Annotated in this window: 62 protein-coding genes and 1 pseudogene (2 of these 63 running past the window's edge); 22 read left to right on the top strand and 41 right to left on the bottom strand. The window is 55.5% G+C overall.

Annotated elements, in window-relative coordinates:
* The 4 genes from AB3G35_RS12690 to AB3G35_RS12675 form a co-directional block, all read left to right on the top strand.
* Positions 1 to 421, top strand: the 3' portion of a protein-coding gene (locus AB3G35_RS12690) for a LexA family protein (RefSeq protein ID WP_369781532.1). The gene continues 323 nt to the left of window position 1, outside the view; 421 of the gene's 744 nt are visible here — the last part of the coding sequence; the start codon falls outside the window, past its left edge; it ends in the stop codon at positions 419 to 421.
* A gap of 191 nt (positions 422 to 612) precedes the next feature.
* Positions 613 to 861, top strand: a complete 249-nt coding sequence (locus AB3G35_RS12685; protein ID WP_369781531.1) for a DUF1654 domain-containing protein — start codon at positions 613 to 615, stop codon at positions 859 to 861.
* A 572-nt stretch (positions 862 to 1,433) separates the two neighbouring features.
* Positions 1,434 to 1,817, top strand: a complete 384-nt coding sequence (locus AB3G35_RS12680; protein WP_369781530.1) for a LuxR C-terminal-related transcriptional regulator — start codon at positions 1,434 to 1,436, stop codon at positions 1,815 to 1,817.
* A 378-nt stretch (positions 1,818 to 2,195) separates the two neighbouring features.
* Positions 2,196 to 2,543, top strand: coding sequence for a hypothetical protein (locus AB3G35_RS12675; protein WP_369781529.1), 348 nt, complete (start codon positions 2,196 to 2,198; stop codon positions 2,541 to 2,543).
* Positions 2,544 to 2,770: 227 nt separating this feature from the next.
* Here the strand turns inward: AB3G35_RS12675 and AB3G35_RS12670 are convergent, their stop codons facing one another.
* On the bottom strand, positions 2,771 to 4,147 hold the full coding sequence (locus AB3G35_RS12670) for a hypothetical protein (protein ID WP_369781528.1): 1,377 nt from the start codon (positions 4,145 to 4,147) through the stop codon (positions 2,771 to 2,773).
* Positions 4,148 to 4,411: 264 nt separating this feature from the next.
* Here AB3G35_RS12670 and AB3G35_RS12665 point away from each other — a divergent pair, with 264 nt between their 5' ends.
* The 6 genes from AB3G35_RS12665 to AB3G35_RS12640 all read left to right on the top strand — a co-directional run bounded on the left by AB3G35_RS12665 (position 4,412) and on the right by AB3G35_RS12640 (position 7,710).
* Positions 4,412 to 4,582, top strand: a complete 171-nt coding sequence (locus AB3G35_RS12665; RefSeq protein WP_019829093.1) for a hypothetical protein — start codon at positions 4,412 to 4,414, stop codon at positions 4,580 to 4,582.
* 552 nt (positions 4,583 to 5,134) lie between these two features.
* Entirely contained in the window at positions 5,135 to 5,281 is a 147-nt protein-coding gene (locus AB3G35_RS12660) for a hypothetical protein (RefSeq protein ID WP_369781527.1), read from the top strand.
* A 49-nt stretch (positions 5,282 to 5,330) separates the two neighbouring features.
* A complete protein-coding gene (locus AB3G35_RS12655; protein ID WP_369781526.1) occupies positions 5,331 to 5,816 on the top strand; it encodes a hypothetical protein in 486 nt (161 codons plus the stop codon).
* 42 nt (positions 5,817 to 5,858) lie between these two features.
* Complete coding sequence (locus AB3G35_RS12650) at positions 5,859 to 6,098, top strand: DUF4224 domain-containing protein (RefSeq protein ID WP_048358255.1); 240 nt, start codon at positions 5,859 to 5,861, stop codon at positions 6,096 to 6,098.
* Position 6,099: 1 nt separating this feature from the next.
* Positions 6,100 to 7,149, top strand: a complete 1,050-nt coding sequence (locus AB3G35_RS12645; RefSeq protein WP_095025741.1) for a tyrosine-type recombinase/integrase — start codon at positions 6,100 to 6,102, stop codon at positions 7,147 to 7,149.
* 351 nt (positions 7,150 to 7,500) lie between these two features.
* Positions 7,501 to 7,710 (top strand): hypothetical protein, encoded by a 210-nt coding sequence (locus AB3G35_RS12640; protein ID WP_340068798.1) that lies wholly within the window; start codon positions 7,501 to 7,503, stop codon positions 7,708 to 7,710.
* A gap of 57 nt (positions 7,711 to 7,767) precedes the next feature.
* On the opposite strand, the gene AB3G35_RS12635 is transcribed toward AB3G35_RS12640, so the two are convergent.
* From AB3G35_RS12635 to chrA, 3 genes are all read right to left on the bottom strand, one after another.
* A complete protein-coding gene (locus AB3G35_RS12635; protein WP_340068780.1) occupies positions 7,768 to 7,977 on the bottom strand; it encodes a hypothetical protein in 210 nt (69 codons plus the stop codon).
* 293 nt (positions 7,978 to 8,270) lie between these two features.
* A complete protein-coding gene (locus AB3G35_RS12630; protein WP_340068781.1) occupies positions 8,271 to 9,665 on the bottom strand; it encodes a diguanylate cyclase in 1,395 nt (464 codons plus the stop codon).
* A 559-nt stretch (positions 9,666 to 10,224) separates the two neighbouring features.
* On the bottom strand, positions 10,225 to 11,433 hold the full coding sequence (chrA, locus tag AB3G35_RS12625; RefSeq protein ID WP_340068799.1) for a chromate efflux transporter: 1,209 nt from the start codon (positions 11,431 to 11,433) through the stop codon (positions 10,225 to 10,227).
* A 334-nt stretch (positions 11,434 to 11,767) separates the two neighbouring features.
* Between chrA and AB3G35_RS12620 the strand changes: the two genes are divergently transcribed.
* The gene (locus AB3G35_RS12620; protein ID WP_340068782.1) at positions 11,768 to 13,222 is read left to right on the top strand and encodes a TrkH family potassium uptake protein; all 1,455 of its coding nucleotides are present in this window, start codon (positions 11,768 to 11,770) and stop codon (positions 13,220 to 13,222) included.
* Between the two features lie 808 nt (positions 13,223 to 14,030).
* Positions 14,031 to 14,291 (top strand): hypothetical protein, encoded by a 261-nt coding sequence (locus AB3G35_RS12615; protein WP_150628127.1) that lies wholly within the window; start codon positions 14,031 to 14,033, stop codon positions 14,289 to 14,291.
* 457 nt (positions 14,292 to 14,748) lie between these two features.
* On the opposite strand, the gene AB3G35_RS12610 is transcribed toward AB3G35_RS12615, so the two are convergent.
* The 17 genes from AB3G35_RS12610 to AB3G35_RS12530 all read right to left on the bottom strand — a co-directional run bounded on the left by AB3G35_RS12610 (position 14,749) and on the right by AB3G35_RS12530 (position 29,812).
* Positions 14,749 to 15,240, bottom strand: coding sequence for a lysis protein (locus tag AB3G35_RS12610; protein WP_150628128.1), 492 nt, complete (start codon positions 15,238 to 15,240; stop codon positions 14,749 to 14,751).
* The gene (locus AB3G35_RS12605) at positions 15,237 to 15,782 is read right to left on the bottom strand and encodes a glycoside hydrolase family 19 protein (protein ID WP_169910126.1); all 546 of its coding nucleotides are present in this window, start codon (positions 15,780 to 15,782) and stop codon (positions 15,237 to 15,239) included. The genes AB3G35_RS12610 and AB3G35_RS12605 overlap by 4 nt, the downstream gene beginning before the upstream one ends.
* A 324-nt stretch (positions 15,783 to 16,106) precedes the next feature.
* The gene (locus tag AB3G35_RS12600; RefSeq protein WP_340068783.1) at positions 16,107 to 17,144 is read right to left on the bottom strand and encodes a contractile injection system protein, VgrG/Pvc8 family; all 1,038 of its coding nucleotides are present in this window, start codon (positions 17,142 to 17,144) and stop codon (positions 16,107 to 16,109) included.
* A gap of 67 nt (positions 17,145 to 17,211) precedes the next feature.
* The gene (locus AB3G35_RS12595; protein ID WP_169868423.1) at positions 17,212 to 17,421 is read right to left on the bottom strand and encodes a tail protein X; all 210 of its coding nucleotides are present in this window, start codon (positions 17,419 to 17,421) and stop codon (positions 17,212 to 17,214) included.
* Complete coding sequence (locus tag AB3G35_RS12590) at positions 17,396 to 18,241, bottom strand: phage tail protein (RefSeq protein WP_340068784.1); 846 nt, start codon at positions 18,239 to 18,241, stop codon at positions 17,396 to 17,398. The genes AB3G35_RS12595 and AB3G35_RS12590 overlap by 26 nt, the downstream gene beginning before the upstream one ends.
* A 9-nt stretch (positions 18,242 to 18,250) precedes the next feature.
* Positions 18,251 to 20,887 (bottom strand): phage tail tape measure protein, encoded by a 2,637-nt coding sequence (locus AB3G35_RS12585; RefSeq protein WP_369781525.1) that lies wholly within the window; start codon positions 20,885 to 20,887, stop codon positions 18,251 to 18,253.
* Between the two features lie 132 nt (positions 20,888 to 21,019).
* Positions 21,020 to 21,337, bottom strand: coding sequence for a phage tail assembly protein (locus AB3G35_RS12580; RefSeq protein WP_369781524.1), 318 nt, complete (start codon positions 21,335 to 21,337; stop codon positions 21,020 to 21,022).
* Between the two features lie 12 nt (positions 21,338 to 21,349).
* Positions 21,350 to 21,853 carry a phage major tail tube protein gene (locus AB3G35_RS12575; RefSeq protein WP_095031337.1) on the bottom strand — a complete coding sequence of 168 codons (504 nt, stop codon included), beginning with the start codon at positions 21,851 to 21,853 and terminating at the stop codon, positions 21,350 to 21,352.
* An 11-nt stretch (positions 21,854 to 21,864) separates the two neighbouring features.
* Complete coding sequence (locus AB3G35_RS12570) at positions 21,865 to 23,028, bottom strand: phage tail sheath subtilisin-like domain-containing protein (protein WP_369781523.1); 1,164 nt, start codon at positions 23,026 to 23,028, stop codon at positions 21,865 to 21,867.
* Between the two features lie 66 nt (positions 23,029 to 23,094).
* The gene (locus AB3G35_RS12565) at positions 23,095 to 24,405 is read right to left on the bottom strand and encodes a phage tail protein (RefSeq protein WP_369781522.1); all 1,311 of its coding nucleotides are present in this window, start codon (positions 24,403 to 24,405) and stop codon (positions 23,095 to 23,097) included.
* Positions 24,406 to 24,426: 21 nt separating this feature from the next.
* Positions 24,427 to 25,428 carry a hypothetical protein gene (locus AB3G35_RS12560; RefSeq protein ID WP_369781521.1) on the bottom strand — a complete coding sequence of 334 codons (1,002 nt, stop codon included), beginning with the start codon at positions 25,426 to 25,428 and terminating at the stop codon, positions 24,427 to 24,429.
* Positions 25,421 to 27,265, bottom strand: a complete 1,845-nt coding sequence (locus AB3G35_RS12555) for a hypothetical protein (RefSeq protein WP_369781520.1) — start codon at positions 27,263 to 27,265, stop codon at positions 25,421 to 25,423. The genes AB3G35_RS12560 and AB3G35_RS12555 overlap by 8 nt, the downstream gene beginning before the upstream one ends.
* Complete coding sequence (locus AB3G35_RS12550; protein ID WP_369781519.1) at positions 27,246 to 27,773, bottom strand: hypothetical protein; 528 nt, start codon at positions 27,771 to 27,773, stop codon at positions 27,246 to 27,248. The genes AB3G35_RS12555 and AB3G35_RS12550 overlap by 20 nt, the downstream gene beginning before the upstream one ends.
* On the bottom strand, positions 27,770 to 28,408 hold the full coding sequence (locus AB3G35_RS12545; RefSeq protein ID WP_340068789.1) for a phage tail protein I: 639 nt from the start codon (positions 28,406 to 28,408) through the stop codon (positions 27,770 to 27,772). The genes AB3G35_RS12550 and AB3G35_RS12545 overlap by 4 nt, the downstream gene beginning before the upstream one ends.
* On the bottom strand, positions 28,401 to 29,291 hold the full coding sequence (locus tag AB3G35_RS12540) for a baseplate J/gp47 family protein (RefSeq protein ID WP_340068790.1): 891 nt from the start codon (positions 29,289 to 29,291) through the stop codon (positions 28,401 to 28,403). The genes AB3G35_RS12545 and AB3G35_RS12540 overlap by 8 nt, the downstream gene beginning before the upstream one ends.
* Positions 29,288 to 29,614 carry a GPW/gp25 family protein gene (locus AB3G35_RS12535; RefSeq protein WP_134048862.1) on the bottom strand — a complete coding sequence of 109 codons (327 nt, stop codon included), beginning with the start codon at positions 29,612 to 29,614 and terminating at the stop codon, positions 29,288 to 29,290. The genes AB3G35_RS12540 and AB3G35_RS12535 overlap by 4 nt, the downstream gene beginning before the upstream one ends.
* Positions 29,615 to 29,617: 3 nt before the next feature.
* A complete protein-coding gene (locus tag AB3G35_RS12530) occupies positions 29,618 to 29,812 on the bottom strand; it encodes a hypothetical protein (protein ID WP_106116649.1) in 195 nt (64 codons plus the stop codon).
* A gap of 210 nt (positions 29,813 to 30,022) precedes the next feature.
* Here AB3G35_RS12530 and AB3G35_RS12525 point away from each other — a divergent pair, with 210 nt between their 5' ends.
* Positions 30,023 to 30,646, top strand: a complete 624-nt coding sequence (locus tag AB3G35_RS12525; RefSeq protein ID WP_340068800.1) for a flagellar biosynthesis protein — start codon at positions 30,023 to 30,025, stop codon at positions 30,644 to 30,646.
* Between the two features lie 80 nt (positions 30,647 to 30,726).
* Here the strand turns inward: AB3G35_RS12525 and AB3G35_RS12520 are convergent, their stop codons facing one another.
* The 17 genes and pseudogenes from AB3G35_RS12520 to AB3G35_RS12440 form a co-directional block, all read right to left on the bottom strand.
* Positions 30,727 to 31,308 carry a phage baseplate assembly protein V gene (locus AB3G35_RS12520; protein WP_340068791.1) on the bottom strand — a complete coding sequence of 194 codons (582 nt, stop codon included), beginning with the start codon at positions 31,306 to 31,308 and terminating at the stop codon, positions 30,727 to 30,729.
* On the bottom strand, positions 31,305 to 31,796 hold the full coding sequence (locus tag AB3G35_RS12515; protein ID WP_340068792.1) for a hypothetical protein: 492 nt from the start codon (positions 31,794 to 31,796) through the stop codon (positions 31,305 to 31,307). The genes AB3G35_RS12520 and AB3G35_RS12515 overlap by 4 nt, the downstream gene beginning before the upstream one ends.
* Entirely contained in the window at positions 31,789 to 32,454 is a 666-nt protein-coding gene (locus tag AB3G35_RS12510) for a hypothetical protein (RefSeq protein WP_340068793.1), read from the bottom strand. Before AB3G35_RS12510 ends, AB3G35_RS12515 begins: the two co-directional genes overlap by 8 nt.
* The gene (locus AB3G35_RS12505; protein ID WP_369781518.1) at positions 32,451 to 32,771 is read right to left on the bottom strand and encodes a hypothetical protein; all 321 of its coding nucleotides are present in this window, start codon (positions 32,769 to 32,771) and stop codon (positions 32,451 to 32,453) included. The genes AB3G35_RS12510 and AB3G35_RS12505 overlap by 4 nt, the downstream gene beginning before the upstream one ends.
* 2 nt (positions 32,772 to 32,773) lie before the next feature.
* On the bottom strand, positions 32,774 to 33,769 hold the full coding sequence (locus AB3G35_RS12500) for a major capsid protein (protein WP_340068794.1): 996 nt from the start codon (positions 33,767 to 33,769) through the stop codon (positions 32,774 to 32,776).
* A 63-nt stretch (positions 33,770 to 33,832) separates the two neighbouring features.
* Positions 33,833 to 34,177 carry a head decoration protein gene (locus AB3G35_RS12495; protein WP_369781517.1) on the bottom strand — a complete coding sequence of 115 codons (345 nt, stop codon included), beginning with the start codon at positions 34,175 to 34,177 and terminating at the stop codon, positions 33,833 to 33,835.
* On the bottom strand, positions 34,174 to 35,340 hold the full coding sequence (locus tag AB3G35_RS12490) for a head maturation protease, ClpP-related (protein ID WP_095031158.1): 1,167 nt from the start codon (positions 35,338 to 35,340) through the stop codon (positions 34,174 to 34,176). The genes AB3G35_RS12495 and AB3G35_RS12490 overlap by 4 nt, the downstream gene beginning before the upstream one ends.
* Positions 35,337 to 36,821 carry a phage portal protein gene (locus AB3G35_RS12485; protein ID WP_340068796.1) on the bottom strand — a complete coding sequence of 495 codons (1,485 nt, stop codon included), beginning with the start codon at positions 36,819 to 36,821 and terminating at the stop codon, positions 35,337 to 35,339. The genes AB3G35_RS12490 and AB3G35_RS12485 overlap by 4 nt, the downstream gene beginning before the upstream one ends.
* Positions 36,821 to 37,027: a phage head-tail joining protein gene (locus AB3G35_RS12480; RefSeq protein ID WP_073514850.1), complete on the bottom strand. Its 207-nt coding sequence runs from the start codon at positions 37,025 to 37,027 to the stop codon at positions 36,821 to 36,823. The genes AB3G35_RS12485 and AB3G35_RS12480 overlap by 1 nt, the downstream gene beginning before the upstream one ends.
* A gap of 2 nt (positions 37,028 to 37,029) precedes the next feature.
* A complete protein-coding gene (locus AB3G35_RS12475) occupies positions 37,030 to 39,045 on the bottom strand; it encodes a phage terminase large subunit family protein (protein ID WP_340068797.1) in 2,016 nt (671 codons plus the stop codon).
* A gap of 3 nt (positions 39,046 to 39,048) precedes the next feature.
* Positions 39,049 to 39,642 (bottom strand): terminase small subunit, encoded by a 594-nt coding sequence (locus AB3G35_RS12470; protein ID WP_169844469.1) that lies wholly within the window; start codon positions 39,640 to 39,642, stop codon positions 39,049 to 39,051.
* 218 nt (positions 39,643 to 39,860) lie between these two features.
* Positions 39,861 to 40,361, bottom strand: coding sequence for a hypothetical protein (locus tag AB3G35_RS12465; protein WP_369781516.1), 501 nt, complete (start codon positions 40,359 to 40,361; stop codon positions 39,861 to 39,863).
* A gap of 36 nt (positions 40,362 to 40,397) precedes the next feature.
* A complete protein-coding gene (locus AB3G35_RS12460) occupies positions 40,398 to 40,742 on the bottom strand; it encodes a phage holin family protein (RefSeq protein WP_046808743.1) in 345 nt (114 codons plus the stop codon).
* Between the two features lie 268 nt (positions 40,743 to 41,010).
* Positions 41,011 to 41,493 (bottom strand): hypothetical protein, encoded by a 483-nt coding sequence (locus AB3G35_RS12455; protein WP_369781515.1) that lies wholly within the window; start codon positions 41,491 to 41,493, stop codon positions 41,011 to 41,013.
* Between the two features lie 327 nt (positions 41,494 to 41,820).
* Positions 41,821 to 44,536 (bottom strand): annotated as a pseudogene (locus AB3G35_RS12450) (DUF5906 domain-containing protein).
* Positions 44,533 to 44,739, bottom strand: a complete 207-nt coding sequence (locus tag AB3G35_RS12445; protein WP_046808746.1) for a TraR/DksA C4-type zinc finger protein — start codon at positions 44,737 to 44,739, stop codon at positions 44,533 to 44,535. The pseudogene AB3G35_RS12450 and the gene AB3G35_RS12445 overlap by 4 nt, the downstream one beginning before the upstream one ends.
* Positions 44,732 to 45,220 carry a phage regulatory CII family protein gene (locus AB3G35_RS12440; RefSeq protein ID WP_048359464.1) on the bottom strand — a complete coding sequence of 163 codons (489 nt, stop codon included), beginning with the start codon at positions 45,218 to 45,220 and terminating at the stop codon, positions 44,732 to 44,734. The genes AB3G35_RS12445 and AB3G35_RS12440 overlap by 8 nt, the downstream gene beginning before the upstream one ends.
* A gap of 514 nt (positions 45,221 to 45,734) precedes the next feature.
* Here AB3G35_RS12440 and AB3G35_RS12435 point away from each other — a divergent pair.
* The 9 genes from AB3G35_RS12435 to AB3G35_RS12395 all read left to right on the top strand — a co-directional run bounded on the left by AB3G35_RS12435 (position 45,735) and on the right by AB3G35_RS12395 (position 50,884).
* Entirely contained in the window at positions 45,735 to 46,397 is a 663-nt protein-coding gene (locus AB3G35_RS12435; RefSeq protein ID WP_052750661.1) for a S24 family peptidase, read from the top strand.
* A 315-nt stretch (positions 46,398 to 46,712) separates the two neighbouring features.
* Positions 46,713 to 47,276, top strand: coding sequence for a deoxynucleotide monophosphate kinase (locus AB3G35_RS12430; protein ID WP_369781514.1), 564 nt, complete (start codon positions 46,713 to 46,715; stop codon positions 47,274 to 47,276).
* A gap of 50 nt (positions 47,277 to 47,326) precedes the next feature.
* Positions 47,327 to 47,569 (top strand): hypothetical protein, encoded by a 243-nt coding sequence (locus AB3G35_RS12425; RefSeq protein WP_369782742.1) that lies wholly within the window; start codon positions 47,327 to 47,329, stop codon positions 47,567 to 47,569.
* Positions 47,566 to 47,940, top strand: coding sequence for a hypothetical protein (locus AB3G35_RS12420; protein ID WP_369781513.1), 375 nt, complete (start codon positions 47,566 to 47,568; stop codon positions 47,938 to 47,940). The genes AB3G35_RS12425 and AB3G35_RS12420 overlap by 4 nt, the downstream gene beginning before the upstream one ends.
* The gene (locus AB3G35_RS12415) at positions 47,937 to 48,179 is read left to right on the top strand and encodes a pyocin activator PrtN family protein (protein WP_046808751.1); all 243 of its coding nucleotides are present in this window, start codon (positions 47,937 to 47,939) and stop codon (positions 48,177 to 48,179) included. Before AB3G35_RS12420 ends, AB3G35_RS12415 begins: the two co-directional genes overlap by 4 nt.
* Before the next feature lie 53 nt (positions 48,180 to 48,232).
* A complete protein-coding gene (locus AB3G35_RS12410; protein WP_046808752.1) occupies positions 48,233 to 48,574 on the top strand; it encodes a hypothetical protein in 342 nt (113 codons plus the stop codon).
* 40 nt (positions 48,575 to 48,614) lie between these two features.
* Entirely contained in the window at positions 48,615 to 49,436 is an 822-nt protein-coding gene (locus AB3G35_RS12405; RefSeq protein WP_122782542.1) for a YfdQ family protein, read from the top strand.
* A 143-nt stretch (positions 49,437 to 49,579) separates the two neighbouring features.
* Entirely contained in the window at positions 49,580 to 49,816 is a 237-nt protein-coding gene (locus tag AB3G35_RS12400) for a DUF4224 domain-containing protein (RefSeq protein WP_369782741.1), read from the top strand.
* A gap of 3 nt (positions 49,817 to 49,819) precedes the next feature.
* The gene (locus AB3G35_RS12395) at positions 49,820 to 50,884 is read left to right on the top strand and encodes a tyrosine-type recombinase/integrase (protein ID WP_369781512.1); all 1,065 of its coding nucleotides are present in this window, start codon (positions 49,820 to 49,822) and stop codon (positions 50,882 to 50,884) included.
* Positions 50,885 to 50,984: 100 nt separating this feature from the next.
* On the opposite strand, the gene AB3G35_RS12390 is transcribed toward AB3G35_RS12395, so the two are convergent.
* From AB3G35_RS12390 to AB3G35_RS12380, 3 genes are all read right to left on the bottom strand, one after another.
* On the bottom strand, positions 50,985 to 51,863 hold the full coding sequence (locus AB3G35_RS12390) for a hypothetical protein (protein ID WP_369781511.1): 879 nt from the start codon (positions 51,861 to 51,863) through the stop codon (positions 50,985 to 50,987).
* Between the two features lie 239 nt (positions 51,864 to 52,102).
* Positions 52,103 to 54,295, bottom strand: coding sequence for a S8 family peptidase (locus AB3G35_RS12385; RefSeq protein ID WP_369781510.1), 2,193 nt, complete (start codon positions 54,293 to 54,295; stop codon positions 52,103 to 52,105).
* Positions 54,295 to 55,297, bottom strand: the 3' portion of a protein-coding gene (locus AB3G35_RS12380; protein WP_369781509.1) for an AAA family ATPase. It continues 74 nt past the right edge of the window; 1,003 of the gene's 1,077 nt are visible here — the last part of the coding sequence; its start codon lies beyond the right edge, outside the window; it ends in the stop codon at positions 54,295 to 54,297. The genes AB3G35_RS12385 and AB3G35_RS12380 overlap by 1 nt, the downstream gene beginning before the upstream one ends.

Genomic DNA, 55,297 nt, shown 5'->3' with positions numbered 1-55,297 from the left:
AATGATCGCCCAACCAAACCAGATTTTTCGCTATCCGGTTATCAGCTGGGTCGCGGCAGGCGCCTGGGCAGAAGCCGTTGAGCCCTACCCGTCTGGATTCGCAGACCGATACGAAATGTCTGACTACGACTCAAAAGGTCCGGCTTTCTGGCTGGAGGTCAAAGGCGACTCCATGACCTCCCCGGTAGGTGTGAGCGTGCCTGAAGGTATGCTGATCCTGGTGGATACCGAGGCCGAGGTTCGATCAGGCAAATTGGTTGTAGCCAAACTAGCCGACAGCAATGAAGCAACATTCAAAAAGCTTGTTGAGGATGGCGGGAAAACCTATTTGAAGCCTTTGAATCCGGCCTACCCCATTGCGGTGTGCGCAGATGACTGTCGAATCATTGGAGTGGCTGTCCGCATGATGGGCAAGTTGTAACCTCCCCCCAACACAACTCATAGATTCGCAGAATCTTCGATAAGCCGGCCCAGCGCCGGCTTTTTCATGCCCATCAAAACCCTGACAAGCGCTCTACTCTGGACTTTTGGGCAATATGCCATTGCTCGACCGGAGAGATTTACTTAGAATTCTGACACTGTATATGTATACAGCTATTCAAGGAGATAATTATGGCAACGAGCAATTCCGTTACAGCAAAAACCGTTGGAACGTATGAGTTGATGGGACTACGAATACAGAAAATCGTTAACTCCCATGCCGCGCAAAAAACTCGGTGCGCAATCGTATCTAAGGGGGCAAATGAGCTGGATGAAGACTGGAGCCAGCTTCTCAGCGATTTAGAAGAAACAGACGGAGTGAAGGTTGCGCTGACCGAAACCGGCGCCACGAAAATCACCTGGCAATCTCCCGACGAATAATCTCGCACCCCCTCCAAAGAGCCCGCTAGCTGCGGGTTTTTTTGCGCCTGCCGCCAAAAATATAACTTAGGTTATTGACACAATTAAAACCTAGGTTATTATTTGCTCCATAACTTGAGTTATTAAGGCTTAGCCAAACAACTCCAGTGGACACCTAGGGGGAACCCGAACGCTCTTTAACAACGAACAGCTACACAGCGCCGGACGGGAAAGGTCGTTAGCGCACTCAAAGGCTGGAGCCTCCCTGAGTGTTGCCGTATCGACCTCGGTAAGACGGCGTGCAACAACACACCTCAAACAAATGGAGGATTTGCAGTCATGCACAAGTGAGCGATTCACCTGCGTGGAGCGGAAAGCCTGAAGGCCGCTCCCAATACCTGGTCAGGCAGCGGACAGCAGGGCCGACGATGTGACCGCGCATCAACCGAAAGGCAGGCCCACCCCAGCGTACAAAGCAAACTTGATGCAACAACCCCAGGCCGTCGCCAGTAGCGAGCCTGGGTGTATTACGGACACTTTCACTTCTGCACCTGGCTTGCCGGGTGCAGCGGGAAAACAACCGAGTACACATCATGGAATCGACAATCGTAGACGGTGCATGGAAAGGCCACCTCGGCCGAGGCCTTGCGCCGCGGGAACTGCAATTCGTACTGTCAGTTGCCCAGGGACTGACAGCCAAAGAGATCGCCAGAGCGTTCGACATTGCGCCGGGCACCGTGGTCAAGCGACTGGCCTGCGCCATGTACAAGCTCGGCGTTCACCGCCAGGGAGCGATGGTCGCCGAAGCGATGCGCCGGCAGATCATCACCCCGCTCTGCCTGCTACTGGCCGGGCTGATCGCAATGCACGCCACTACTGACAGCGAAATGTCGCGCCGAGACCGCCGACCTTCAGAACGCCGCTTCGCCGAGATGCGCCTGGTGCGACGCGCCGAAGCGCTCGAACTGACCGTATAACCCGAATCAACTAGCGCCACGACAGCCTGTCGCTAACTGCCCGAGCCCCTGGTACTCCCCAGCAACAGGACGCATCGGTCTGAGCTCCGGCTTTGTTCCGGCTTGAGTACAGACCGATGCGGACGCCAACTCAGCAGACGCTGGACACCTGCATCACCCCTTCCCTGCTGACACTTAAAACGGAGGATTCAGCCATGCACAAGTAAATCGTGATGGGCACGCCCGCACAGCCTTGCTCTTACATACGGTGGCGTTTTAAGAGTGCAACACAGCCCGGTTTCGACTGGGCTTTTTCATACCTGCAGTTATTCGTCAGCCCTCCCTTGTCGCAAGACCAGAGCGCTGACGAATACCCGCAACCCAAGTCGAGGATCGACCATGCATCCATCAATCGCCCAACGCATCACCGTTCTCGACGGCTTGCGCGCACGTGCTCATCAGGCCACGGCCGAGTTCTACCAAAAGCCCGGCGTAATGCCGCCGCCATTGGCGCCGCTCTTTATCGTCAAGCCGATAGGCAGCAATGCCTTTGAAGTCGTTGAGCGGGCCACAGACAAGGTCATCACAACGCGCACTGGTATCAACGCCGCAGTAAGTCATTCCTATGAGCTGGAAGCGAAGGCTCGGAAGTTCAACGTTAAGCAGTTCGGTAAATTCCTGAGCAGTTGGACTTTACGCTTTGGCATCACGCTGACCGTGTTCGTCTTCTTCGGTAGTCAAATGTGAAGCGCGTCAACGCATCAGTACGATGCTCGTGTTGAACGACTGTTACGCAATGCACCCATGACAAGCGATCCATAAACACATCTTGACGGCGCACGAAGCCCATGCTAAAGATTAGCTTCCTAACTATGATTGCAGAGGGATGACTGCCATGAAAGAAATGTAAGTAATGAGCCCTGCAAAATCAGTTAGATTAAAAGCCACCTTGAAGGTGGCTTTTATTTTCATTTCTAATCTTGACCCTCCATGTCTTTTTCCTCATCCGCTATGTGCTGATCTGCAACAACTTGAGCATCGTTAACAATTTCTGACAGCTTAGAAAGATACTTATATCCATATACCTCTTCATAACCTTCCAAAAACTGAGGAGTCTCTCTAAAGTCTTTAAATAATGGCCAATCGTGATAAGCCTCATCACGAATTAACTCTCCAATCTTACCAATTTTCAGCATAAAGCCTTTAGCAGAATCGTAATCTTCAACTAGAACAGCACGCGCCAAACGGAAATCATAGATAACTGATGACCAATCTTTTTTCTCCAGAATTCTTTTTGCTGCAGCAACTCCGTTTATCTGCCTAACAGCAATAGCATGATTCAACGTAAAAAGACGATCCATTAAATCTTCAGAAATTTTCGGCATTTTTTGGGCAAAACGACATAACGCGGCAGCCTTATGGAATTGCCCCAAATGAAGATAATCGTATATCAATGAGTTCAATTCTGAATCTGCTTGCCGCCTTTCATCTGGCAGCATTTTTCGCCACACTGTATGGCCCAACATAACCCCAACTTCCATAACCACATGACAAGTGTTGAAAAAATACTGCGCACCAACATCCAACTGCCCACCAACTACAGCATCAGCAGAAAGTTTATAGCCAGCATCCTTACACATCTTAAGGTACTGCTGACTAATAATCCCATCACAGTGAGTAAATAGGTTCCTACGCTGGGACGCCTCTATAAAAACCGGCCAGCTATCGAATTTTGTCAATGTCTCAAACGCAAATCTTTTCTCAAACTCTTTAAACTGTTCAATGTAACTTTTCCTTCGGACAGTTTCGATTTCCTTTTCGAGCACAGCCGCTTTGAACTCATCAAGAGATGGATATTCTAGAACTTCACAAACACTAAATTGAGCTCCTATATTTTTAAACAAGTCCGTTCGTGTAGAATAAACACCCTCTATCAACTCACCAACAAACTTATCAAAACATGTAAACAAACCTATAAAAAGACTCCGCTCTAAGGTTGCGATTGTGGCATCATTCTCTAATCGTCTCGCAAGCCTCAACATCGTTCTTAAATTACGAGCAGCTACTAGCTTCTCCTCAGCTGAGCAATCACTTTCAATGATGGCCTGATTTATTAAAAAAGTACTCTGCACTTCTTTTGCACGCTTTATATATGCTTTTCTTGCTTGAGGAATGCAGTTTTTTGCCGACTCTTCTATATCGTGAACTTTGTGCACAAACCTACTTAATGCACTTGCAATAAGGTGCAAAGGTGCATCGACAAATTCCGCCTCAACCTCTTCACTAGCTTCTACGACATCAATTGTGGCTGCGACGCTGTCTGTGTCTACAGACTGAGCTAAGTCGTTCATTTTCCTTCCTTGTCGACATATGAATTCATGTAAAAATCTATCGATCTTCCCACAGTGCCACAAGCGCAGGCATCCCTTTTCGAACGAAAAATAACGGATGATCCAGCCTGCTTGCGCCATACCAATGACGAGCAGAGGGATTGACGGCTTCGAACGCGCTGTAATGCCCCACTAAGGGCGCGGCTCTTCGACTGCAGCCTAGATCGCAGAATATGCACAATCACTGACAATAATTGACCATCCCAAGGGGCGCATAGTGAGCTAATGACGAAGCTGTTCGGCCTCAACTCCAATCATGAGCTGTCGACACTCTTGGTCACCATCGAACACACTAAGCGCGCTGCCGATCTGCTGCATGAGGTGGAGCGTGAATTCTTCATGGTACCCAGCGAGCCATCGGGGGAGCCTAAAGACGAAGGCTCGACTATTGACTAAGAGCGCCTGGTAAATTGCTGGGGATCGACACCGGCCGAGTAACTCAAGCAGTTTAAGGTGGCTTTGCCGATCGCTGCGGCGAATTCCGCACCGGGCTATGAAGCGCCTGTAACAGGTGAAAAGTGGTCACTCACTTGCGATAACAGCTCATGGGATTACTACAGCCTTGCGGAGCTGATAAAAGACAACTACGGCCATGATGGCGATGGGCACTAGGCCAGCTTCAAGCCTGGGTTGTAAGAGGGCGACACGGTCTATCGTGCAATCGAGCACAAGAACGACCCGGCGGGCTTCTTGCCTGATGCAGACCAGATCACTGAAATCATGCTCAACAACGTAGCATCAAGCGACGCAGGAGAGTGGGTGGATGCGCACCCATCACGGGACAAGCATGCTCTTCTAGATCTGGAGGCGTCGCTAGAGCCGCTTAAAGCCTGGGCACGCGAATACTGCCAGCCGGGTTTTTTACGGTCGAAGCCATAACCGCGCATGACCTCACCCAAGAGGAAGTGCGAGAGGCTCAGGCATGACCAACCACCCCAAAGGCGGCATGTGCTGCGCCTGCTGGCAGCCAAGATCCTGATAGACCGTAACGTCCAGCGCTCCGCAGTGGTATCACGCCGCGACAACAACGACATGTGGGCCATGGCCGAGAAACTCGAAGCCATCGCCAAACGCATCAGCAAAAACTACCCGTAACCCCCCCTTCTTTGAATGCCTGCCGGTGATCGGCGGGAGAGGTATCCCTATGTCGGCAATCCTTCAGCGTTTCCACCAGGTGGCAAATGACGCGCTCGTAAAGATCAGCGCTCACTGCCTACCCGGCGCCAAGATAGCACTGATGATCTACACCCCAGGCAAGCCCGAGGAAGACATCATCCTCAAGGATCAGGGCCTCGATGATAACGAAGTAGTCAGTTCCCTGCTCCGACACGGCCTGAGCATCGACGGCGACAATGCCTACAAGCGCGACCTCTGTGACGCGATTGTTGGGGCCTTAGCCATGGGCGCCCAGAACAACAACCCACCGCCAGTCGATCACTGGGGCCAGCGCTTCTGGGATATCGGCCGTGAAGAGCGGGCTGGATGCGAAGAGCTGGTCGCGGCCCTGCGTCTCGCCGTGAACCGCTGGACTCTGCTGGCAAACGAGCTCAAGCACACCACTCCTGAGCATGAGCGAGAACTCGCCGAAATTTCAAAAGCAAGCAACGCAATCGCCAAAGCCACCCGATAACCAACCTTCTACTGCCAAGAACGGCGGCTTGGAGAGACACCTATGGAAACTGAAATCCTCTCAGAGGAAGAGCTGGCTGACCTTACCGGCTACAAACACCGTGGCTATCAGCGCCAATGGCTCAAGGCTCGCAACTGGGTCTTTATCGAAAGTCGCGGTGGTCGTCCTCTCGTTGGCCGGATGTTCGCCCGTATGAAGCTCGGAATAATTTCGCCAACACTAGCAGCCCAACCCCCGCCACCAGCCCCTACCTGGACCCCTGACTTTTCTCGAGTAAGTTGAAATGCGCCCTCGCAAAACCGAAAACCAACACCTGCCGCCAAGGATGTATCAGCGCACGCGCCTGCGTAAAAACGGGAAAGTGTGGACGGCTTACTATTACCGCGATGCAACGGGCCATGACATTCCGCTGGGCAAGGATATTAACCAGGCCCGTATGAAGTGGGCCGAACTGGAGTCAAAAGAAAAACCTTTAGACCTGCTTGTAATGAGAGGGATATTTGATAGATACGCCAGGGACATAATTCCAAAGAAGGCCCCAAGGACGCAAAAAGACAATGCCGCCGAACTTCGCCAACTGAGGGCGGTATTTGATGATGCGCCTATTGATGCGATATCGCCGTCTATGGTCGCCCAATACCGCGATGCCCGTTCTGCCAAGACTCGAGCCAATAGAGAGCTCGCTTTGCTCTCGCATGTATTCAACATTGCCAGGGAGTGGGGATTAACTCGACAGGAGAATCCGTGCCTTGGTGTTCGCAAGAATAAAGAGAAGCCCAGGGACTATTACGCCAATGACGAAGTGTGGGCAGCGGTTTATGGCTGCGCACCACAAGAAGTTCAGGACGCAATGGACTTGGCCTACCTGACTGGGCAACGCCCGGCAGATGTTTTGGCGATGCGCCGCGACGATATGGCGGGGGATTTTCTGCTGGTACGCCAAGGCAAGACGGGCAAGCGCCTGCGCATTCACTTGAACACCAGTATCGGCCGCAGCAGTCTCGGGCTGTTGCTTGACCAAATCATGCAGCGCAATGCTGCTCACACCTCGCCTTATTTCATTCTCAGCAAAAGCGGTGTGCGGGTGTCCTGGCAAATGATGCGCAACCGCTGGGACGCCACTCGCTTGCTTGCCGCTGACAAGGCAAGAGCATCGGGATCAGAGGAGGAAGCAAAGCGGATCATGCAATTTCAGTTTCGCGATATCAGGCCAAAGGCTGCGTCGGAAATTGCAGATATTTCGGAGGCGAGCGCGCTTCTTGGGCACTCAAAAGAAGGGATTACGGAACGGGTTTACCGGCGTATCGGAGCCGTCGCCAAGCCCACAAAGTGAAATAGTTATGGAACACCATGCCCAAAGTAATGGAACACTTCACCTTCCTGCGCCCAATAAAAAACCCCGTAGACCTTGATCTACGGGGCTTTCGAATGTGGAGGCCGAAGCCGGAATCGAACCGGCGTGGGCGGATTTGCAATCCACTATTTTCTCCTTAAAAATCATAATCTTATGGATAATGCGATTCCGCAAGCGCTTCATATTTTGGCAACTGAACGCCAAGCATATGAAGGGTTTGGTTTTGAGGTGCGGAACTGATTTGCCCCCCCCTCGCACCGCATCCTGCCCATCGCAAAATACTCACTCAGCACAATCACCGGCTATGCTTTTCCTCACAGAGGATCACATATCATGAACTCACACCTAATTCCCGCCCTCCTTTACAAACTCAATGAAAATCAGCTTGCCCTTGAGGCTGCCATCATGGAACTGACACTATGGATTGAGCTGCAAGGCCCATCTGAGGTAGGAGAAAATGTTCGTGGGGCACTAGACGTAATTACCCAGAATGAAGAGTTCATCAACGTTTCACTAAAAACGCTCATACAACCTGAATGAAAAAGCGTAACTGATGCAGAGAAGCATTTACCCAGAGTAAATCACTTGAAAATAGCTCTAGTGAAGCTTGATGGAGTCATCACCAACCGCTAAAAGCTGATAATCGGTTACTGCCTGGACTAGCGACTCAGCCAATATTTTCAAGCGATCAATTTCTTCTTGTGGGCGTCCTGAAGCTTTAGCCTCACGATAAAGACGCAGGGCTTCTAAGGCCTCTAAGATCAACGGCTCACCAGCTTGGGTCATCCCCAGAATTGTCCTCTTCATCAGTACACACCTTCCTAGTACTCTCATCAGTCTAGCTGCTGCCCATTGACACTCATTCTCGACCCAGAACTATCGCAGGCCAAAGGCAGCTATCGGCCAATAGCGGTCGCCCACGAAAGACCACTTCCGACCCATTGCTGCCTGCCGAGTAAGGCATCTAGCGGCCAAAACTGTGTGTCGGGAGCGTCTAGGAAGTCCGGGGCTATTCAATAAGTAGCACGCCGATGATCTGAGAAACTACGTGCTATTGATTGAAAAGGATCTACGGGGAGTCTATATGTTGCCGCGATGCTTTATGTTTCGAGAACTTCCCAAAACTGATGCTCAACTCGGTTGCGCCCCATTTTTTTTGCGCGATACAGAAGACTGTCGGCCTTTTCCAGTAAATCAGCCGGTTCAATTACGCCATCCTGGTGGTTTGAAGCGACACCTGCGCTGATGGTCACAATGCCTGCCGAACTGCCCCTATGTTCAATGTCTGCAGCTTCTATTGCTGACCGCACTTCCTCAGCGATCTTTACTGCTCCTGCCAAGTCTGTCTCTGGAAGCAGGATTACAAACTCTTCCCCGCCATACCGGGCAGCTAGGTCTGCTGGGCGCTTTATGTTTCTGCCTATTAACTGTGCGATTTGCTTTAAACATTCGTCGCCGAGAACATGGCCATAATGGTCGTTGTACTGCTTGAACCAATCTATATCGATGAGTATGAGCGCTACGCCACTTTCAGTGCGGAATGTTCTCGACCACTCTTGTGCCAGTTTGGCGTCGAAACACCTACGGTTAGGCAGCCCCGTAAGGCTGTCTGTTTTCGCAATATGCTCTAAATCGTGCTGCGCAAGACGCAGTTCCTCTTCTGCCACCAACAAACGTTGAATTTGTCTGTAAAAGAGAAATCCCAGACTGGTCAGCACAATAATTATAAGCACCACCATAATCGATGCTTGATAGACGTACGTCCACCATGTAGCAAAAACTGAGTCTAATGACAATCCTGCTGCAGTGACGATCGGGAGGCCCGGTATTCGGCTATAGGCATAGACTCGTTCTACCCCATCCACCATAGACGTCAGGCTTGCTGTTCCGTCGTCGCTGTTTATTAAATATCGACTAAACAGCTCTCCCTTTGCGATATTAGTAGTCATCAGCGTGTCAATCATTGGGCGGCGAGCCAGCAAATCGCCATTATTCAGCGCGAGCAATATCACCCCTTGCTTGTCTACGTCTAAACGCTCAAAGAAATGTTGAAAATATGCGACAGGCAACGTCGCCAAAACCACGCCGCTGAAGCTGCCATCTGGGTATTGAGTGCGGCGGCTGACAGGGATGATCATTTCGCCGGTGGTGCGGCTCAAAATGACCTGGCCTATATGGATGGCAGTGTCAGGGTGATTCTTATGGTAGATAAAATAAGAGCGATCGCTATTATTCTTTGCGACAGCCTCAGAGGAAAACGAATTGACTACCCAGTCGCCATTACTGTTATAAATGAACAATCCTTGAATTCCGTCGGTTGCCTCGACATTGCTAGCCATTACTTTGAATAAACGAGTTCTCTGTTCCGCGTCAAGTTTGTCATGTTCAACACGCTCTGCAAGGTTCCTTAGAATGCTTTCAGCCTGACGTAAGGTATCTTCAGCCTGCTGCTCGGAAGCCCGAACAATGTTGCTGACAGCAATTATGGCATTCATCAATCGTTCGTTCGCGGATTGCTTTAACTGCCAAGCAATTGCGGAGACTAGCGTGACACAGATCAAAAAGATGAAAGCTATCAGGCCCACAGAGAGAGCTTTGGGTGTTAATCGACCAGACACGAGCATTATCGTTTTCATTGATCTCATCATAGCTTAGGCGTGCTGAGCCTTCCTGTGAATTTTCTGTAATTAATAATTGAATCGCCCTTAATTTCTTAGATAGTGGGCGACCGCTTTTGGCCGATTCTGTTGAAAAAGTCGGTCCTTCCAGACAGCGCGCATACTGACCGCTGAAAACGCCTTTTTTGCGCGCCGCTATGCGAAACCTGAGCCCGGATTCCTCTGCTCAAAGTAAAGATTTCAATCTCAAGCCCTTACTTTTCTGCCGTGGAAGCCATGAGCGACTTTTTCAACAGAATCGGCCGACTGCTGCCTTTGGCTAACGTCAGCTATGCGTCGATAACAGTCCATCGTAATTGGCTGCAATCGGCTGTATTCGACCATTCCTTAGCTACAGCCATTGCTCTTAAACCGTCATTGAGGGCTTTCGCACTTTTCACATCATTACACTCAGAACCCATCCTGCAATCCCGCTCCCGATGACAACCAACCACGGCGCAAGCTTCCAGAACATCAGCGCAACCAGGGCCAGCAATGCCAAGCCGAAATCCTCAGGCTGCAAAATGGCACTAGTCCAGACCGGCTGATAAAGCGCAGCCAATAGCAGACCGACAACCGCTGCATTGACCCCGGCCAGCGCGGCCTGAGTACTCACACTACGGCGCAATTGCTCCCAAAACGGCAAGGCACCCAGGGTTATCAAAAAAGAAGGCACATAGATCGCCAACAGGCAGATCATCCCCCCGGCCCATCCCGAAGGGGGGGCGTTCATAGATGCGCCAAGGAATGCAGCGAACGTGAATAAGGGACCAGGTACAGCTTGCGCGGCGCCATATCCTGCCAAAAAAACTTCATTGCTGACCCAGCCGGAGGGCACCACTTCGGCTTGCAGCAGTGGCAGAACGACGTGGCCGCCACCGAATACCAGTGAGCCGGACCGGTAGAAGGCATCCACCAGTGCCACGGTTTGATTGGGCAACAGCTGGTTCAACAACGGCAGACCCAACAGCAATATCAGGAACAACGACAGCCAGACCGCCCCGGCCCGATGACTGATCGTGATCGGCAGTGGTTCGTGCTCAACCCTCTGCCGGGGCTTGAACAGCAGCAGGCCTGCAAGTCCGGCAGCAACAATCACGCAGACCTGTCCCAATGCAGACGGTGCAAGCAGGGCGGCGCAGGTCGCAATGGCCATGAGGGTGATTCGCGGCACGTCTGTGCACAGATGTCGTGCCATTCCCCAAACGGCTTGAGCAACCACCGCGACAGCGACCACCTTGAGGCCATGCAGCACGCCAGGGGGGATAGCTGTGCCACATTGGGACATGCCCAGCGCAAACAGGATCAGCGCCACGGCCGAAGGCAGCGTAAAGCCAGCCCAGGCCGCCAAGGCCCCGCCGTATCCCGCGCGCGACATCCCCAGTGCAATGCCAACCTGGCTGCTTGCGGGACCGGGCAGTAATTGGCAGAGCGCAACCAAATCCGCATAGGTACGCTCGCTCAGCCAACGCCGTCGTGTGACAAACTCATCACGGAAGTAACCCAAATGCGCAATAGGCCCTCCAAACGAGGTCAGCCCAAGACGTATGAAGATGAGAAACACCGACCAAGCGCTGCTGCGCACATCAACATAAGAAACGGCCATGCATTTACCTATCTGGTTCGAAAAGCCTGGTTCAATAATCGAATTATGAAAGCGAAGTACGATTGGATTGCCCCTTGATGTCGTAGACATATCCGAGGGGCCACTTTTGGCCGATTTCAGCCTGTCACCAAGGGCTGCAACCGACCCAAAGCTGCACTTCGTTTCTGCATGCCTTGGCGAAGTACCGTTGTTCGTCTGTGAACACGATAGACTCATTGGAAACCCTCTGACGTACGCAACGTAAGGAATTGCCTGTAGAAATTTTACGTAAAATTTACGGGGCCTTGGGGTCGGGTATCTAATACTTCGCGGTACAAATTTGGAATGCTCTGTTATGTCCCTCGCAGCAATTCGGCTTATCGGCTTCATCGTAGGCATTTTTTTGATAACGCTGGCAATAAGCATGGCTATTCCCATGATCACTTTGGTGGCTTACGAGCGGAGCGATGAGCTGTCGGCCTTTCTCTGGTCGAGTTTCATTACCTTTATCTGTGGCCTTCTATTGACTGTGCGGGGGCGCCCGGATGTTGGTCAGCTTCTTCCGAGGGATATGTACCTGCTGACTACGAGCAGTTGGATGATTGTTTGCACTTTCGCAGCGTTGCCCATGGTGTTCATAAGCGATATCAGCTACACCAACGCGTTTTTTGAAACGATGTCTGGCATCACAACCACCGGCTCGACGGTACTCACCGGGTTGGATACCGCTTCTCCCGGCTTGTTGATTTGGCGCTCAATGCTGCATTGGTTGGGCGGCATTGGTTTTATTGGCATGGCCGTGGCGATTCTTCCATTGTTGCGAGTGGGTGGTATGCGTCTGTTCCAGACAGAGTCTTCAGACTGGTCAGAGAAAGTGACCCCGCGCTCCCATATGGCAGCCAAGTACATCCTGCTTCTCTATCTGGGGCTAACTGGCATCGGAGCTTTGGCGCTTTGGCTCGCTGGAATGACGCCGTTTGAAGCCATCAACCACGCGATGTCGTTGATCTCCACCGGTGGATTCTCCACCTCAGATTCCTCACTTGGACATTGGACGCAACCAGCGATTCACTGGGTAGCCGTAACTATCATGATTCTGGGCAGCCTGCCATTCACCTTGTACGTCGCGACATTGCGGGGCAATCGGCGTGCGCTGATCAAGGATCACCAGGTACGCGGATTTATCGGGTTTTTGCTCGTCACTTCGCTGGCTGTGGGTACCTGGCTGTGTTTTCACAGCGATTACGGATGGTGGGATGCGTTTCGTATCGTGGCAGTCAATGTGACCTCGGTCGTTACGACCACCGGAATTGCGGTTGGCGACTACACCTTGTGGGGCAGCTTCGCCGTCTTGCTGTTTTTCTATCTGACTTTCGTCGGTGGATGCTCAGGCTCCACTGCAGGCGGTCTCAAAATCTTCCGTTTTCAGGTGGCGGCCGCTCTACTGGTCAGTAGTTTGAAGCAGTTGATCCATCCTCGAGCCGTGATTCAGAAGAAGTACAACGGTCATCCCATCGATGAAGAGATCGTGCGCTCGCTGTTGACCTTCTCGTTCTTCTTTACGATCACTATTGCCGCCATCGCCTTGGGCCTGGCTCTCATTGGCCTTGACTGGACAACCGCGTTGAGCGGTGCCGCTACTGCTGTTTGTAACGTAGGGCCCGGGATTGGCACGATCATTGGGCCAGCTGGTAACTTCTCATCATTACCTGATGCCGCTAAATGGCTGCTTACCGTTGGAATGCTTCTGGGGAGACTGGAAATTCTGACGGTGTTAGTACTCGTAACTCCCGCTTTCTGGAGATATTGACCCACTTTGTAGAGCTCTAAGACTGGGTGGCAGGCGAATGGCCTGCCGCTGACTTGCCTAATCTCGCCAGCGACAATGTTGAATTTTAAAAACGCGGTGAAGACAAAGTCACAACTGACCGCTATTGGCCGAACGCAGCCCTTTGCGAAGGGCTGTTTTGGGGCGAATCTGGATATTGGGCCATAGGAACCGCTGGCTCTGACACTAGCACCCCATGCTTACTTACTTCCAAAAATCGAATTAAATCATTGAATTGCATCTCGCACTCACTGCATCGGCGCCTCGCGATGCTTTACCTTGATTAACGATCTCCCGCCGCATTATTATCAACGCCCCGGTATACCTCTCAAAAAAATACAGCACTATGCGTTCACCCTCCCTGCATTACTGCCCTTCTGGGTTGGCCTAAGAATCCACTCGCATCTAGACTGACATGACACGTGCCTTCTGCTAATTTAAGGCCTACCAGTTAATTATTCTGTAGGAGGTTTTTTATGCCGTTACCCGTCACGCCGTCATACGAACACTGTCTACGCGAGTTACGCATCGTATCAATTAACACTGCACAACTGGCCGAACGAATAGCCACTAACTTGAACCCGCAAGTAGTGTCTATATCCCCAGTTGCTCTTCAAACGCAACTATTCCAGCACATGCATGCAGTGGGCTTACAGCAAGCTCGCAGCACTATACGATTGGCCGGTTGGCTCAATTCATTAGCTAGGCAAGGAGGGCTTTCACATTGCCTAGCTGCAACTTTTCTGGACGAAGCTGTTGCAGTGGGTGCCCAAACTGGCGTCGTATCAGTATGAACGCGCGCTCTGGCTTCGCCATAGATCCTTTCTCCAGCATGAACATGCCAGACCAAGTTCTAGCTGGTCTGTACAAGCGGTTGGACGCAATAGAACAAGCCACCGACACCCAGCAGATTTACTTGGCTACTGAAAAGGCCGAAAGCTTTGTAGAGGCTTTAGAAGCGGTCAACGCCCTGAGACAGGCAGATATATTTAGGATTTATCAGGTGATAGAGGCAGTAGCCCAAGCACGAACCATGGCGCTGATGCCGTGATCAGTAAAGATCTAAACGAAGACACCATGAATCGCCTGTCTTAGTAAAAAACTGCCGGCGACTGTCACGCAAATATAGATCGCGCGCCTAAGCGTTGAAACTATAACCACCCTCCTTTGGCGTCCTGCCGACCGAACACAACCCACCTATCGCGGTAGTGAACAATCCATACATCGCTGGTAGTCTCTGCTCCACGTTCGCCAGACATTAAGGGATGGAGGCGAAAATAGAAGCCCTGGAGCCGCGAAACTCCGGGGCTTTGCTTTCTGACTATTGAGCTATCGTGTACACGATCAATGATACGGTGACGATCCAGAGAGACATTAGCAAAACTGAAATCCTGATGAAGCCCATGTCCATGATCATGATCATTACTTTTCTGAGCACAACGCTTTTACCTATAGTTGGAGCTTAGCTCACTGCAGCGTACATGAAATGCGACCGAGCCTGCGCGATCTTAACGACACACCCTCAGCACATACTCCTGCAACCCCTTCAAGGCTGCTCGGTCTTTAATGATACCTGCCCTGATATCGAGAACAGTTCGTCCAGCAGCACCAGCGAATTCGACGGCTCCACCATCATCCAAGCGGGCGGTGCTGGTGGCATCGAACAGATTGCCGCTACTGGCACTAAAGCGCCCTGCGATGCGCAGCCGGCGATCACCAGCGGCAACATCAGCGTGCAGCCTTTCATTTTCAGCGAGTGCATTTGTCATCTCCTTGGTTGCTTTGGCGTCGAGTTCGGTCAGGGCCTTCTGCGTGGCCTGCTGCTTCTCCAGCGCCTGGCGCGCCTGAGCGGCTGCAGCGTTGGAAATAGCAGTTAGGTCGGCATGATGTGTCGCGCTCAGTTCTGCCACTTGTTTCCCGTACCGCCAGGTGTCCACTTTCCATGTGGCAAAACAAGCAATGGCCAGCAGCGCAAGCACTAGCCAGCGAACCGAACTCATGCCAACACCTTGAGCGACCGGGCATACAATGCCTGCCGATCGGCAGCACCATTCTGGCCACCGTTGATGCGCTGAGTGATCTTGTCGAACTGGCCAGCGTCAGCAAGCGTGTTCAGGCCCTTGGTTGCCCAAAACCATGCCGCTGACATGCAGGCGTACTGAGGTACCTCCAGAAGTTCAGGCTGCTTAATCAGGTCAAGGCCCAGTGCTTCGCCGCACGCCAAGTAGTTGGCCCGCCCGGTGATCTGGATCAGGCCACGACCGCAATACTTTTGGCCGTCACCATCAGCTTCTGGCGTGTTGCCCAAGCGTTTGGCAAGTGAGCCGGTGTCGTACTTGCTCAGGTACTGTTCGCCTCCCAGTTCGCGCACATAACGGAACTGACCGCTTTCATGTCCGACCTGGGCGATAAAAGCTGCCTGGCGCAATGTGCCTACGATCTGATAACGCACCATTGCCGTGTTTAACGCAGGAACAAAAACGCCGGCTGACTGGCCGGCGTTAGGAAGAATATGCAGCAATTGCTGCTTTGAAATAGGCATAAGGTCCCCTTTTTTACAAATACTTAATATTTAGAGCTATACCATTCGTTAGTGGCTATTTGATATTTCTTCAACTCCCAAAATCATTATCCGGAAGCAACGACATGAGTACAGCCTCTAAACGTGGATGGATGTGGGCGTATCGCAAGATACGTGGCCTACACTGCTCTCGATTGACTGCAATCTACAGAGCGACTCTGTATGCAGTTCGAGGCGATACGGGGACTTTTCCTAGCAAGTTAACTCAGCGAAAAATCCATATTCACCGCTGACGAGTGGGCTTATCACCGCCTTGAAATAGTCCAAGATGTGTAGGTCGTCGGGTTAGAGCTGCACGATTTTTAGAGTTTTCTCGGGCTTTTTGCCTTTGACATTGGCCTTGCCCTTCTTGCCGGCGTTGCAATCGATCGTCGTCGACCAACCGGACTGGGTGAAGACCTGCTCCTTGGAGTCCACCAGATACTCGCCATCGAGCCCGTCCTTGAACCCCTGTGCATTGATCATCCGTTCTGCGAATAGATCAGAGCGCCCGGGCATTTCCAGCCGTACACCGGCCGTGGAGCGGTTGAACGCGGCCAAACGCGCCTTGGCGGCCTGCTCGGCGGCGGTCTTGTTCGGGTGGATATGCCGATCGGTATGCACCGGCGGCAAGCCGTCCGGGGCGTCGTCGTTATTCAGATTCACCACCGCCAGTTTGCCGGTGGCCTTGTCCTGATACTTGGTGCTGACGGCCTTGTGGGCCGAGCGATCGCCCAGCCGAAAGCTGTAGCGGCTGACGTCCGTTTTGTTGATGGTGACGACGCCCAGTGTCTTGCCGCTGGCCGTGACACCGCCCTGACGCGGCATGACGATCAGCTTGCCGTCCGCGACCTTGGCCGTGCAGTCGTGCTGCCGAGCCAGCCGGGTAATGAAATTGAAGTCTGATTCCCCCAACTGGTCAGCCCGGGGCACGATCGTGGCCACCGTGCAGGCCGGCTCCCAGCCGTTACGCCGCGCCACGCCGCTGACGATGGTGGCCAGGGTGTCGCCCTCCCAGCTACCGCTACGGGTGGTCTTACCGCTGCCGCGCATGTCGCTGGCTTTGCCGCGTATCACCAGCGTGTCCGGAGGGCCGGAGACTTCGACCTCATCAACCACATAGCGACCCTCCCGGGACAAGGTAGACCCGGCATAGCCCAGATAGATTTCGATGCTGGCACCGCGAGACGGCAACGTCACGGCGCTGTCGCGGTCATCAATGCGCAACTCAAACTCGTCCGACTCCATCCCGGGTTTGTCCGAGGTGCGCAGCAGCAACAGCCGGTCGTTGATCATGCGGGTGATATCGCTGCCATCGGCAACGATGCGGAAAACGGGCGTCATATCTAACTCCAACAAAAAGCCCCGCACATGGCGAGGCTCAGGTTTTAAGGCGCGTTACGCGTAACGATCAGCTCCAGAGCTGCACGGCCTGCTCATCGCTGGCCAGCGCCAAGTCCGGCAGCACGATCAGCACACCGCCGCGATACGGCTCTGGCTCGGTGGCCAGCCCGGGGTTGGCCTCCAGCACCGCCTCCACGCTGCCGTTGAGGTGGCCATAGGCGTTGTGGCAGATGGTGTAGAGCTTGTCGCCTTCAAGCGTTCTGCAGGTCTTCGCCATAACGGACAAACTCCAGACTAAAGCCCTGCTTGCGGGGGATTCCGCCCTGCAGGAACGCGCTCTGATCCTCGGTGATCGAGGTCAGGCACCAATCCCCCAGGACGTAGCCATAGCCCGTGGTCAGGCCCAGCGGCACCATCATCCCGCCGATGCTGCGCAGGGTATCCAGTTGCTTGAGGCCGCCCCGGTGCCCGGGAAAGATCGAACCCTTGAGGGTGATTTTGTCGTCACCCATGCCCACCGCCTGCTGTGACGGCCGACGCATCAGGCGCTCTTGCGAGGCCCAGCGAAAGCCGCTCTGGCGGTTCAGTTCTTCAAAGGCCGCCGTGTCCAGGTTGAAGTAGTACGGCGGCGCTTCGTGCTTGTGCGGCTGCAGGATCAGCAAGTGAGGGAATGGCTTCACCGCTTCCACCGCCGGCGTGGTATCAGTCGCAAAAATGCTGGTCGGCAGGATGTTACCCAGTGCGGGATTGATCTTGCCGGCAATCTGGTTAATCGCGTTCTTTGCCCGAGTTGCCTGCTCACCCAGAACCTCCAACCGCTGCTCGATCTGCGAGGCTGCGCGGGTGGCTTGGTTGTAGACCGCCACCACCGCGCCCACCTTCGCCTGTGCGGCACTGATACCGCGCATAACCCGCTGCAGCTTTTCCCCAACCATTGGGCCAATGACCGGCAGGGTCTCCAATTCCGAGGCCGCACCGGTCATTTCACTGATTGCGCCATTTACCGGCCCCATCATCCCGTCCAGACTTCGCCGCCCCGCCTCACCGGCCGTGGCCAGGTAACTGACCGTGCTTTGCATCTGTTCCATATAGGCCATATCACCTCCTTACCCGGTATGTGGGGCGTCGTATAACTTGCGGTCATTGGCCCGGCGGGCGTTGTCTTCCATCTGCCGGGCGAAGTCATTCAACTGACCCTGCATCATGGGTTGCAGTTTGCGCATCAGCTCGTCGGGGTCTTTCACATCACCCTCAATGGTGATGGGCATATGTGGGGCGAAAGTGAATTTCTGATCGATCGGCGCGGGCTTGGTTTCGGTCTTAAGCATCAGCGGCGACGGTGCTTGCGGGCTGCCCGTCTTCGCGTTCATCGAGCGCACTACATCACCTGGCTCTGCATCGTTGCCAAACAGCGACTTGGCAAACGACGACTTGCCAAACATGCCGCCCACGGCATCGCCGCCCATGCCCCCCAGGAACGCGCCGACCAGACCGCCCATCGCCGTGCCAATGATCGGCACCACGGAGCCGATCGCGGCGCCGGCAGCTGCACCGGCTACTGACCCAGCCAAGCCACCGGCAGCACCGCCGTAGCCTTCGGCTTTCTCTTGGGCGGTCTTGGCCGTAGTGTAGGTGTCGAAGGCCTTGATACCGGCCTCAAATAGCGAGCCGGCAGGGATGGCTTTCCCCGCATTACTGATAGTGCCCACGGCGCTCATCAACCGAGCGCCCAAACGCGGCGGCACGAGTGGTGGTGCCGGCGGACGGGGTGGCCCCCGGCGCCGCGATCGGCGGCCGCCACGACCGCCACCACCCGGGCCACCGCCGCCGATTTCCCGGACGTTGACCACAAAGACCTTCTGCGTGTGGTCAGGCCCGGCCTCATCGTCTCCGCCCTTGGCTTCACGGATGACATCGAGCAGCTTGAGGCCGGTTTCTACCGGGTCCAGTTTGGTATCTGCAGCGCCCTCACCCTCCGGCGCTTCATCCTTGCGACCGAGCAATGCATTGAGGCCTGCCGAGACCAGCGACTTGACCGCGCCCCCCTTGCCGTCCCCATCATCGTCACCGCCACCCAATGCCTCCTTGGCATTGGTGACAAAGACCGACTGCACACCGGCACGACCTGCACCGCCCCCGCCGCCCAATCTGCCCCGGGCCAGATTGACCAGCCCCCGGCCGATTTTGAACGCACCCAGCAGACTGGTGACAACACTCGCCCCGGTGGCCAGCGCCGTCAGACCCATCACCAGCTTGGGCGACTCATCCGACAGTTTGGTGATGCCCTTGACCACCGTTGTCAGCCCGGTGGCCACCGCATCCGTGACCGGCCGAATGGCGTCACCCACGCTGCGCATCGCGTCGTTGCCCGCCTGAAACATCTCGGCCCATTTTTGAGACGAGGTGTCGCGGCGCTCAGCCAGGTTCTTGTCGAGGATGCCCGAGGCGCTGGCCGCATCGTTTTTAAGCTGCTCGTAAAGCGCCTTGTTCTGCACATAGGCCGTCAGCGCTGACTTGACCTGCATGTCCGCAAAGATATCGCCGGTGCGCAGGGCCTGCTCCAGGCTACTGAGCATGGCCTTAGCTTTTTCCGGGTCGGCTTCCTTGCTGATCTGGGCCGTGGCCTCGGCCATCTTGGCGGCTTTCTTCGGGTCAGTAGCTTCGATGTAACGCTTGGCCAGCGCAAAGCTCGCCTCCAGCGTGGACTGGCCACCTTGAATACCGGTGTTGAGCGAGCCCTGATAATCAATGCCAGCCTTGCTGTACGCCTTGACCACCTCCCCGGAACCGATTTTTTCAATCCAGTTCTTGAGGTTGTTGGCCGCCTCGTCAGCCGTGCCGGCGGTTTTCATTTGCACCTGCAGCATCGAGCCCAGTTGCGTCACGGCGTCCATGCCGGTGATGCCCTGTTTCTGCATGCCTGCCAGCAGTTGCGGGAACCAGCGCGCCATGTCGCTGGCTTCAAAGCTGCCCGCCTGACCTTGGAAAGCCACTGCCTCCAGCGCCTTTTCCAGCACCTTGGGGTCGGTGATGTTGGCGTTACTCTGCAGCGCCTGAATCATCTTCGCCGTATCGACGCCGCTGGAGCCCTGACCCACGACGAACTTGGCCGCCACCGGCGCAAATTCCATCGCCTGCTTCAGCTCCATACCAGCGCCGACCAACTCATTGACCACATCGGCCACTTCGTTGCGGCCCATGCCGATATCGTTCGACGTCGCGATGATGCTGCGCGACATATCGGCCTCTTGCGCCGATCGGGCCACCCCGGCCTTGATCGCAATGTCCCGGATAATCGCCTGATAATCGGCACTGACCTTGGCCGTAACGGCCACCATGCCGGTGGCTACTACCCCCCGCGCCACACCGGCGCGTACCTGCTGCTTGCCCTGATCGATCTGGCCAAAGCCTTTGGCCTTCAGTTCGGCGCTGCGCCCGGCACGCCCCAGGCGGTCGTACTCCTTGGCCAGCCGGCTGACCTCAACGCCTTCTTGACGCAACACACCAAGGTTTTTTTCCAGCCGCTTGCCTAACGCAGTGGCGCCCCTGTCACCTGCAGCGTGTGCCTTAACCCATTCATCACGCAGGCGCATGGTTTCGCCAATGGTGCTCTGCAGTACCCGGGCTTTTTTGCCCTGCTCAGTGAGCTTTTTGACGCGGCTTTCAACGTCTTTAAAAGCAGCGCCCACGGTCGAGCTGACGGCCCCGCCGATCACCAGACCGAGCGCCATTTTGTTTGCCATAGGAATGCCCTGTTACGCGTAACGGAGGGGGTGGCTCAATCCGTGAGCCACCACAGCATGCGGTTAAACGGCATGGCCTCGATCTCACTGGCCGAGAAGTGAAACTCCCGGGCCAGATGCTTGGCCGCCGCTTTAATCGTTGTAGGGGTAAGGTTCATCATCTTCGACCAAGCGAAAATAGCCGGCCTGCAAGCGGTTGTAGTCCACCACTGTCATGCCAGCGATATCCTTGTCTCCCGCCTCAGTCAGGGATGCGAACAGAATCAGCTCGCGTCTCTCGGCGTCACCGCCGGACTGGACGGTGGCCTGCTGCACGTCCCTGACGGTGGGTGCGCGCAGGCTGACCCGGTTAACCTTGATCTGGTTGATTTCGACTGCTTTGCGCAAGGTGATGGTGGCGCCCTCTTCAGTCAGTTCCAGCCAGCTCGGCAGTTTTTGGGTAGTGGTCATGGTCATTGCTCCTTAAAGGCCCAGGGCGTTACGCACATCAGCGAGTTGGTCCACGCCATCAATGACGCGCACGCAGTTGATCGGATCGATTTCAAACATCACACGCCCGTCGATTTCGAGCTTGTAGTAGGTGACGTCCACGGCGTACTTGAACTCGGCCTTGGAACCGGCCGACCACTCGCCCGGGTCGACTTCACGCAGGCCGCCACGCAAGGTGGCCACCACGCCGGTGGTCGCGCCTTTCTGGCCCTTGAAGGCACCGCGAAACGACGCGTTGAAACCGGTCTGGTCAAAGGCGCCGAAGTACTTCAGCACCTCACGGCGCACGCCGTTGGTGGCAAAGCTGGCCTCCAGCTTCTCCAGGCCCATGTCCATCGCCACCGAGGCGTCCATACCGCCGCCGCGATATTCCTCGGTTTTTACCGTAACCTTGGGCAGGCTCAGGCTCGGGACGTCGCCCTGCAGGCTTTGGCCACCGATAAACATGTTGGTGTTAAACAGGGTTTGCGGAATCATTGAACGCCTCCTTAGGCTTCCAGAACTTCGGTCAGCCACTGGTTAGTGACTTCAACTTGGAAAATCGGGTTTTCCGCCGGCGGAACATCGGTAAAGCGGATGGTCCAGTACACCTTGCCCTGCTCGATCTGCGTGGCCGTGGTCTTCTCAAGGTCGGGGTAGACCTCAAAGTTAATCACCGCGCCCTGCGCCTTCAGGTCACGCATAAACGCGTTGATCGTCTCAGTGACGTCCTTAACGTAAGTCTTGGTAATGCCCTGATCGACCGCCCATTTCATGCCCGTCTGAATGGCTTCCATGACCATGTCGGTGGTTCGCACGCGGGTGACAAAGGCCCACTTGGCATCACTCGACAGCGTGCGGTTGCCCCACAAGCGGTAGCCGCCGTCTCGGATGATGGTGGTGATATTGGCGCCGTTGAGCAGGTTGGCGCGGCAGGTCTTGTCGCCGTCCAGGTACTCGACCGGGCGCACCGTGCCGGTGATGCCGACAATTTCCTTGTTCGACGGCGACGACCAGAAACCAAAGCGCGAATCGGTCTGCGCGAACAGGCCTGCAGCGATCGCAGAGCCCGGCACCGACACGTCACCGTTGAGCGTTGTGCTCCACTGCTTGACCGCCGGATCAACCATATACAGGCGCTTGGAACCGAACTTTTCAGCGTAGGCAGTTGCGGCCTCATCGGTGGTGTTTGGCCCGTCGATAATGCCGATGGCTTTCAGCTTGCCGGCCAGCACGTCCATCGCGGTGGCCACCGCTTCCGTGGCGCTGTGCTTGGGCGCAATAACCAGCCGCGGCTGCAGGTTGAACAGGCTCTTGCCGTCCAGCAGCGCCTGCAGGCCGGTACGCGTGCCATCAGCCGAGACGCCGCCAATCACGGCACTGGTCAACACTGCCGCTTCGGTATCTGCCGGCACCCCCACGGCCACGATCGCGGCCGCCGACTGGTTAAAAATCGCCTTGCACGCCCGGGTAATGGCCGAGTCGGCACCGAACGCGGCCACCGCTTCGCTCTCACGGGTCAACAGGGTGGGCACGTTGGACTCCACCAGACCCAGACCCGGGGTAAAGGTATCGACAAGGCCAATGATCGACGACGAGGGCAGCGCGATGGTGCGGGCGCCGGTCTCGACCAGCGACACGGTGATGCCGTGAAAGAAGTCGGTAAGACTCATGATGTTCTCCATAAAAACGAAAAAACCGCCCTGTAGGCGGTTGCGGTACTGCGTTGAAACCTGTGTTTACATCGGGGTGACGCGATACCCGACGGCAAGCCAGCGAAAGCCGAAGGCCTGAACCAGAGCGGTATATTCAGTGAAGCTAAGCAGGCAGTCCGTGGCCGTTGTGTTTTGTTCATTCACGGCACAGGTCACTGACGCGGACGAAACATAACCGCCGGGATGCTGAGTAATGACCGGGATCACAATGAAAGGCTTGGTATCAAACGCAAAAGGGAACGTCACCTTCAAACTCAACATGCCACCGGGCAAATCACCCACATATCGGTTGCCCCACTGCACAAAAAATCCGGTGTCTTTATCCCACCAGTAACCCGCCGGGTCGTGATACAGGCTCGACGGCACACCCGCGCCAATACCTGCCCGGGCTTCGGCCGGGTTGCTGCCGCCAGTACCCCCGCGTACCACCGGCACAATACCGCTCACCAACTTGCCGGCATCCAGCGCGGCCAAGGCAAGATTAATGTTGAGGTCGCCACTGCCGTCGAACCAGCCCTGCCCCGTAGCGGCGCCGCTGAAGGTCAACGTCCGGCCGGTCTGCAGCTTGGTCGCGGTACCGGCGTTGGCCGAAGTCGGCCGACTCAAGGTGCCGCTGGTGATCTTGCCGGCATCCAGCGCCGGAATATCCCCCTGAACCAGCGATTGCGCGCCAGTCACAAGCCCCTTGGCATTGACCGTGACCTTGCTGTAAGTCCCCGCCAGCACGCCTGAATCGGCCAGGGTCATCGGGATATTGATATCGCCGCTGCCGTCGAAAAAGCCCTGCCCGGTCACCGCGCCGGTGTAGTTCAGAAACCGGCCGGCATACAGCTTGTTTGCCGAGCTGGCATTGCCCTTGGTGATTTCTTCACGCACGGTCGAAAGGGTCGCCGTAACCAGCGTCGGATCATCCTGAATGGTGATGTTGGCCGTGCTGCTGACCAGAATCTGCAGGCGAATGCCCTGGGTGCGCCCGGTGCCCTGAGCCAGTGTCGGCTTGTAGGTCGGTGGGTAGCTGGCCACCGCCACCAGTGCGCCGGTGGAGTCATACAAGCCGACCTCACGCACCCACCAACCACCGATATCGGACGGCAGGATCAACTCGGCGCTGATCACCGGCCGATCGGCCCGCACCGTCAGGCGGTTGAGCTTGAGGCGCACGTTTTCGTTGATCAGCTTTTTCTGCAGCTTCGACGGGATCGGTGTGACGCCATTACCATCGCCGACGCCCATGTGGGTGATGTTCCAAGGCGTGCCGCTTGCGATTGCCTTGGCCTGCTGCGCCGCGCCAACATCCGTCAGCATGGCGATATACAACGTGTTTTGCTCTGCCATGAATGTGCCTAATTGAGTGAGTTACAGCGGCATGGAAGCGCCGTAGATGTTCGCCCCGGGGCCAAGGTTGCGGTACAGGATGTACAGGCCCAGGCCGCGCAGAATCTCCCCAGCCCAAAAGCCGAAGAACATGCCGTTATCCGTGCCCAGTCGCACCGCCGGCGACCAACAACCGTTCATGGGCTGGCCCGGCACTGGCGTGACCACATAGTGAGTTTGCAGCTCGGTCACACAGGCCTCGATCAAACCGTCCAGCCCCGCCACCTGACTGCCCGCTAACCCCGCCAGACAGGCACCGGCCAGCCACAGCCCGGTCATATGGCCGGTGAAGTCATCCGCCATCGGCTTGGCCGTGCCGGTCATGGGAAAGTCCGTGGGCAGGATGCCGCCCGAGGCTTTAACAAACTGGACCAGCCAGCTCAGCCAGTTTTCCGCGTAGGCCTTGAGCTTTGTCGGCACCGCTTTGCCTTGGCTGGCCAGCTCGTACCACGCCCGGCACGCGCCCATCATTGCCCGGGGCTGGTAGCCGCTCCACGCCGTGCCGTTGCCCCAGTGGTACATGGTCCAGGTATCCGGCTTGCCGTACTTGTAGTTATCCCAACGGTTCCACACATAGGCCGATGCGCCCGGGCCCAACTGGCCGAACTTCTGCGCGTACCACTGCTGCGAGTCGTACAGAAACTCGACCATCTGATTGAGCCGGGGCCCGTATTCATTGAGCGGGTCGATGCAGTAAATCAGCGGGTACTGATAACCCGGGTACGGCATGCCGTGCCATGCGCCGATCTGATCGGTGCCCTCGGCGTAGATATTGGAAAACGGGATCACCCCGGGGCAGTACGCCAACGAATCGTCACGGTACTGCAGGATGGTGCAATCCCCCACCAGCGCCCGGAACTTGGCCTGCCCCTTGACCGTCAGCCGATAGTTCAGGGTGTAGCCATCCTCGGCCGCAAAGGCCGGGGGCACGTCATTGATGCAGTAATACGAGAACGTCAGATTGGTGTCTGAGCTGTCATCCATCAGGATTGAAAAGCCTTCGACCTCGTTGTATACCGGCGCCGCCGGCTCGGGACGATCTGCCGCCCCGGGCTGGTAGCCCGACAGCGTGGCGTCCTCGGGCCGGATCACCAACGTGACCCAGGCACCCGCCGTTGCCGGCAACATCCACCACCACCGCCACCCCGTCAGCATCGACAATGCGCAGATTGAAATTACCGTCAGCGCGGTAGGTGATGCTCTGCAGCGGCGCCTTTCCGGTCGGCAACAACCAGTGTCCGACGCTGTACCAGCCGTCATCGGTGGGGAAAAGCGAGCTGACCACGTTGCCGCCGCGCCCTTCAAAAATCCCCGGCTCGTAGCCTTCCTCAGACACGATATCGTCCGAGTGCGAAACCGCCCGCAGGTCGGCCATGATGTACTCAGAGCCGTCATCCTTGCTCAGCCGGGTAAAGCTGCTCAGCGGGATATCGTGCGCGACCACTTCGATGTTGGACACCGACTTGGGCAGCGCACAGCTGTACTTGATCCCACTGCCCTCGACCTTGCTGGGCGACACCACCAGCTCGACCTTGGCATTGAGCGGCGCATTGAAGGTGTCCACGCCGCCGTAACAGGTGCGCACCAGTGAGTCCTTGCTGATCCGAAACCACACCGCCTGCTGCTCCAGGGACACTTGCGCCGCCTCGGCGCAATCCACGGTGATGTAACCCATTGAGTCGCGGTTGATCACCGGATCTGCATCGCTCGGATAACTGAACTGGTAGGCAATGCCGTCCGTGTAGGGCGTCAACTCGGTGCGGCTTTGCCGGAAAAAGCGGTCGCTAGAGTCAATCTGCGTGTACTCATGGGCGGTAAAGCGGCACGCATCCATCGCCTTCTTGTAGCGGCTCTCGCCGGTGATCCGCCAGAGCATGTAACAGGCGTCCATGTACCACTGTTCACCATCGGCCGCGTTGCCCATCTGGTTGACGCTGCCCAGCAACGGCACATGCAACGGCCGGTTGTGCTGTACCGCGTTACGCGGGATCAGGTAGCCACCGTGCTCCACCGGCTGACGGGTGGCGTAGTTCAGCTTGTGCTCCCCGTTAACCGCCGTACTTTTGAGCTGGACCTGCCCGCGTTCTTCCAGCGGGTGGCCTTCGGAAAGCACGTCACCATCGGCGTTAATCTTTTGCCCGGTCCACGCGATGATCCAGTCCACATCGAACTGGCTGCCCGTCTTGTCCCAGTCAATCGAGCCGTCTTCCTTGACCGCCTGCACCGTGGCGTTGATCGCCTCCCAGGCCAATGCGCCGTCAAAGGCAAAGGTCGCCTTGTCCAGATACTCGCCCCAGTGCGGCGCCCCGTGGGGAATCGACAGCGCGCCGCTGGTGAACTCAAACGGCACGCCCTTGAACCCGCTGTGAGTGGGCTCGGCAGCATCAATCGGCCAGTTGGCCAGCACCGGCTCTTTGGAATTGACGATCCAGTTGGCAATGCGCCGCTGTGCCGTGTCAGGGATTGGCTGGCCCGCGTAGAAATACGCCTCGTAAGCCTCCCAGTGCCACACCGCCGCGTCCAGATAGCGCTGGTCCTTGGTCGCCAGATAGGCATGGGCATAGCCGAGGATGTGCAGCGCCTGCCCCTCGGTCGTACCGTCACCGTTGGGCTGGTACTCCATTTGCGAATGGGCAATAAAGTGCCGATTGTTGGCCAGCACCCCCTGCAGGTTCTGCGCGTAATGCTGCAGCGTGGCGTCGTCGGTGTCGCCAGTGTTATTGCGCAGAAAACGGTGATGGCCTTCGATCATGCTCAGTGCATTGTTCAAACCGGTTTGCTGGCTGGCCGGGCGACGGCTGTTAAGCGGAGACAGATGCATCGAACCAACTCCCATCAAAAAAGCCCAACCAACCGTTACCGTCTGACATAAATGTCAGCACGTCTGAGGCACCCGCCTCGTAGGCCAACACCGGCGAACGCTTACTCGACCAGTGAACACTGGCCGGAAATGTGACCTTATTCGCCCCGGTGCCCTGACGCAGGCGCACGGTAAACGACCATGTGTAGCCCGCCGGTACATCGGTATTGAGAAAAGTGAGCAGACATTGCGGCTTATCCAACGTCACGTCGAAGAACGACACGCCGTTGGTGTAGGCCACGTCCAGAGCCAGAGCGGCGCCTGCGGACTGGATCTTTTTCTTGCGCGGCAGCAACAGGCCGCCAGTCAAGTCGGTGATCATCTTGGCCAGTGCCAGGAGCGTGGGCGAAGGCCCAGAACCGGTCTCGACACTGGTGCCTGCGGGTTTGTTGACGATGTCGCTGGCCACTTGCGCCGCCGCTTCAAACTTCTCAATGGCAGCGCGTTGGCGGTCGGTAAGCTCGCTCATGTAACCCTCATCAGGCCCGGTAAGGCGAAGTTGGAGAAGTAATAGAGGTCGTTGGCCGACAGCTCCAGATTGATCAGATCGAGGTCGTCCGACCACAGCTCAGGTGATGAAATAGTTACCTCGTCACCCGAAGAAATACCGGCGCCGATGTAGTAGGTGCCGTCCGGGCTAAAGGTGATGCTCAGCCCCACCAGATGCCGGCTGACCGGCTTGGTGTCGCTGATCATCCGTTCCAGCTCGGCAATGGCCGTGTCGCTCAGGCCACTGTCGAACAGGGCCAGACTCATGGTGAACGTGCCCGGTTCGCCCATCGGCTCCAGCTCGTGCCACTCGGTGATATCCAGAATGTCCGCGAACGGCTCGACCACCCGGCGCAATGCGCCCACGGTGCCCTTGCGCTTGTGGACTTCAAACGCATCCTTGACCACCTTGCGCTTGATCGTTTCGGACCATTCCGGGTCCCAGCGATCGACACTGCGCTGGATAGCCAGCCACGGCAGCAGTGCCGCCGGGCAGTTCTCGACCGAGTGGACTTGGCGCAGCACGTTGGCTAGCCCCAGGTCTCCCGCTGAAAGCTCGGCAAGCGCCTGTTCCAGCCGTGAGCGATTGCTTGGTAACAAGCTGGAATCACTCATCCGTGCCACCGATTACCACGCTGGCCTTGATGCAGTTGGCCGCTTGCGTATCCAGCACCACCACATCCGCCGCCGGGTGAATCAGCTCGACCCGCTGCACCCGGGACACATGCAGCGCGGCATGGATGGCTGATTTGCGGATATCCCGCCCCAGACGGCGCTGCGTGTTCACATAGCGCTCCAGTGAGGCGTTGGCCTCGGCCAGACTCAGCTCCATTTCCGGGCCCGGGTACAGGTACAACACCGCCTCAATCTTGTAGTCGACCAGCTCGGCCGACCGCACCAGAAGGCGATCACCCACGGGGCGCACGTCCTCATCACTGAGCGCGACCCGCACCTTTTCCAGCAAGTCCGCCGGGGCCTTGCCATCACCCAGGCGGCTCAGGATGCTGACCAGCACCGTGGCCGGGCTCGGGCTGCTGGCCCGGGCATCCGCCACTCGGCCGTCCGCCGACAGCGCATGAAACACATAAGCATCCCGGGGCCCCGCGATCGACATGCCCTCAAAGGCCAGCAACGTGCGCTCGACCAGAGAGTCGTCCGACTCGTATTGCACCTCGATCGGCGGCACGGCAGCGGGATCAGCCTCGACCACGGTCAGGCGCTTGACGTTGTAGTTGGCCGCCAGATGGTCCACGTCGCTGCCCCGGGCAAACGCCAACAGCAGCGCCTTGGCCGCGTCATTGATCCGCGCCCGTTCCATCATCTTGTCGTAGGCGCGTTTTTCCAGCAGCTTGACCACCGGCTCGGACTCTATCGGTGCCGACCAGTTGTTGCCCATCAAGGCGCGAAAGTCGGTCAGAGCCTCTTGATACAGCGCCTCAAAATCCAGCGGCTCCAGCACGATCGGCGCCGGCAAGCGGGACAGGTCCAGAGTACTCATACGGTCACATCCAATAGCTTGCTGTCGCCCAGAAAGGTGCCCGACAGGCGAAAGGTGATACGCCCGCTCAGCACGGACACGACTTGAACCCGGGTCAGCTCCAGACGCGGCTCCCAGCGTTTCAGGGCGCGGGCTGCTTCGGCCTGTACCGCGCTTTTCCAGCCCTCGGAAACGGGCAAGTCGACAAAGCGGCGGATCGAGCTGCCGTACTCGGGACGCATCAACCGCGACCCCAGAGGCGTGGTCAAAATGTCTTCAATGGACTGCAGCAGGTGATCAAGGCCCGAGATAGGCTGCCCGGTGTGGCGGTCCATTCCGATCATGGGCTACTCCGGCAGGCGCTCTAAATCAGGGTGTTTATCGAGAAAGGCCTGCGCTTCGGCATCTACACCCTCGACGCGATGAGCACTGACATGCAGCGTTCGACCTTTGGGCATCACCAGGACGCGAGAAATAAAGGCCCGGTCGCGGTAAACGACCGGGCTGACAGGTTTGTCGATCGAGACGGGTTTGCTGGTCATCGTTTCCTCCAGGCAAAAAAATACCCGCGATATGCGGGTTAAGGGATAACGACCAAAAGGCTATGGTCAGAGCCGATTGCTTTCGTGCTGTTCACTCTCTCAAACGCGCAAGTCAACCAGGCGGTTGAGCTGCGTTTTGTCTTCTACACTCTTTTTCGGCCAGCTTTTGGACAAGCCTATAAAGGCCAAATATAAAAGGGAGTAACGATGATGGTTCGCAGAATTTTGGCCGTTGCGGCATTGGTACTGTTAGCCGGTTGCGCTACCAACAGGGCAGAAGTGGATGTTTTGCCGCCCGGCAAGACTCAGACACCTGCCCCCAGCAATGGCAAGAAGGTTTATATCAGCGCAGTTGATGATCGAGTTTTTCAGATCAAACCTACCAGCTTCGACATACCTTCACTGAAGTACGACGAGATCGACGACAAGTCGATTACCGAGAGGGCGATTGCTCGTAAACGCAATAACTACAATATGGCCATCGGCGACGTGCTGCTGCCCAAGGGCCGTACCGTTTCAGAGCTGGTAGGTGATGCCGTAGCCAGCGCTTATCAGCAAGCAGGCTATGAGGTGGTTAGCGCTCCTGGTGCCCCTGATGTCCGTGAAGTCAAAGTACAAATCATTGAATTCTGGTCATGGTCCATGACGGAGGGGGTGCTCGACAAAGTACTGCGCAACAAGTCGTTTCTTCAGATAAAAGCGCTTGGTATGCCTGAACACACCTTGAAAACGCTGGTCAGCGAAAAGGTGAAAGTGGCCACTGATACCGACTGGAAGACCATCACCGAAGCCGGACTAGAAGCCATTACCCAGGAAACCCTGAAGCAGCTTTAAGGGGCTCCTGAGCACCACAGTTCAGTGACCGTCTATTTCAAGTACCAGCCCCTCGGTTGATCATTGATGTATTCGGTCACTCAATGTTTATGGTTAGCCGTGTTGCCACTGGTGTCGATAATTGCCCCGCCACTGTTGATATCCCCCATAACGCGCAGCCCGCCGTTGATTAGCACTTCACCGTAGATAGTCACATCACCATCGAGCGCGATCGCTCCGGACGTCACCACCACGGCGCTATCAGTAACGGCGGCTGATGAACTACCAACCTTGATATCCACCGAGCCTGACGGCAGCTCAATGCTGTAACTGTGGGCCTGCCAGTCGTAAGTCAGCGACCCGCCATCATCGAACAGCCAGCGCTCGACGTGATCGCGGTTATCCGGGGCGGGTCCGGCTTCGCCAAACAAGCCCGGCACAAAGGTGCCTTGTGACACGTCACCGCTCGGGCTGAGCAAAGCGCCCTGCTCGCCCATACTGGGCACCCGCCAGTGCCGCGCCCTGCCCGCCGCCTGACTGTGCCAGCGCACCCAGGCACTGACCCACTCACCATCCGATACCCGGCACACGGGCGGCCTGACCGTCAGATCCAGAGCAACCACATAGCAACTCTTGACCACCCCGGCGATCATGCGGTCGTGCTCGGCAAGGGCATGGCTCATGGGTCTACCTCACCGCCCACGTTGAACACCAGCGAACCGGGCTTCTCATCGGGCCACGGCCATTCCGTTTCACCTAGGTAAATCGTCTGGCTCCACTCCACCAGCCACACCGTGTAGCCGTCCAGCTCCGGACGGGTCCAGTCCTGGGTTGAACGCTTGAACTCAGCAGGCTCTACCGCCAAGCCCCACGTCTGAGTACGCAACAACACCGCCAGTTGCGTGGCCAGGTGAATGGCCTGCTGGTAATGCTGGTCGCGGATCACGTCAACAATCACCCGCGCTTCAAAGGTGACGTTCAGTGTGCTTTCCCCGGTGCCGATATCGGTACCGGGCTCAATCTCGGCGATATCGAGAAACACGGCCGGCAGCGGGATGTGCTGCTCGATGTCAGGCCAGAAACGGACCAACTGAACACCTGACAGTTTCTCCTGCAGGTGCTGCTCGATCGTTTGATACAACAGGTCGAGGCTAAACGGCTGCTCAGACACGGCGCGTCCCCTTCAGGTATTTCTGCAGCTCAAAGTTCATTTCTTGTCGGAGGATCTGCAGCAGACGCTCATCGGCCTTGCGGCTCCAGGCTTCAAAATGTGGCCGTACCGAGTCCAGTGAAATCTTGGCCTTGGCCAATGGGAAACGATCGCTGTTCTCACCCACAAAACCGGAGCTGGCCCCGGTCTGCGAAGTGACTTCGCTGTCCGGGTAATCGGCCCGTGCGAAGTGTTTACTGGCGGTACGAATCCAGATATCGGCCTGCTTGCCGTACACCTTTTTGTAGAAGGCGCCGCGATAGCGACGACTACCCACCGACACACCGGCCTTGGTCTGCCGTGGCCGCCCTGCCCGGCTGGCCTCCAGCGGGTTGATACCGAACCAGAGCTTGCCGCGCATCGCGCCGCCGGCGATCGGGTAGCTGCGCAAACGCTGCCGCACCGCCTTCACTGCGATCCGCTCCTGCTTACCCACGGCCCGGGCGATATGGGTACTGAGCCAGCCCAAGGTTTTGTTAATTGCACGACGTTGCGCGTTGGCAGCGGCTTTGGGTATCTGGGTGGCCAGTTCCGCAAACGCTTTCATATCCTCGGCCGAGACCTGAATATTGAACATCCCGCTATTGGCCCTGTTCTCACTAAAGCTGCCAATGCTCATGCGCGTTTCCTCAAGATCAGGGATACCAGGCCATCGCCGCTGGGCTCCAGCTGCAGCAGGTCGTAGTCACCACCTCCGTCCAGATCGGGCAAGTCGATGGTGACCAGTAGTCCTTTGCTCAGGCCATCCGAATCCGCGACCCGCACCACAAAGTGCGGCTCGCGCAGGCCGGTATTGAGACGTCCAATCTGCGGCTGTTTCCACGGTGCCGAGAACATCCCCAGCACCGGCTCGGCGCGACCTTCGATGCGCACGCTATCACCCAGCACATCAAAAATCACGCTGTCGATATCGGCCACCAGATCACGAATGCCCACGGTCACAGCTCCAACAGGATCTGCGCCAGGGGACGTGTGCACATGTGCAGCGGGTTGGACTGGGCTTCGCCGGCCATACCCTTGTTGAATGGCAGCGGCTCGATCTTGCTGTAGTACGGAATGCCCTGGGTGTTGACCGTTTCCATGTAGTCGGCCGGGGCGAACACGGAGATGTACAGATCAGGAACGCCCTCAGGGATCAACAGCGCCTTGTCGTCATGGATGAACGACACGCCCGCGACCTTACCGCGATAACGTTCCCAGACGATGCCGCCGAATTCAAAACTCTCACGGGCATCGCCGCGCAGGGACGCCGCCTGCATGGTGTTGAGGTAGGTTTCCTTGACCGATTTGTGCGTGACCAACTTGTTCCAGAAATTCTTGCCGCAGAATGCGCGAGAGCCGGTACTGGTGATGTTACCCAGCGCATCCTCCTGCAGATCCAGGGCATCGGAGCAACGCACACGCAACTCCGTTGCCTGGTCGTTGAGGCCCATCGACTGTTTTTTACGCGTGACGCCAAAGGTCTTGTAAAGATCGAGCAGGACCGTCTTGCCATCGGCATCCAGAATTTGGCCGTTCAAGGCACCCATGCGCTGAAATTCGTGGGTCGCATCCAACTGACGGCGGGCTTTGGACAGGCGTCTGTTGACCACGTCCTGCACGGCTTGCAGTTCACTGCGGGTACCGAAGGCACGGATGCCCTGAATCTCGTCCGCCTTGATGGTGAAACGTTCCGGCAAATGCACGGTGTTGAAAGGGATCATATGACGCTTGGTACCGGCGACCACCAGGCCGGAAGTCCCGCGCTCACCCGCGGGCACCAGTGCTAGGGTGTCGCCATCCTTTTCGATCTGAACGGTCAGGGTGGTGATGCCTTCTTCACGGAACAGGCCGAGGCTGCTGATGCGACCCGGCAAATATTCCTGATCATTGAGTGCAGCGGTCAACGACGAAACACTAAACGCATCGTCTTCAAAAATGGCGATATCGGCCATGAGGTACTCTCCAGAAATGAAAAATCCCGCACTTGGCGGGACGGGTAAACGGGGATGCTCGCTTTAGCGAACAATCAGAAAGTGGGCAGCCAGTGCCTTTTCAGCAGCAGGATCAAGGCCGGTCAGGTGCACTTCACTGACCTCGGCCAAGCGCACCACGGCGCGACCGCGACGCACGACATCCGACTCACCCAGCGGACCATAAAGAATAGCGACAGCGTTTTCAGTGCCGTCCTCCGCAGTCGGTTTATACGGCGCAAACTCGCCTGTCGCAGTAGTCAGGCCCAGAATCTGGCCAGGCTCAAGCGCAGCCCCGGCCGCAACGTTGATCGCTTCACGCGAGATGTTGCCGGCCCCCTCGGACAAGAGGAACTCACCGGCGTGGCGCTGTTCGTATTGAATCGTCATGCTCTCGTACCTTTTGCAGATTTAGATTGCCCACTCTGTGCCGACTGACGCGCCGCCCAGATCGAGGGTGGATCGGGTTGTTTGGCCTGAATTTTCGGCACAGGGTCATCGCCGATCGGCAGGCTGTTGTCGATTTCAAAACCACCACCACTGACCAGCTTGTCGAACAGGCGGCCGCGCACGGCTTCAGCACTGAGCCCGGCCGCGACAAACTCCTGGGTGAACTCCGGCAAACGCGCAGCAACGCACAGGTCGCGCACGGCCTTGGCATTAGTCAGTGCGGCGTTGACCGTGGCCTCATTGGTCAGCTTTGTGCTGCTGATCAGTGGTTCGATCAGGTTGCTGATCCCGGCCGCAGTGCAACTTTTGGTGATCAACAAGGCCAGCTTGGCCGAGTCAACAATGGGAGGTTTTTCGGGCTCAGGTGGCATGGGCTCAGGGGTTGGTTCTGGGGCTGGCTCCGGCTCGGGCGGTTCCTCCAGTTGGGCCAGTAATGCCTGCGGGGCGTGCTGATATCGCTGCAATGCACCACCTTGCCCAAGGCAGGCTTTGACAGTGACGCCCTCGCCCACTTCGTCGGCCAAGCCCAAGGCCACCGCTTCGCTGGCCGTGAGCCAAGTTTCAGCATTGACCATGCGCCGGAGCTCAACCTCGTCGATGTCGGGTGCCTTGGCCTTATAGGCGGCGATGATGGCTTCCATCGCCTGATCCAGTGCCGTAGCAACCTTGCGCAAATCTTCGGCATCGCCTGCCGCGTAGGTCCATGGGTTGTGGATCATCAGCATGGCGTTGGACGCGATTACGACGCGGTGCGCGCCACACACCGCGACACTGGCCGCGCTGGCTGCCAGCGCATCAACCCGGCCGGTGCAACGCTCGCCCAGTCGCGACAGCGCGTTGTGAATGGCCAGGCCGTCAAACAGGTCACCGCCGACGCTGTTGAATGCCACCACGATTGGCGACACACCATCATCCAAAGCGGCCAAGTCGCGGACAAACTGGTTAGCAGTGATGCCCCAAGTACCGATCTCGCCGTAGACATAGACCTCGATGCTACGGGCCTCGGCCTCGCCGCTGGCCTTCAGGCTGTACCAGTGCTTGCTCTGCGGCGCGGGAGGGTCACCGGCCTTGTTGAAAATCCGTAGCGGGTGCTGCTTGATCATGGTGTCTCCTTGTCAGCGGCCGGTTCAGGCTGGTCGACGAGTGTTTTGTAGTTGAGGCCGAGCTTTTGGGCACGGGCCTGATCGGCCGCGTTTTCAGCGTCGACGGTTTCGGCGTCATAACCCGAACGCAGGACCATTTCGCTGCGAGAGTTGAAGCCCGCGTTGACCTCCATCATTCGCGCCTGAATGTCCTGCACCGGCTGGATGTAGGCCCAGCCCTGCGGTACCCAGCGGGTGCGCAGGTATTCGCGGCGCCGCTGTGCGTAATCGTCTAGTTTCAGGCGACCGGCCAACACAGCCATGTCCATCCAGGCAGCGCGCACTGGGCGACACAGCTGATGCACGTACACGCCAAATTGCAGTTGCTCCAGGCGACGGCGGAATTCGTTGAGGACCACCCGCAGCGCCCGGTCGTTGACCTCACGCATATCGCCAGTGAGGATTTCGTAAGGCGTGCCGGTACCGGCCGCGGCGGCCATCAGTTGCTGCCGCATAAAGTCCGGATAGTTGTTCCCCGCGTCCGGTGGTTTGGAAAACTCCACCTCTTCGCCCGGTCCCAATTCCTGCATGGTCCCGGGCTCCAACGCGACCATCGGGGTAAAGCCGTCGCGGTCTTCAGTCAACAACTGGCCGGTGACCGGATCACGGGGTTGCTGTGTGGCCTCAGGTGGTGGTCGAGAGATAAACCCGGCAAACAGGTTGGCCACCTCCTGGCGAAACAGCACCGCATCGTCGTAGTTGTCCAGGCTTCGCAAGCGTTTGAGCACCGGTGCTAGACGCGGCACCCCGCGTAACTGGCCGGGCTCAACCGGTTCAAAGATATGCAGCACTTGCGCCGCCGGTACCCGCACCAACTGGTTGTAGCCGGCGTTCAACGACGAGGCATCACGCGGGTGAACGCGGTACATCCAGTAAGCCACCCGCTGGTGAGCCGGGTTGAACTCGATCCCGGCGCGGATGCTGTTGCCGTTTTTGGTCGGTTCAAACTTGTCGTGCGGCACAAACTCGGGAGCCAGTACCTGGAGCTGCAGCGGTACCGCCAGATTTTCGTCCTGGCCCCGTGGTCGCAGGCGCACAAAGCACTCGCCCGCGGTTTCTACGGTGCGGGCAATCAAGGCCTGCTGGCCGTAGAAGTCGGTCAGGCCATCGGCGTCAGACTCATCGACCCAGTCCTCCCACAGCTCTTGCTGCAGTTTGCGCAGGGCGTCGTCCTCGATCTTGGGTCGAGGGGTGATGCCGGTGCCGATCAGGTTGCTGACGCGCTTGTCGATGACGTTGAACGCGTACGGATCATTGCGCACGGCCGCCCGCGAACGGGCCCGCAGGTTGCGCAAGGCCGGGGTATTGATGCTGTTGATGCCGATGTCGGGGGCGTCCCAACTGGCCGAGCGGCGCCCCTCGCCGGCCCCTTCGTAACTGGCTTTGATCCGCTCCGGCAGCAAAAAGCCGTTGCGAGTCAGGGTTGGATATTGGCGTGCCATTAGATTCCCTTGCCTCCGTGGTAAAGCCTCACCACTTTTGAGCGTGGCCCGGCGGACGCGACCAGCGAAGTGCGGATCTGGTCCCGGGCTTTGAGCAACTCATCCACCGTGCGGTACTCCACGGTGCGATCGGCATAGCGCACGGTTTTTTCGCCGCGAGCGATGGCCGCCTCAACCGCGTCGAGGTGCTTCTGGGTAAAGGACATAATCAGCGTCTCTTGAGATAGCCGCTGCTGGAGCTGCGACGTTGAGGGGGTCGTGCAACTGGCTGCGGAGGCGCGGCCGGGGTTGGTACTGGAGCAGGTTCAGGCGATTGCTCAACCGGTGACGCCTGTGTTGCAGCCGGAAGTGCAACGCGTTCGACTGGCGGCGGCTTTTCGTCGAACAACCCGGCCTGTGCCAAAGCTTGTCGAATGCGCTCCCAGTCGTGTTCCTTGTAGCGGTTCAGGCCCAGGTAGTGCGCCATTGCCAGGTTGTACACCATCAGGTCGAGCGCTTCGTTGCGCTCGGCTTTGCCTTTGACCCACTCGATACGCTTGTAGCCTTTGATGTAACGCGCCACCTTGCGCTCGGCCACACACTGGTCGAAAAAGTCATCCGGCAAGTCATTGGCAAAGTGCAGCGCACCAGGACCGTCTTCAAACGGGTAGCGGTTGTAAATCCAGTCCTTGGCGGTGTCGGTACCGACAAACCACAGCTCGGCACCGTTGCGCTCGGTCTGGCCTTTCCAGGTCACGTCTACCATCGAGGGGCGTTGCGCAATCACCGGCCTGCCCGGCTTGCTCGCACCCTTGATGGCAAAGATGTTGCGCCACCGGCGAAGGCGGCAGAACTGATAAACCTCATCAGTGTGGTGCCCCCCGGAGTCGACAGCCGTGGCCAGGATTCCAAGGCCGACGCCACACGGGTGCGGGTAACGCACCTTGAGTTTGTCATCGAGCACAGCCCAGGTACGTTCATCCGCTGGGTCTCCCCAGATCACCTGGTAGTCGATGACCCAGCGCTCCATGCCAACGCCCCAGCCCATCACCATCAGTTCCAAGCGATTGGCTTGCACGTCCACCGACGCGGTGAGCATCAGCACCCGATAGGCCATAGAGCCCAGGCCGTAGGTTTCACGGCCGGCACGCTCTTTCAGGACTTCTGCTTTGGTCTGCTCCTGGGCGCTGTCCCATACCTTCGCCAAACGGGTGTTGTAAAACACCTGCATGGGCTCAAGGTCGCCACGATTTTGTGCCTTCTTGGCCTTCTCAAACTGCTTGGCCAGCGAGCGCCAATCCGTCCAACCGAGTGGTGCATACAGTGCGTTGAGATGAAAGCCGATGGTTTCGCCATCACCCGGTGCGTGCGATCGCCATTCACCCCGAGCCAGCATCAGCCCCTTGTGGTGTTCCTCGATCAGCACATCACACTCCGGCCCGGCGCACTGGTAATGCACCACGTTGAAGTCGGCCGAGTAATGCAGGTTTTCCCATTCAAGAATCTGCATGTGCCCGCAGTCCGGGCATGGCACGTAGTAATAACGCTGATCGCTGGTCTCAAACAGATCGGCGATGCGCGAAGCACCCTTGATCGTGGGCGAGCTGGAGAAGTAAAACTTGGCGTTGCGCCCGAACGTACTGCCCCGGGTTTCGGCCAGTTCGATCGGATCACCCTCCTCACCCACGTCCACATCCCAGCGATCGATCTCATCGCCGTAGATATAGCGGGCCGACAGTTCGGCAAGGTTAGCCGCCGAGCCTGCAGTGGTGACGTACAACGAGCCGCCCTCAAACTCCTTGGTGTCCATCGTGTTGCGCGAGTCACGCGAGCGGTTGGCCGCGACACGCTCAGACAGGACCGGCGTGGCCTTGATGGTCTTGCTGATCCGCGACGACACCCGCTTGGCCAGACTGAGACTCGGCAGTAAGGTCAGGATGTTGGACGGCACCATGTGGATCAGGCCACCAATCCAGTTCAGCGCGATCTGGGTTTTCATCAGCTGCGAGGCCACCATTGTGACTACGCGTTTGCAGGGGTGAGCCGGTGACAAACAGCGCATGGGCTCGCGAGCATAAGGCGTACGCGAGGTGCGGTATTTACCAGGTTCTGCTGCGCCGGTGTCACGCGGGATACGCATGTATTCGTCGGCCCACTGGTCGACCCACAGCGAAGGGTCAGGCCGTAGCCCACGGAAATACGCCTCGCGGTACACCTCTGCACCGTTCGGGATTTCCGTGTGCATGGATTAGCTCTTGTTGTTGAGGGCCGTAATTAGGTCGGCCGTGGACATGCGCTCAGCGTCCTCCAGCGAGGCGCGGATAGCGTCAGTCAAACGGCGTTCGATTTCCCAAGGGTCGGTCATAGCGGCCAGCTCCGGCGCCAGTTGGGGCGGCATGCCCAGCAACTGATCGCGCAGCAGACGCCCAGCATTGAAGGCGCCGGTTTTGACAGCCTCCAGCTCGACCTGTGAACCCTGGACCTTGTGGAATTCAGCCTCTGCAAGTTGTGCCAGGTAGTACTCGCGATGGGCGCGGGCCTTCTGGAAGTCGGGCAGTTTGCTTGCCGGGCTGATCGCTGGCTGTGGCGCAGCCGTGGAAGTCGGCTCGACCTCTGGCGAGAGTTGGCTGTGGACGCCGCGTTGAATCCGATCCTGTTGATGCCGGGCTGTGACAGCGGCCTTGCTGGGGTCAGCAGATTCGGCCAACAGTGCTTCGGTGGCTTCCAGCTCGACCTTGCCATCTTCGGTTAACACCAGCCGATCCTGATTGGCCAATTTTGAAACGTACGATTTGGCCCAGCCGCGTCTCGCCGCAAACTCGGTTTTACTGATTACCGTCATGATGAAGTGTCCTGTTCACCTAATGAATACGGGGGTTCACCTGTTCACCCCAGTTCACTAAGCTGGTGAACTGTTCGCTAACGCTTTCCCGCGGGTTTCCTGCCCCGTACCCGTGGAAAATGCCCAGGGTCCCCGGCAGGATTTGAGAGACGAGAATTATTCTGATTGGCCAGAACGGGGAGGAATTTCACAGGGCTTGAAAGCTTGGCTGCTGATGTTTACGCAAACTCCCGCAGCGCCGCTTGCAAGCGCTTGGCCTTGGTGATCGCTTCAGCATTGCTCTCCCGCTCAGACTCAACCGACAGGGCAACCTCTTCGATGCGGCTAGCCAATGCCTTCATACGCTTGCTGAACTCATCAGACAGACTCACCACCTCACCCGATAGGGCCGCCAGAACATCTAGTGCACCTTCAGGTTTCTTGATCGATACAGCGGTCTGCTTGGCTGCCTGAGGCATGACTGTCTCCTTCTTGGATTTGCGGGTGGCTACATCGCGCTGAAATTTACCGCCTATGGGCTCTCTGATAAGCCCAGCATCTTTGAGCTCACCGAGTGCCCGGCGAACGGCATAGGCCGATGCGCCACTGGCGTTGGCAGCCAGCACTGCGCCGTGGATATCGCGAGCGCTCCAGCGCGCCTGAATGGGGACATGGCCAAAGACTTTTTGAGCAATAGACGATTGCCCTGCAAGAATCTGCTGCTGCCTGGATTCATTCATGTCTGGAGTCCTGTTCAACAAGTGGATGTGAAGGCGTTATTCAGATCGATCAGATTGAGAAGGAACATCGCAAACACCTAGGCGTCGAGCGGCCCAGCGTTCGTAAAGACCTATGGCGACATCCGCCCCTGCCATTGCCGTGAGGCATCCAACCGCCGAAGCGGCCCAGATCGAAACGCCGTTGGCATGCAGCAACATCATCGTGGACAGCCCGCACCCGATGCATGCACCTGACCGCAAGGCCAACCGCCGGACCAAGGACCAACCCCGAGCACCATCTTTGTCCGCTCGCCACATCTCGCCAGACACACCGCCGATCAAGGACAGTGCGATCACCAGCCAGATAGGCATATCAGCTAACGCTTGTTGCTCTGTTGTCATGTATGACCTCAATCAAAGAGCGGCGCGTGGTGCTGACAAAAGAAAACCCCGCCGGGGTGGGCAGGGTTTTCAGTGCGCTGGTGTATGCCAGGGCGAGGTGCACAGCACGTGCTCGGGGAGCGCCTAGGCGCAGAATTCATATCGTGGGTACGTTTTACCCCTGTTCGGTAAAACCGAAAAGTGGGGATTTTCGGTCATTCTGCTCTACTCACCTTGACGCAACTTTGACGCAGGTTTGAGGTAAGTCACCCCGACAAACGGTCAGCGCTTAACCGGCTTTGCTCAGCACCGTTGCACGCGTCAGATTGGTTTCCTGGTAGCCGCTGCGCCGGGTGTAACCCCGAGTGGTACCGCTTCGAACGGTAAGGATCAGCATCACTTGTTGATGCAGACGTTTAACCCAGTTGCGATACGTTTGGTCTGCCCCTTCGGTGATGTCGAGGAGCCGCATCTGTTCACGTCGCGACATCGATGGTTGATGCAGGTAACGCAGACGGGCCAACTGGGCCAATTGCTTGCCTTTGGTTGACTGGCGATCCAACTCGGCAACGGCCGCCGCCACTTCGCTGGCAATGTGATCCATGCCCGCGCCCGCTCCCACCAACAGATCCCGCGAACCGGCCGTACCCCGAGGAGCGCAGCCGCCGTATTCCATGATCGTGGCCATCGGGCTACCCAAGCCACCAGCCTCCCCAACGTGGCAGTGCTGCTCGCCCCAGTGCTGCATAAGCTCTTCGATTTCCTGAATCATCCTCATCTACCCCCTGAAAACCCAACCCGACACAGAAAACAGCCAACCCGACACACACCTAACACACTTAAAAATCTTTAAAAACATACTCTTAATGCTCTATGTGTTGGGTGTGTCAGGTGTGTTGGGGTTCTTCTCACGTACGAGAAATAATTAATAAGCATCAGTCTTTGGTTTGTTGAGCATGTACATACGCCCGCATGTACGAGAAACCCAACACACTTGACACACTGATCCCGAAAGCCTTTAAAGACATGCCCTGTAGCTGTGTCAGGTTGATGGTAATCACCCGCCACACCGTCAACACACCCCGCACACAAATAGTCGTCATGCTGCGCTGTCCTGTCGCTGCCCGAACTTGACGTGCTCCCAACTGCCCACACTCCAGCCCCCTGCCTTGGCTGCTTCGCGCCAGGTAACGACCGCCGCACCGAGCCCGGCCGCTGTCACAGATGGGGGTGGGGAAGGCGCAGGATCAATCCCCGCCCAGGGAAAGAAGAACGTACCAAAGGATCGCCGAGAACCATCCATCCAGGGCTTGCCCTGAATCTTGTCCACTTCGGTGGAGATGAATCCGCTGAATTTGGTATGACTTAAGGTGTGTTCCTTGTTGCGGTGGCACCACTCCAAAAACAACGCGTACAGATCACTGCTGACGCACACGCTAAATGGTGCTCCCAGCAGGCCATTACGCCATTCACGTAGAAAGGTTTGCCAACTGGCCATACTCAAATCTACCAAGCGTTGGCGGGCTTCGGTGTTGGGTGGCCGGGTACGCTGATCGAAGTCACCCAGATCATAACTGAGCAGGTATTCATAAAGCGCCGGGATGCCATCATTAGCCAGCTCGTACTTCACCCTCTCCTGCTCTTCAGGCCCCAGTGTTTCCTTGGGCCACACCACCAACATCCGGGCGGTCATTTTCGCCAATGGGCCAGGGCATGATTTCGTTGGAGAGGAACACCGCATTCATATGGTTGGCTTCCTCCCAGCCATTCACAAACTTGGACTCCATACGCACCGTCTTGCCGGTGACCATATGTTTGATCTTGCCCACCTGGTTGTAACGCTGGTCACGGCTAACCACTTCCTCGAACACGCCATACAACTTGTTTGACTGCCATACCGTCCAGCTCGACTCCAGTTGTGACTGCCCGACTGTGGCCGCGTATTCGCCATAGATCGCGCCCATGATGTCGCTGAGCAACAAACTCTTGCCGCTGCCTTCCATGGTCGAGTGCAGCAACACGGCTGTGTCCATCTTGGCGCCGATGTTTTGCAGCGGGTATGCCAACCACTTGATCAACCAATCAGTTGCCGCTTCGTCGTGGTTGCACAAAAAACTAAACAGCGAGCGCAAGGTGCGGCACTTGTTCGGTGCATCGATCGGAACCAAAGGCAGCCCCTCAAAGGTATTGATGTACACCTCCGGGTCTTTGGTCATACGTGGATCGAACACAATGTGCTGCATGTCCACGGTGCGCCGGTCAGGGCTGTTCAACCACATGCCATAGGCATCGCCCAACGCCATACGCATAGCACCCTCGGGGACTCGACGGCGGCATTTGATGTCCCAGGAGTCTTTAGTACCGTCTATATAGACATAGCGTTCGGTCGGGCTCATGCCCTCCCCTGATACCTGCTTGAACTTGGCCTCTGCTTTGGCTTTGCTGGCTTGGCGCTCCGCCATGTCGTCGGCAATGACCTTTTTCTGTGTCGACTCAAACCAGTCTTTGGCCAGTGCTTTGGTGACCAACAATTCAAACGCAGGCTTTTTGATAATGACGCGCCTGAACATGTCGAAAACGGCAGTCTTGCCTTCGATCAAAGCGAAGCGCTGAAAGATTCGGTCCGGGGTCCAATCACTCCCCCCGCCCCCCTCAGGTGCAGGGGCCGCTGCGGCGGGCACAGATTCGCCCGGCCCGCTGGCATCCTCAGATGGGGTCGGGGGAAGATCCGCCGGGGATGGCCGGGACGACTGCAGCATACCCAACATGCGTGCAGCATCTTTAACCGCTTTGGACTGATCACCGTCGTGCTCGAGCAAGCAGAACACCTCAAACGCATCGTTCTGGTGACCATTGGCCAATGGATCTGCGCCGTGGTGCGAATACAGCTTGCCATCGGTGATGGTGATACCCGGCAAGCCCGTGCTGCTTTGCGGATAAAGCCATTTATTGCCTCGCTTGATGTACCCGTGGGTGCGCAGTAATTCTTCAACATCATGACTGCGGTTGAATTCATCAATCACCGAAGGCCGATTACCAGTTACCTGGGTAGGCGACTTGCTCGACTTTGGTTTGACCTTTTCAGCCTTCGGCGCCCAAGGGCAAGCAGCCTCGGCATCACGTTTGAAAATGTCCCAGTTTTGCCAAATGGCCAGCAGGTCGGTGGTCAACACCGGCAGGCCATCAGCGGAGGGTGGTGTGCGCCAGGAATACGGTTTACCGGTACCAGGATGAATTGAAGGTGGCAATACGTCTTGCACCAAGCCTGCGCGCAACTCGAAAACCGTGAACCGCTTGTAGGGCTCTGCCTCGGCACGTGTAGCCGCTTCACCGTCCAAATCGCCTGCTTCTTTTGCCGCTCTGGCTTTCTCGATCAAACCTTTAAAAATCGACCCATCAGGGTCGTTTTCGTTGGGCCATGCAAGCGAATGACGCGTGAGGTCTATTCCATCCGGCAACTGGAACAGGATACGAAAACGCGCTGGGTTACCGACTACTGTCGGGTACACCAGCGCCATTGCGTCCAAGTCCAGGCCTAGCAACTCGTACAAGACGTGGCGTGTCCACTGGACATCATCAACGTCTAACGAGCACACACGGCTCGGCCCTAAGACCACGCCAAGGTTGTGCGTTGGATTCGCAGACCAGAAGGCTTCGGCAGCCTGTGCATCAGTGATGTAACCACCGGGCTTATTCCAGCCCAACCCTTTGGGAGCTTTCTCCCCCGGCTCGATGGCAACAAGTGCCAGTTTGAAGGTGTCAATGTAGCGTCGTGCCCATGTCGCCATAGGCACAGCGTGAAAACGATCGGTCATCTGCGGCGCTCCCGCAACTCTTGGCAACTGACACAGGTTTGGCAGCCTTTGACCTTCTCCTGGCGGAGCACTGGTATCGGTTCATCGCAATCAACACAGATTGATGCACTGACCGCGGATGCTGAAGCACGCTGACGTTGCTCCAAAGCACGCTGTAAAAACTCATCCGCATAGTCATTAGCCAGATCAACGATGTCAGCCATTATCGCGATCCTCCATTGCCTGGCGTGCGCCGGCCATGATGCCCAGTACCTCGCGGATAACGTCCATGCCTCGCTTCTCAAGAATGGCGACTTCGTGCGACTCCCAAACTGCGTCAGCCACACCGTCGTGCATGCAAGACACAAACTCGCCAGACTCATGAAGCAACTTGCCTACCGCTTTCAATGCTTCTTTTGTTGCAGGCACTGGCGTTGGCTTGTACCAAACGGCCCCGGCTGGACGCACTAAGGCATCGAGCAAACGCGGATCAGCCGTGAGGCGAATCACCTCCTCCAGCTCATCCGGCGTAAGCCAGCGGCGTTCTTCGTCGAGTTTGAGTTTCTTCTGCAGGGAGTCGTTGTCGATCACCATTGCGAATGCAAGTGCGGTGACACCACCCTTGTAGGAACGTCCTGCGCGATAGAGCGCGTGACGCAATGAAAGCACCGGACCAGCGTCCGGTAATAGATCGATGCGACTCATAACCGTAAAAACCCCTTTTACGGTGTAGCCATAAAACAGGGTACGCCCTATCCTACGACCACGACCGATGTACATGTGCTGTGTATCGTCGTCGCTGGACCGGAGGATCTTTGGTGAGAGGCTCCGGTCCAGCACCCTTTTAGCGATGTAGATCTACAACTGCATTGCTCTGTCGACCCGGCGTTTCTTTGGTGAGAGGTTCTGGGCCGATGCTTTAAGCGGCTGACTCAATATCAGCCGCATCTGTCATTTGTAGGTACAAGCACTCAATTGCCTTCCCTGTCACGTAACGAATGTCAGAGCCCTTAGCGGCTCGATTGATAGTGGGCTGCGTAGTGCCCACTTTTTGGGCAATGTCTCTCTGAGACATCCCGGATAGCAGTAACTTCGCCAGCATCTCCTGAATGGTCATATCGGTCACCAATGTCCTTTCGCATTGAACGAGACAATACACAAACGTATTGATTAGATCAATACAATCTCCGATACGTTTTTGAATCAAAGGGATCTGAAAGTGATTGGCGACCGTATCGCTCAGCGCATGACAGAGCTCAACCTGTCCGAAGGTGAGCTAGGGCGACGCTCAGGCGTTCCCCAGCCGACTATTCATCGAATAGTCACCAATGAAGTGAAAAGCCCCAGGCAGGAAAATGTCGAAAAAATCGCGAAGGCCTTAAAGGTCAGCAGCAACTGGCTATGGAAAGGCGGTGACGATGTTGACGTGGTTACTTCAGGACTCGACATCAATGTCGAGGAAGGACCCGCTATTAGAGGTTATGTGCCTTTGATCTCATGGGTCCAAGCAGGTGCGTGGTGCGAAGTATCTGATATAAAAACCCTGGATGATGCCGAGATTTGGCTTCCATGCGCTGCCTCACATAGCAAACAAACCTACGCCTTACGAGTCCGCGGACTCTCAATGTTTAACCAGTATGAGCGGCGCTCATTCCGAGATGGGGACATCATTTTTGTTGATCCTGCCAAGACTCCTGAGAATGGCTCACTTGTTATTGCGAAGCTTGTCGACAGCCAAGAAGCGACATTCAAACAGCTTGTCATAGAAGGTCGCAGACAATTTCTAAAGCCTCTTAACCCCGCATGGCCTGACCCCATTATTGAATTGGGAGCTGACGCCATGATTTGCGGGGTCGTTTTCTCCAAGCTCGAAGTTTTCTAGCGACAAACACTAGCCCACTGCGTGGGCTTTTTATCGCCCATAGAAAAATTAATACACCAATGTATTGACTAGACCAATACGTATTTGTATCGTTTGCATCGTAGACCTCTCACCAAGAGTACTAACTATGCAAACGACACAGCACAACCTCACCCGCTGCCGGGTATACATCCACCCGGCAGCCTGCAACTGCCCCTCCTCAGTGGATGCTATTCAACGCCGCACCGGCCGCTTGGCGATCATAACCAGCCCAGGGCGTATCGAACTCACTCCGCAGATAGCTGAAACCACCTCCTCATTCGGAGGTGCTGCGGCATGAAAAAGTTACTGATTGGATTAGCAGGCCTCGCCCGCACGGGCAAAACAACCGCTGCCAAACACCTAGTCTGCACGCACAACCTCCAGACTTACGCATTCGCAGACCCGCTGCGTGAAGGCCTAACAACCATCCTCAACCTTAGCCCACGTGACTTTGACGACGAGCACAAAGAACAGCCAATCGCCTGGCTAGGCCGCTCCGCACGCGAACTGATGCAGTCGATGGGCACCGAGTGGGGCCGTAATCAGGTGCACCCAGAACTGTGGCTGCTTCTGGCCGAGCAAAATCTTGGATTCCTCGAACAAACCAACACAGCAGCCTCCGGCTTTGTGATTAGCGATCTTCGTTTCGAAAACGAAGCGGCTTTCGTTCGGGAGAAAGGCGGCCTGGTCATTCATTTGATACGCGAAAGCGCACCCGATGTGAACCCACATATCAGCGAAACCGGGATAGCCATACACGACAACGATTTCGTGGTGCACAACGACGAAACGATTGAGCAGATGACCGGCCAACTGGACGAGATCTTCAATGCTCTTTGCGCTCGCGCAGCGGCTTAAGGAGCAGTCACATGAACCGAACCCTGGATGCTACTGCCGCCCTACTTGGCTTGAAACCACGCGCCTTCCGCAGTCGCTTACGTGAGCTTGGCATTTTGACTCAGAACGGTGAACTGGCCAGCAAGCACCGAGACCAGGGTTATCTGTATGTAGACACGCGCAGTCGCTGGAACGCGAACATCAACATCTTCAGCTATTACGCGGTTGTGATGGTGAAAGAGCCCGGCGTGAATTGGTTAAGCAAGCAACTGGGCATCACCGTGCCCCCTGCTAAAAAGGACGCCGCCGCATGAAACAGAACGCCATCACGCAAGCGATCGGCGCCTTGAAACTGGTCCCGATATTCGTCAACAACCCGGCCATCGTCAGTCGCGCCACGATGATTGGGGCATCAGCAGAGGCTGCTGCTCTGCTTGAGGCACTTCCCGCGGCATCTGCTGAGCTGATCGAGGTGTTTCGTTGCGTAAATGCAGTAATCAGTGGCGGGCAGACTGCTTACGTCACCCCTACCCGCTGCCCTGAATACCCATACGGCGCTGTAATTGCCGACAGCGAGGGGCACATTTGTGCCACGGCGATGGGGAAGACCAAAGAAGGCTTGACCGAGTTAATCCGCCTCAAGTTGCTGCCCCCACAGGAGGGGTACGGGGAGGATCCAGCGTGAGCAACACACTCGATCAACTGCGCAAGGAGTTCGCCACACCTTGCCCCAGTCTGACGGCGGTACGCGAACGCTACTTCGCACACATCAGGACTGATCGCTACCTGCTCAGCGAAATCAAAGCCGGACGCATCGCACTGAAAGTAACGCGACTACACCGCTCAAGCCGAGCAAAGCCAGTGGTGTATTTGCACATGTTGGCGGCCTATCTAGATGCACAGGCACCTAGCCAGGCCGCCTAAGTCCCCCCTGATATCCAGGGGCCTACAAAAACCAACGCAATGAGGCACAGCACATGAGCAAGTCACGTCCATTCATTGACACCCTGCGCGACATCGAAGCCGGCGGCCTGCTGGATGAGCTTAGCGAGACCCAGCACAGCCTGATCGACGCCATTCGTTTAACAGGCAAAGGGGGCGAGCTGACGATCAAGCTCGCCTACAAGCCTGATGGCAACGGCCAGATGACTATCAAAGCGGACGTAAAAGCCAAAGAACCGGCCCTTTCACGTGGCACGTCTTTGTTCTTCCTGACCCCCGAAGGCAACCTCACCCGTCGCGACCCACGCCAACAGGATCTTCCGCTTCGGACGGTGAACGATGACAAGCCTGAAGTACTGCGGCAAGTCAGCCAGTAAAAACCTCTCACCACTTGCACTACCCACTGGAGCACATCCAATGCAACAAGCCCTACAACAGCTGTTCACTCTGGCCCAAGCCCTTGGCAAGCCTGTCGACCACCCAGGCCTGGCAGCGCCGATTGCGTTGGTACCGCATGGCGTATCGCTCGAGAACCTGGAGCACCTGCTACCTGCACCAACCCGCACCAAGCAAAAGCTCACCGTTCTGGATGCGGAGTCGTTCATTGAGTACGTGAATCGATTCGCCACTTCTGCCACCGCCGTTTTCTGCAACGGCCCAGAAGGTCGAACCTTCTCAGCGGTTATCGATTACCACCAACCAGAAAGCCCTGCATGGCGCGAACACGTTGCGACCTATCGTTGTCCGACCACTGTTGAGTGGGGGCGCTGGAAGGAAAATGACCGCAAGCGCATGGACCAAGCAACCTTTGCCGAATTCATTGAAGAAAACGTGTGGGACATAACTCAGCCTGCCAACGAACAAAACGCACCAGGCGCAGCTGACATGCTGGAAATCAGTCGCACCCTCGAAGCCAAGAAGAATATCAGCTTCCGCCAGGGCACCCGTCTCGACAATGGCCAAGTGCAACTGACCTATAACGAAGAGATCGACGGCCGTGCAGGCGAAGCTGGACAGTTGCGCATACCTGAACAGTTCTTCATTGGTGTGAAACCCTTTCTTGGCGGGGATGCGTTCTGCGTTCCGGCACGCTTCCGTTATCGCATCCAAGACGGCCGCCTGATGATGTGGTTCGAGCTGGTGCGCCCGGACAAAGTGCTTGAAGAAGCCTACAACGCAGTTCGCGACAAAATCCAAACCGCCATCAACGAAGTGCCGCTTTACGAAGCCACTTTGTAAATAGCCTCCAGCATTACCCAGCCGCCGGCCTCTCACCAATGATCCCGGCGGCGATTTTAACAAGGTACACAGCACATGCACTTACAGCACACGCTCGCGAATAATCCGTGGCAACAAAGCCAGCACTCTAGGAGAGCGGCATGATGGAACTCCAAAGCGAAACACTCACTGACGAAGAGCTGGCCACTATCACCGGTTATCAAATCCCTTCAAAACATATCCAGTGGTTGACTAATAACCACTGGGAGTTTGTCCTGACTGGCGCGCGTCGGCCAATCGTAGGCAGGGTATATGCACGAATGAAATTAGCGGGCATCCAGCCTTCTGCTGTCAATCCAGCAGCCGAGACGTGGACGCTCGACTTGTCGAAGGTGAGCTGAACCATGCGCCAAAAAAGTACAGCAAACCGAGATCTTCCGCCGCGGATGATACGTCGCATCCGCAAGAGGAAGACCGGGAAGGTGTGGGTATCTTATTACTACAACGGAAGAGATGAAGCCGGCAATCGAAAGGAAATACCGCTAGGCCCAGATCTCGATCAGGCCAAAGTAGAGTGGGCGCGACTTGAACGTAAGGCACCACCTAAACCCAACCACCTGATGGCCTACGTGTTTGACCGATACGAAAAAGAAATCATCCCCGGCAAGTCAATCCGTACCCAATCCGACAATCGCAAGGAGCTCAAACAGCTCAGAAAAGCATTTGAGGGCGCCCCAATTGAGTCAATTACACCCCAGGTTGTGGCCCAATACCGCGATGCCAGAACAGCTAAGGTCAGGGCCAATCGGGAAATAGCCTTACTCTCACACGCGTTTACAATCGCGCGTGAATGGGGCGTGACTGACAAAGCCAACCCTTGCTTTGGGGTTCGGCGAAACAAGGAAAAACCGCGGGACTATTATGCCGGTGAAATCGTATGGAACGCGGTCTATTCAGAGGCCGCACAAGAACTCAAGGATGCGATGGACCTAGCATACCTAACTGGGCAGCGCCCCGCCGATGTACTCAAAATAGCAGCGACCGATTTGAACAACGGTTTTTTGCTAATCGGCCAGGGCAAAACCGAAAAGCGTCTGCGCCTTCGATTGGAGGAAGCAGGTATCCAATCGGGGCTAAGCACCTTTATCGATGACTTACTGGAGCGCAGAGCTCTCAACGGTGTTAAAACGTCGACACTCATCACAAATTCGTCCGGGCTGCGCATGAGCCAACAAATGCTGCGTAACCGGTGGGACGATGCTAGGGAAAAAGCAGCTATCAAAGCCGCAGCGGATGGTGATCCGGCACTTGCTACCAACATCCGGCAGTTTCAGTTCAAGGATATCCGCCCCAAAGCGGCCAGTGAGATAGAGTTAACGCACGCAAGTCGCTTGCTAGGACACACTACCGAGGAAATGACCAAGAAAGTGTATCGACGAGTAGGTGAAATTGTAAAACCCACCAAATAACCAACATACTGATAAAATGACAACCTCTTGAGAATGGCCGACTTAATAACAGCAGCTGGTCGAAAAACACTACTTACACAAAAATACACTTCAATTAACTTCAATTAACTTCAGACATTGCCTTTATAACTTCGCGCACACTTTTATTTTTACCAAGTGAAATTCGACCAGCAAACCTCTCAACATTATTTATCAATAGATTTTTTGGCAAGCCTTTGGCTAATTTTGAAATCTTAGGCTGTGCTGTTTTTTGAAAGTCATAACCATAATCGTTTAGAAAAGACATTAAAGCAAAATGAAACCCATTCAACACATACCACCGCTTACAACTTCGATCAATCGAGACGCCAGAAATATAACCAACTATACGCTGAAAGTCCTCCTCATTAATTCTAGCTTTAAACTCAGAAAAACTTATAAATCCATCACTCCCCTCTATCTTACTGATGATTCCACGGAAATCATCACCAAAAAAATGATCAGTATCCTTGGAGTCATCGTAATTCAATCCTTTAAAAATTCCGGCATCGCAAAAAAACTGCTGAAAAAGTCTCAAATACTTAAGGAACTCAAGATCTTTACTTGTGCTTTCCGTACTATCCAGAAATACAAGATCCAAATCAACCTTACTGCAAATTGCAAAAAACAACAAAAACCTATAACAGAACGACTGCAAGTAATATTGATCCCGCGCAACCACACCACTATTAGCCACATGCCAACCCAGATGAGCGTTTTCGGAAAAATTCCACAGACGATGATTCAGGTACTCGGCAGCATTCAACAAAGGCACTTTATGTTTTGAAATTGCCCCTCTAACCTTTTTTCGCTGATCATTTTTATATTCACTTTCCAACTTAAACCTGTGAAAGTGCCGCTCCCATAGTGGCTTTGTAAAGGCCTGAAGAACAAGAACAAACAATGTTACAGCAGCCGCAATTAACGCTGACTGAACCTCAGGATCAGAAAACTCAATCATAAAGCACCCTACAATCCATATTAATAATTTTGTAGCATGTGGGATCACACAAGCGACTTAAACAGCAAACTGAACAAACTAGCGTAAACCTGGCATGCGACACGGCTTCGCCTGAGCACTTTTAAGCTAATAATCCTTTAGGGCATAGTTACTGAGCGAATAGTTTTCGCAGACGCACCAAGGTACCCCTACGAAAACCTGACTCCGCAATTAGCCCTAAAAAATCACACCACTAAAGGCTACACTTCGATTCTACTTCTAACACTAATTGCCTGAAGCGTACGATTTTCTTGTAGTATCTTGTTATATATACTGTTATCCCCTTCGGCACGTATAGTGAGAATTAAAGTGTAGCGAATTGCAGGTAAGTCCTCACTTATAGCCCCACCTTGTTCTCTAGCATGATACTTGACATCAAAAACTGGAGACTGGAGCGTGTTACGCTTGAAACGCTGATGTTTTGACAAAGTGGTTTCCCACTTGTGCGCATCCTCTCTCAACTCATACTCACTAGGATACAACTTCCCTAGTGAAAAGAATGGTTTAGTATCAGGATTCGCACCCTCCATAGTAAACCTATCTTCGTTAGCTCGGAAGGAAATCTCAAGACCGGATCTCGTGTAGTGTAATGGGTGCTCAGGATCTACAATGGCACTTATACAGAATGTTGCACTTAGATGTACCCATGTTGAATCTATCGATGCCGGTAGAGGCACCGGAATTCGTAGGTGCTTTGAGTTTTCGAGCTCACCTTGAAAAATAATAGTCGCCTCATCATCCAAACATGTAATCACAGACTCTGGAGAAGTAGGGAATCTGCCCCACCCAACATCTTTTAAATCATGCACTCCCTGCTTAGCGGAATGCACCATCAAAGCTTTGACTGTATTTGTGGACAATTCGAAATCTGTGATAGCGTCAATTCCGGCAGCCACGCGTAATGCGTATGGCGCAGCATAACTTGTGCCCATCGTATCTATAAAAGAATGGATTCTAGGCGAGTAAACCCTGAATGGGTTGTGAGGTGCTCCGCCGAATATAACACCATCGGGCTTAACTACTCCTGGACTGCGTCCGGGCCCCATACAACTATACGGGGCTCTTGCCCACCCAAGATCGTCACCATCACTTGCTCCAACCGAGAGGCTGTTGACCATATCACTAGGTGGCTGCACACGACCATAATCACCTGGTAGGTCACCGTCATTCCCTACTGCGACAACTGCAAGGCAGTCACCGTCCTGAAGAAGCGAATCAATAACTGATGTCCACACATGAACTTCGTCATCATCAATAGCAATATTAGGTCCGAGGCTCAGATTTATATATTTATAAGTTTTGAGCTTCAGGACATCTTCAATACGAGTAAGTACATCAAATAAGTCAGGATCGCTGTCGCCTTGCGAAATAACTCGGACTATATCAACAGCGGTGTATGGAGTACCTAGCGCACAGTCCGCACCCAATGCTGGTCCAAATAAATATGCCGAACAAACCTCGCTACCGTGCGCAAGATACTCTGGATGTGAAATCTCCATCCCAGGCGGCACTATCTCGGTCACCCAATTAGATATATGATGACCGTCCCCCAAGCCTCCATCGAAAATACAAACCCTGAAATCACGACTCAAAATATCAGGATTCCAATCAGGAAGCGTTACCGGATTACTTATAGAGTTGCGGAGTGTTTCCGGCTTATTCATCCTTAACTTTGGAATGCTTCTGAGCACTCTGAGTTGAGCAAAATTTGCTAAATCCTGTTCTTTTCCTCGCGAAATGCTTACTGGCAAAAATGTTAAACCACCAACGACTTTTGCTTTTTCTAGCCTTACGGCTCCACCATTAAGAGAAGCATAGTCATCGAATGCACGAACAACACCTTCATCATCAACAGATGCATGTATTACTACTTCAAGATTTAATTTGTCGCCATTGGCGTCAATGTGTTTTATTTTTTCGGCCGCATCGAAATATTCTATACGCTCAAGAGTTCTCAACACATCTTCCGAAGCTCTTGACAAAGAGTTTGCAACAAGGTCGCTTAAAAATTTCCGGTATTGATTTTTCTTACCAGATACAAACACACAACTAGCCAACCCAGAGTCTGGATGTTTTATGACGCCCCATTTCTCTGGCTTTATGGTTACTGCTCGAGAGCCAATATCTTCCATTCCGTAGGCAGCGAACAATTTTCTTGGATAATAAGACTTTGCAAGATATGAAGGGTGCTGAATAAATTTTATAACCACTTTACCGTCTGCGCACTCTGCATCCGGCTTATTCTCAATCTTGGATATTATCTCGTCCAACTGAGAAGTAATGCGCTTAATCGCTTCAGATATTGAATATGGGTGTTTTTTGCCACCACCACCACCGCTAATATCTACCTGCGTTGTAAGTGTCTCGCCATATCCGACTATAAAATTATTCATTACGCTTCCTTACATTCTTCGTATTGGTCCATGATTTTTTTAACAGTTGGCCTACTTATTTCCAGCGCAACAGATATCGCCCTCTGAGACATCCCCTCGGCGGCAAGCCTGATAACATCCTTCTTTTTTAATTCGAACTTTTTACCTGGCGTTGTCTCGGCAACCCCCGTGATACAGGTAATAAATTTAGATTCACTTAATATGCTTTTCTTTTTGGCTTTCTTCAGGCTTCTATCAATATCACTGTATGAGACCTCACCAAAAAAATGGGCCAAGTCATTCGCGTGCTTGATTAGTTCCGGCCAATAAGTTTTTATATACGCTGCTCGCATTTTTTCGCTTGGCAGATCAAAGGATACTTCCAAGTCAAACCGACGCCAAATGGCAGGATCTAAGAGTTCACCATGATTTGTTGCCGCTATTAATACGGACGACTCAGGCCATTCATCAATAGCCTGCAGCAATACGGTGACTAACCGTTTGAGCTCCCCTAACTCCCGATCGTCATCTCGACGCTTGGCGACTGCATCGAACTCGTCAAGAAGCAATACACAGGGAAAAGACGACGCATGATCAATAACCGCCTTGATATTATTACCAGTTTTCCCCAAAAAACTGCTCATGACTGTTGCTAGATCGAGCGTTAGGAATGGGAGGCCTAGCCTAGAAGCAAGCCACCGTGCAGTCATCGTTTTCCCGACTCCTGGCGGCCCTTGAAATAACAGGGATTTAGCCGGGGATAAACCTTCGGCCATTAGCTTCGATGCTGACTTCCGCTCAAGAACAACTTGATCCAGTAGCGCCAGTATATCTTCGGAGTAAATGGGGGCGTCATCCATAACTACCGGACTTTCGACCTTAACCAAGTTAAGCCGACTATCAGAGTCCACAGGGATAGGCTTCGGGGGCTGAGCAGATCTGAGACCGTTTGCCGTCAGACGAGCGAGTATTTTTTCAGAAAGCACAGGATCATAGTGGCTTGCTTGGACCGCCACTTTATGA

It is taken from the genome of Pseudomonas sp. WC2401 (assembly GCF_041200115.1).
Classification (GTDB): domain Bacteria; phylum Pseudomonadota; class Gammaproteobacteria; order Pseudomonadales; family Pseudomonadaceae; genus Aquipseudomonas; species Aquipseudomonas fragi.
This window is presented reverse-complemented; position numbering and strand designations above follow the sequence as displayed.

What these genes read in the sequence shown, in the direction of transcription:
- AB3G35_RS12685 (WP_369781531.1), top strand. Translation starts at nt 613, where the DNA reads ATGGCAACGAGCAATTCCGTTACAGCAAAAACCGTTGGAACGTATGAG.
- AB3G35_RS12680 (WP_369781530.1), top strand. Translation starts at nt 1,434, where the DNA reads ATGGAATCGACAATCGTAGACGGTGCATGGAAAGGCCACCTCGGCCGA.
- AB3G35_RS12675 (WP_369781529.1), top strand. Translation starts at nt 2,196, where the DNA reads ATGCATCCATCAATCGCCCAACGCATCACCGTTCTCGACGGCTTGCGC.
- AB3G35_RS12670 (WP_369781528.1), bottom strand. Translation starts at nt 4,147, where the DNA reads ATGAACGACTTAGCTCAGTCTGTAGACACAGACAGCGTCGCAGCCACA.
- AB3G35_RS12665 (WP_019829093.1), top strand. Translation starts at nt 4,412, where the DNA reads ATGACGAAGCTGTTCGGCCTCAACTCCAATCATGAGCTGTCGACACTC.
- AB3G35_RS12655 (WP_369781526.1), top strand. Translation starts at nt 5,331, where the DNA reads ATGTCGGCAATCCTTCAGCGTTTCCACCAGGTGGCAAATGACGCGCTC.
- AB3G35_RS12650 (WP_048358255.1), top strand. Translation starts at nt 5,859, where the DNA reads ATGGAAACTGAAATCCTCTCAGAGGAAGAGCTGGCTGACCTTACCGGC.
- AB3G35_RS12645 (WP_095025741.1), top strand. Translation starts at nt 6,100, where the DNA reads ATGCGCCCTCGCAAAACCGAAAACCAACACCTGCCGCCAAGGATGTAT.
- AB3G35_RS12635 (WP_340068780.1), bottom strand. Translation starts at nt 7,977, where the DNA reads ATGAAGAGGACAATTCTGGGGATGACCCAAGCTGGTGAGCCGTTGATC.
- AB3G35_RS12630 (WP_340068781.1), bottom strand. Translation starts at nt 9,665, where the DNA reads ATGAATGCCATAATTGCTGTCAGCAACATTGTTCGGGCTTCCGAGCAG.
- chrA (WP_340068799.1), bottom strand. Translation starts at nt 11,433, where the DNA reads ATGGCCGTTTCTTATGTTGATGTGCGCAGCAGCGCTTGGTCGGTGTTT.
- AB3G35_RS12620 (WP_340068782.1), top strand. Translation starts at nt 11,768, where the DNA reads ATGTCCCTCGCAGCAATTCGGCTTATCGGCTTCATCGTAGGCATTTTT.
- AB3G35_RS12615 (WP_150628127.1), top strand. Translation starts at nt 14,031, where the DNA reads ATGAACGCGCGCTCTGGCTTCGCCATAGATCCTTTCTCCAGCATGAAC.
- AB3G35_RS12610 (WP_150628128.1), bottom strand. Translation starts at nt 15,240, where the DNA reads ATGAGTTCGGTTCGCTGGCTAGTGCTTGCGCTGCTGGCCATTGCTTGT.
- AB3G35_RS12605 (WP_169910126.1), bottom strand. Translation starts at nt 15,782, where the DNA reads ATGCCTATTTCAAAGCAGCAATTGCTGCATATTCTTCCTAACGCCGGC.
- AB3G35_RS12600 (WP_340068783.1), bottom strand. Translation starts at nt 17,144, where the DNA reads ATGACGCCCGTTTTCCGCATCGTTGCCGATGGCAGCGATATCACCCGC.
- AB3G35_RS12595 (WP_169868423.1), bottom strand. Translation starts at nt 17,421, where the DNA reads ATGGCGAAGACCTGCAGAACGCTTGAAGGCGACAAGCTCTACACCATC.
- AB3G35_RS12590 (WP_340068784.1), bottom strand. Translation starts at nt 18,241, where the DNA reads ATGGCCTATATGGAACAGATGCAAAGCACGGTCAGTTACCTGGCCACG.
- AB3G35_RS12585 (WP_369781525.1), bottom strand. Translation starts at nt 20,887, where the DNA reads ATGGCAAACAAAATGGCGCTCGGTCTGGTGATCGGCGGGGCCGTCAGC.
- AB3G35_RS12580 (WP_369781524.1), bottom strand. Translation starts at nt 21,337, where the DNA reads ATGACCACTACCCAAAAACTGCCGAGCTGGCTGGAACTGACTGAAGAG.
- AB3G35_RS12575 (WP_095031337.1), bottom strand. Translation starts at nt 21,853, where the DNA reads ATGATTCCGCAAACCCTGTTTAACACCAACATGTTTATCGGTGGCCAA.
- AB3G35_RS12570 (WP_369781523.1), bottom strand. Translation starts at nt 23,028, where the DNA reads ATGAGTCTTACCGACTTCTTTCACGGCATCACCGTGTCGCTGGTCGAG.
- AB3G35_RS12565 (WP_369781522.1), bottom strand. Translation starts at nt 24,405, where the DNA reads ATGGCAGAGCAAAACACGTTGTATATCGCCATGCTGACGGATGTTGGC.
- AB3G35_RS12560 (WP_369781521.1), bottom strand. Translation starts at nt 25,428, where the DNA reads ATGGATGACAGCTCAGACACCAATCTGACGTTCTCGTATTACTGCATC.
- AB3G35_RS12555 (WP_369781520.1), bottom strand. Translation starts at nt 27,265, where the DNA reads ATGCATCTGTCTCCGCTTAACAGCCGTCGCCCGGCCAGCCAGCAAACC.
- AB3G35_RS12550 (WP_369781519.1), bottom strand. Translation starts at nt 27,773, where the DNA reads ATGAGCGAGCTTACCGACCGCCAACGCGCTGCCATTGAGAAGTTTGAA.
- AB3G35_RS12545 (WP_340068789.1), bottom strand. Translation starts at nt 28,408, where the DNA reads ATGAGTGATTCCAGCTTGTTACCAAGCAATCGCTCACGGCTGGAACAG.
- AB3G35_RS12540 (WP_340068790.1), bottom strand. Translation starts at nt 29,291, where the DNA reads ATGAGTACTCTGGACCTGTCCCGCTTGCCGGCGCCGATCGTGCTGGAG.
- AB3G35_RS12535 (WP_134048862.1), bottom strand. Translation starts at nt 29,614, where the DNA reads ATGATCGGAATGGACCGCCACACCGGGCAGCCTATCTCGGGCCTTGAT.
- AB3G35_RS12530 (WP_106116649.1), bottom strand. Translation starts at nt 29,812, where the DNA reads ATGACCAGCAAACCCGTCTCGATCGACAAACCTGTCAGCCCGGTCGTT.
- AB3G35_RS12525 (WP_340068800.1), top strand. Translation starts at nt 30,023, where the DNA reads ATGGTTCGCAGAATTTTGGCCGTTGCGGCATTGGTACTGTTAGCCGGT.
- AB3G35_RS12520 (WP_340068791.1), bottom strand. Translation starts at nt 31,308, where the DNA reads ATGAGCCATGCCCTTGCCGAGCACGACCGCATGATCGCCGGGGTGGTC.
- AB3G35_RS12510 (WP_340068793.1), bottom strand. Translation starts at nt 32,454, where the DNA reads ATGAGCATTGGCAGCTTTAGTGAGAACAGGGCCAATAGCGGGATGTTC.
- AB3G35_RS12500 (WP_340068794.1), bottom strand. Translation starts at nt 33,769, where the DNA reads ATGGCCGATATCGCCATTTTTGAAGACGATGCGTTTAGTGTTTCGTCG.
- AB3G35_RS12495 (WP_369781517.1), bottom strand. Translation starts at nt 34,177, where the DNA reads ATGACGATTCAATACGAACAGCGCCACGCCGGTGAGTTCCTCTTGTCC.
- AB3G35_RS12490 (WP_095031158.1), bottom strand. Translation starts at nt 35,340, where the DNA reads ATGATCAAGCAGCACCCGCTACGGATTTTCAACAAGGCCGGTGACCCT.
- AB3G35_RS12485 (WP_340068796.1), bottom strand. Translation starts at nt 36,821, where the DNA reads ATGGCACGCCAATATCCAACCCTGACTCGCAACGGCTTTTTGCTGCCG.
- AB3G35_RS12480 (WP_073514850.1), bottom strand. Translation starts at nt 37,027, where the DNA reads ATGTCCTTTACCCAGAAGCACCTCGACGCGGTTGAGGCGGCCATCGCT.
- AB3G35_RS12475 (WP_340068797.1), bottom strand. Translation starts at nt 39,045, where the DNA reads ATGCACACGGAAATCCCGAACGGTGCAGAGGTGTACCGCGAGGCGTAT.
- AB3G35_RS12470 (WP_169844469.1), bottom strand. Translation starts at nt 39,642, where the DNA reads ATGACGGTAATCAGTAAAACCGAGTTTGCGGCGAGACGCGGCTGGGCC.
- AB3G35_RS12465 (WP_369781516.1), bottom strand. Translation starts at nt 40,361, where the DNA reads ATGAATGAATCCAGGCAGCAGCAGATTCTTGCAGGGCAATCGTCTATT.
- AB3G35_RS12460 (WP_046808743.1), bottom strand. Translation starts at nt 40,742, where the DNA reads ATGACAACAGAGCAACAAGCGTTAGCTGATATGCCTATCTGGCTGGTG.
- AB3G35_RS12455 (WP_369781515.1), bottom strand. Translation starts at nt 41,493, where the DNA reads ATGATTCAGGAAATCGAAGAGCTTATGCAGCACTGGGGCGAGCAGCAC.
- AB3G35_RS12445 (WP_046808746.1), bottom strand. Translation starts at nt 44,739, where the DNA reads ATGGCTGACATCGTTGATCTGGCTAATGACTATGCGGATGAGTTTTTA.
- AB3G35_RS12440 (WP_048359464.1), bottom strand. Translation starts at nt 45,220, where the DNA reads ATGAGTCGCATCGATCTATTACCGGACGCTGGTCCGGTGCTTTCATTG.
- AB3G35_RS12430 (WP_369781514.1), top strand. Translation starts at nt 46,713, where the DNA reads ATGAAAAAGTTACTGATTGGATTAGCAGGCCTCGCCCGCACGGGCAAA.
- AB3G35_RS12420 (WP_369781513.1), top strand. Translation starts at nt 47,566, where the DNA reads ATGAAACAGAACGCCATCACGCAAGCGATCGGCGCCTTGAAACTGGTC.
- AB3G35_RS12410 (WP_046808752.1), top strand. Translation starts at nt 48,233, where the DNA reads ATGAGCAAGTCACGTCCATTCATTGACACCCTGCGCGACATCGAAGCC.
- AB3G35_RS12405 (WP_122782542.1), top strand. Translation starts at nt 48,615, where the DNA reads ATGCAACAAGCCCTACAACAGCTGTTCACTCTGGCCCAAGCCCTTGGC.
- AB3G35_RS12400 (WP_369782741.1), top strand. Translation starts at nt 49,580, where the DNA reads ATGGAACTCCAAAGCGAAACACTCACTGACGAAGAGCTGGCCACTATC.
- AB3G35_RS12395 (WP_369781512.1), top strand. Translation starts at nt 49,820, where the DNA reads ATGCGCCAAAAAAGTACAGCAAACCGAGATCTTCCGCCGCGGATGATA.
- AB3G35_RS12390 (WP_369781511.1), bottom strand. Translation starts at nt 51,863, where the DNA reads ATGATTGAGTTTTCTGATCCTGAGGTTCAGTCAGCGTTAATTGCGGCT.
- AB3G35_RS12385 (WP_369781510.1), bottom strand. Translation starts at nt 54,295, where the DNA reads ATGAATAATTTTATAGTCGGATATGGCGAGACACTTACAACGCAGGTA.